Origin of the sequence: Flavobacterium frigoris PS1 (assembly GCF_000252125.1) — a bacterium.
Lineage (GTDB): Bacteria > Bacteroidota > Bacteroidia > Flavobacteriales > Flavobacteriaceae > Flavobacterium > Flavobacterium frigoris_A.
The window spans coordinates 1-56,915 of sequence record NZ_AHKF01000004.1 but is presented as its reverse complement, the minus strand read 5'-3'; the positions used below and the strand labels follow the sequence as shown (position 1 = coordinate 56,915).

Here is a 56,915-nt window from a genome sequence, read left to right as displayed (position 1 = left end):
GTTGCTGTTTGATGCTGATAAAACAACGCTATATTTGCATCCCAATATCATTTTAACACAACTAATGTCCCATCAAAATTTTATCCTCCACAAACCCTACGGCTATCTAAGTCAATTTATTTATGAATTGAAAAGGAAGAAGAAGCTACTGGGAGAATTGCACGAATTTCCCAAAGGAACAATGGCAATAGGACGATTGGATGAAGACTCCGAAGGTTTATTATTGTTAACCACTGATGGAAAGATGAGCGAAATTATTCGTTCTAAAAAAGTGGACAAGGAATATTATGTGCAAGTGGATGGTATCATTACCCAAGAAGCAATTGATAAAATGAAAATGGGGGTTGAAATAGGTTTCAATGGTACTAAATACATCACTAAACGCTGTGAATCTTTTCTAATTGAGGAAACACCTAACTTTGGACTAAGAGGAAAAAAGATTCGGGATGAGCGGCATGGCCCAACTTCGTGGGCGTCGATTATCGTCAATGAAGGGAAGTTTAGACAAGTCAGGAAAATGACTGCGGCAGTAGGTTTTCCTACTTTACGATTGGTGCGCGTCCGAATAGGAAATGTACATCTTGACAATTTGCAATCAGGGGAAGTAATCGAAGTGAGTGATTTTCAAATCGAGATGTAATAGATTGGGTACAATTCTTTTATTTCTCAATCTTTAAAATAAATAAAAAATGTTGAACATTGTTTTAGTTGAACCGGAAATACCAAATAACACGGGAAATATTGGTCGATTGTGTGTAGGCACCGAAAGCCGATTGCACCTAATACATCCTTTTGGGTTTGTGATAAATGATAAAAACCTGAAACGTTCGGGCTTGGATTACTGGGTGCATCTTGATGTTACGGAATACCAAAATGTAGCCGAATGGAAATCAGTAGTTCCTGATACCTCTAGAGTCTTTCTTATGAGTTCCCATGCCGAAAAGTCGTATTTAGAAATTGAATTTCAAGATGGAGATTGGTTGGTTTTTGGAAAAGAGAGCAAAGGCCTAAGCGAAGAAGTATTAGAGCAGTTTGAAAACCATTTAAAGATTCCGATGTCAGCCAATATTCGTAGTTTTAATATAGCCAACTCCGTCGCTTTTGTCATTGGAGAAGCCAAAAGACAAATCCAGTTGAATGGGTAGTTAAAAAATTAGATTGTAAAGAGGGAATTCATTGTTAGGGCGGAATTTTATATATTTGGGTATGGTTGTTTGATTTTATTCGAATGCCACTCACTTAAAAAAGCTTGTTTATGATTGATAAAGTTTCTCTCAGAAGTTCGATTTTTAGACATTTGGATGGATTAGTAACGGCACCTGTCGCTTACGCTTTACATAAAAAAGGGGTGTTGTCTTTTATACTCGATAAAAAGGAGTGTACGCTTAGTGAATTGACTTCTCAATTTGAGGCAAACGAAGGTTATCTCAATGTTGGTTTACGCGTTTTATGTTCGCAAGGATTCCTGAAGTACTATATAAATAATGGGACTGACGAAATAAAATTTGGCTTGACCGAAAAAAGTGAAGTTGCCTTTTCGCTTTTTCATCTCTATGAAGATGTAGTTGATTTATTGCACTTTTCGATGCAATTCCATCCCAGACTATTTGAAGAAGCCCCTTTTGAACTCTTGAAAGGAATTTTTGAAAAGTATAAAAAAAATTATGGCATCGTATTTTCGGATGATTCTATAATCAATGAAGTAAAACAACAAATATTAACTCATATTGAAGGTGCATTAGTTGGCCCAACTTTAGTCCGACTTGGCATGAGCGGCATGTTTCATAAGTATTTTATGGAAATTTCCTTCCGGCCAGAAGAGTTTCACAAGTCTCCTGAAAATTTTAAAATCATTTTGGATTTCTTGGCGCATTTGGGTTGGTTTACTCAAAAGAACGGTAACTATCAATTTACGGAAACAGGACTCTTTTTTGCCAAAAGAGCATCTGCTTACGGGGTGACTGTTTCCTATATGCCTACATTCAGTAAAATGGATGATTTGCTTTTTGGCAATTCTAGTGTATTACGCAATGTTGCTGAAGGCGAGGATGAACTTCATGTGGATCGCGAAATGAATGTATGGGGTAGTGGCGGTGCTCATGACGGTTATTTTAAAGTTGTGGATGAAATTATCGTCAGGCTGTTTAATCTTCCCATAGAGAACCAGCCAAAGGGGATTTTAGACATGGGCTGCGGTAATGGCGCTTTCTTAGAGCATATTTTTGATGTTATCGAAAGGCAAACTTTACGAGGCAAAATGCTTGATGATTATCCGTTGTTTCTTGTTGGAGCTGATTACAATCAGGCCGCGTTAAAAGTTACCCGCGCTAATTTGATCAAAGCCGATATTTGGGCTAAAGTCATTTGGGGTGATATTGGGCGTCCAGATATTTTAGCAGATGATTTAATGGAAAATTATGGCATAGATTTAAAAGATTTGTTGAATGTGCGTACTTTTCTGGATCACAACCGCATTTGGGAAATACCAAAAAACACCACAGCGGACAGGGTTAGCCTATCCACGGGCGCATTTGCACACAGAGGAATGCTAATTAGCAACAATCTCGTAGAAGACAATCTATTAGAGCATTTTTACAAATGGTCACCATATGTTAGAAAATTCGGCTTGTTGATGATTGAATTGCACACGATTCCTCCAGTCTTAACGGCAGAGAATTTAGGCAAAACGGCTGCAACTGCTTACGATGCGACTCATGGATTTTCAGATCAGTATATTGTAGAAATATCGGTGCTACATAAAATGGCAGCAGAAGCCGGATTGTATCCAGACACCCTATTCTTTAAGCGATTCCCAGACTCGAATATAGCTACAGTAAGCATTAATTTGCTAAAAGGGAAGTGAAAAAAAGTATAAAAATAAGGAAGTACTAGCGCCCTCATTTTTATTTAGTCTCGCATAACAAACTCGCTTAATGTGATGAACGTGCCGCCAGTTTGAACATCATGATAAATATTGTATTTCGTTGGATAATTGCCCGCTTGTACGAAATGCTCCGGTTGGGAATAGTTAAGACTGACTTCTTCAACATAAATCATGTAAAAGTGTACATCAAAATGTGGTGCATCAAAAACAGCTATTGCTTTAAGATATAGCGATAGTAGTGCCTTGCGAAGGCGAATTCTTTTTATCTCCCTCAGGGCGTAGTACTAATTTACGAGTCATTTTAATTCCGATTTGTTTTTTATTTCCATTTGAATGAATACTAATCATTTCGTCCTGAATACAAGAATAGAGAAAAACTAAGCTCCTTAGTAGAACTAATTTTTTGAGGAAAGAAAACAACTTTTCCATAATTAAAAGTTTTAAAAAAAAGTTTTACTCATAGTGATAAGTTTAGTTTTGGGGAATAAGAAAAGGGTATACTAAATTAAAAGATAAACGAGTCTTTATCTTATAAAGAGGGTGTTTTTGATGTGTTATGATGATTATCTTCTTTGAAACTGGATTGTCAGTTTTTTGAAAAATAAAGATTAGGTTATGACAAATTTCCCTTTGTGGCTATCAAAAACAATATGTTCGTCATTAAATAAGGTATTAAAGCTACCTTTCGAAATAAAATTACATGGCTGGTCCTGAACAACAGTTTCTGGTGTCATAATGATCATTTCATCGCTAAGTTGAATCGCCATGTCAATATCATGTGTTGAAAACAGAATGCATTTTTGCGTTTCTTGGGTGAGTTTTTTCAAGAGTTTAAACAGCGCTACTTTATGCAATAGATCTAAATGAGTAGTGGGTTCATCTAAAATAATTAGCGGAGTGTCCTGTGCCAAAGCACGAGCAATCAATACTTTTTGCAATTGCCCATCACTGATTTCGTAATGTTTTTTTGCAGCCAATTCACTAATTTGTGTTTGCTCCATGGCTTCGTTGACTTTTGCAATATCCAATTCTGTTAACTTTCCTATCCAATTGGTATAAGGCTGTCTCCCCAAAGCGATGAGCTCAAAAACAGTCAGATTACTGGGAGGTAATTTCTCGGTTAGAACGACACTTAAGTTTTGGGCTAAGGTTAGCGAATCCAGTTTATGAATGTTTTGGCTATTAAGTAAAACCGTTCCAGAAAGGGTTTTTTGGATTCCTGTTATTGTTCGTAGAAGTGTTGATTTTCCTATTCCATTAGCACCAATCAAAGAAATGAGTTTCCCTTTTTCCAGAGTTAAATTAATATTCGCAGAAATAAGGGTATTCCCTTTTTTATGGGTGTAACCAATGCTGATATCCGTAGCCTTTAAGATCATCTTGTTTTCCATTATCCGATCATTTTCTTTTTTCGAATTAATAACCAAATAACTATTGGTGCCCCAAAAATTGAAGTTACGGCATTAATAGGTAATGTAATATCTCCGCCTGGAACTTGTGAAATAGTATCACAGATTAACATGATGCTCGCTCCAAAAAGCAAGGTGCTCCAAAATAAAACAACATGATTGCTGGTTTGGAAAATTAATTTAGCGATATGGGGAACCGCAAGACCGATAAAGGCAATTGGTCCGGCAAATGCTGTAATACTTCCTGCCAATACACTAGTAGCAAATATGATGATTAGCTGAGATCTTTTATAGTTTAGACCCAGACTGCGGGCGTAATTTTCTCCTAAAAGCAAGGCGTTCAAAGGCTTTATGCTGAATAGACTCAAAAGCAACCCTATCAATACAGAGATAAATAAAATTAATATGGATGTCCATGATAAGTTGCCTAAATTACCCAAGGACCAGAATGTGAATTTTTGCAGCTGCTCTGCAGTGCTGAAATAGCTCAAAGTTCCCACAATAGCACTTGTCAAACTGCCAAACATTAACCCAACAATCAAGATAGCCATGGTGTCTCGTAATCGGTAGGAAACGACTAATACAGCCATCAAAACTAAAAAACTACCTAAACTAGAAGCCAAAACTACCCCGTAAGACGAAAGTAAAATAGAAGCTACAGATGCTGGAAGAAATGCCGCTCCAAGTATTACTATTGCTACACCTAAACTGGCTCCTGAGCTCAGCCCTAAAACATAAGGACCGGCCAGTGGATTTCTAAATAAAGTTTGCATTAACAAACCGCTAATTGAAAGTCCCATTCCCACTAAAACTGCGGCAATAGCCTTAGGCAATCTATAATTAAGGATGATGTATTGCCAAGTTTCTTTGCTGGAAGTTCCGCCTAAAAGGCTATGAAAGACTTCTTTTAATGGAATAGAAACAGATCCTAAGCTGATGTTGATTATAAACAGGCAAACCACTCCAATGGTTAGGATCAGGAAAAGAACGGTATTTCGATTTGTTTGATTCAATTTATTCTAATTTCTGAAAGAAAAAAAGTTTGTGATTTGGCAGTAACTCGGGATGAAATATTTTAATCAAATCTTTCAAGACCCAGTCAGGACGGGTAGGAGACCATTCAAAATATAAAATTCCTCCTTTCGCCCCTTTATTTAGGGCATACGAATATACTTTTTTATTTTTAAATGAATCAAATTGCGCATAATGCGGATTACTGTCGCTCATTTGCTTCAAGGAAGAAAAATCTCCGGGTGCGATCCAGAATTCTGCTTTCTGCGCCTTTTCTAATACCACTTCAAAAGGAAGGGAAAGCCCGCCTGTTCCTTTAGTATCAGACCATAAATAATCAGCCTGTGCATCTTTTAGAAATAGTGAAGCCCAACTTTCTCCCTGTGGAACATACCATTGATCTTGAAACATAGCTCCACTAAGAACCGTTGGTTTCTTTGTGACCTTTTTTGCTAAAGCCAAAGTAGTGTTGTATTCTTTTTCGATATCAGAAAAAATGGAATTTGCCTTGGAATCTAGTCCGTACAAAGCACCGAAAAACTTAATCCATTCTGCTTTTCCTAGAGGAGACTGTTCAGTCCAATCGCCGTTTAGCATTACCTTTAGACCACTTTTTTGTAAAAGCGTTAAGGAAGGATTACTGCTGTTAAGACTGAAACCCACAATCACGTCAGCTTGCATGTCTATTAAAACTTCAGTGTTGAGGTTTTCATTTTTCCCAACCTCTCTGACTTTTCCCGCATCAATTCTTTTTCTGGTTTTTTCTGATGAAATATAATCAGTATTAGGGAAGCCCACTAAAGTGTTTTCGACTCCCAACATTTCCAACGACGGAATATGTGTGGTTGAGGTCACTACAATTGTTTTTATAGGAATTTGAATAGTAGTAAAATGCATCAAACTATCTGGAATGATTGCGTTTTTTTGTTTCAAAATATAGCTGAAACTTTCTTTGGCCGCGGGCCAAGGATTGGTGATTTTTACTACGGAATAGCCGTCATATTTGTAGATTTCAAAGCCTTTAGCATGTTGGATTTCATTTTTAGAAGAAGCTAAATAAGTATTAGAAACCTCCGTTTTTTGTTTGCATCCAAAAGCAAAAAGGATATGTAATAAAAGAATGAATTTTAAAGATGTTGATTTCATAAAATGATTTTCAAGTGCTGCAAAGGTATATTTAATCCTTTTTAAAAATCAAATTTTATTTTTTATTCGCAGGATAAAGTTATATTTGCAGCCGTATTGAGGTTGCTGTTTTTAATATTAAAGACAAGCATTAAAAGGGAAGTGAGTGATTGAAATTTGAAGATTTAATAATCAAATTCAGAAATCGAAAATCTTGCGCTGTACCCGCAACTGTAAGCTAATAAGCTTGTTGTTATCTACAAACCATTGTCTGCTACCGCGGATGAGAAGGTAAACAACAAGACGCAAGCCAGGAGACCTGCCTAATACAATTTGTATCAAACTTTCGGGAAAAAAGGTTTGGGTATGGGTTATTTCATACTTTTCTCCCATTTTTAGTCATGTAGCAGTAAATAGCTGTTATTAAAAATGTTTTATTAAAATGAACAACAAAATCGTTCGTATTAGTGCGTTATGCGTGCTGATGACTTCTTGTGCTTTTGCGCAAAAAAAAGAAACTGTTTTACAACAAAACGAGTTGAATGAAGTGGTAATTTCTGATTCGAAATTTGCTTTAGCAAAAGAAAAATCTGGAAAAGTGATTGTGAAAATTACCGCCGAAGAATTATCAAAGAGATCAGGTCAATCTTTAGCCACTGTTTTGAATTCAGTTGCAGGGATGGAAATTAATGGAAATCAAAGTAGTGCGGGAAAAAACCTAGGGTATTATATCCGAGGGGGACGCAATCGTCAAACATTAATCATGATTGATGGGATTCCAGTTACTGATGCTTCGGGAATTAATTTAGAATATGATTTGCGCTTGATTCCTGTAGATCAGGTAGAAAGTATTGAAATTTTGAAAGGAGCAGCAAGTACTTTGTATGGTTCAGGAGCTGCTGCAGGAGTTATTAATATTACTTTGAAAAAAGCAGGGAAAAAAGCAATTGCGGGAAATGCACATATGAGTGTTGGTACACAAACCACTGCTGACAGAACGAATTACCGCCCACAGGATTATAATCAAGGACTTTCTGTAAATGGAAAATTAGATAAATTTAATTATTATGCTTCTTTAAACAGTACAGAAACAACGGGTATATCTGAAGCTGCTGTTCCTGAGTCTGCAAATTTTGAAGCAGATCGTTTCTCTAGAATTAACTCATTAGTTAAACTTGGATTCACGCCAACAGAGAAATTAAGCTTGGACTTTTTTGCTAATTATGACCGACTTAAAAATGATTTTGACGGTACATTTGATAACTTCAATAATCCTGACACCCCTTTAAATGTTTCAACATCTGAACAATTTCGTTTGGGATTTTCACCTAAGTATAAATACAATAAAGGAGAATTCGTATTGAACACAAGCTTTAATACAATTGAAAGAAATTATAATACTTTTAGTTCTTATTCAAATTCTGTTGATGTAAGTGATTATAAATCTAGAAGTATAAATGTAGATGCTTTTAATAAATATGAGTTCAGCAAACAATTTTTTGTAGTCTTGGGTACTCAATTTCAGTTTCAAGAGATGGATTCAAAAACAGCTTATGATGCTATCGCCGCTGAAACGGCAAAATTTAATACAGTAGATCCTTATTTGACTGCAGTTTATAATTCTGATTTTGGTCTAAATCTTAATGTGGGTGTTAGAGATAATATGCACAGCGTTTATGGAGATCATTTTGTGTATAATGTGAACCCATCTTTCTCTTTTTCTGAATTACCATTGAAAGTATTGGCTTCATATAGCACCGCATATATCACCCCAAGTTTGTATCAGTTGTACTCTCCTTATGGCAATTTAGATTTGACTCCTGAGGAAAATAGTACTGTAGAAGCTGGCTTTGAAGTGGCTTTATTGGCTAAGAAGCTTACTTTTAATGCAGTTGCTTTTCATAGAGAAGAGGAAAACTCTTTTGGGTTTTATACTAATCCAGCAACCTATGTTTCGAATTATATAAATATAGAGGGAAGGAATAATGCAAAAGGTGTGGAGACGATGGTTTCTTATGCTTTTTCAAAGGATCTAAAAGTAAATGCAAATTATACTTTTACACAAGTAGAAGAGCCTTTGAGTCGGTTAATTCCAAAACATAAAGGAAATATTTCTTTAGATTATCAAGCTACCAACAGAGCTTTCTTTTCTGTAAACTATCAATATGTGGATAAAAGAAAGGATGCGTTTTTTGATGGAGGAACCTATGCAACAATACCACTTATGTTAGATTCTTATCAACTGTTTAATGGTACAGTAAAATACGACCTTATTAAAAACAGAATGAGTGTGTTTGCTGCAGTAAACAATATTTTAAACGAAGAGTTTGTCGAATCTGTAGGGTATAGTACGAGAGGAAGAAACTTTAAAATTGGATTAAACCTTAATTTTTAACCCATTCTTTGATAACAAAAAAAAGGGCTTTCAGTGATGAAAGCCCTTTTTTTTGTTATGGAGTTGGTCTTACCTCAATTCAGAAATACATTCTATAATTTTTTTTGCTATTTGATTTTGCTCGTGGTTGTTAGCAAGATTCTTTTTGTCAGATTCATTGGTCAAATATCCAAGTTCCATTATTACGGCTGGGACTTCTGATTTATTTAAAATATAAAAATTAGCATTTTTTATTTCAGCGACTTTATAATTTGAATTTAAAAAGCTAATCTGGAAATTTTCAGCTATTAGATTTGACTTTTGATAAAAATTGGACTCTTTAGAAACATAGAACTCCATCCCAGAAGTATTGCTGTTCAAACTTGTATTTACATGTAGGGATAAAACCAAATCTGGCTTGATTGTATTTATAAAATCAGTTCTGTCTTTAAGTGGAATAAACTTGTCTGTTGATCTGGTATAATGAATTACGATATTTTTATTTTTGTTGAAAATCTTAATTTTAGTAATAAGCTGTTCTACAATTTCTTTTTCAGTTATTTCATCTTGAGTAGCACCAAAATCTTCTCCACCGTGACCGGCATCAATAACCACATTAATCAATTTTGGTTCTGATTTTTCAGGGCTGATAAATGCAAAACAAGTCAAAGTAATCACAATCAAAAATAACTTAACTGAATTTTCCATAGGTTACATGTTTATTAAAATTTGAGGCTAGTTATTGGTAACGTGTTGTAATGCAATTCATTGTGAGTTTGTGATTAGTCTAGCGCTTTTAAAATTCCTTCTGGCGCTTTCTCAATATACATTTGGTTTTGCATACCATTCAACGATTTTGCATCTTTAAAATAGTTGAAATCTTTTTCAGGGCTTTGTTTGAGCATTTTTCCTGTTCCTGTAATTTTTCCAATTGCAGTACTTAACAAAGGCTCTGCGGTATTGCCCAGAACATCTAGATTTCCTAAATTTTCTTTTAATTGGTAAGTGGGAGTAAGCCCATTAAAATAATCCCCAAAACCGGCAGCATTGACAATTTTCAAAACGATAGGCTGCATAGCGTAGCGATGATTAGGATTTCTATTATCTTTTCCAAAGGTTGGAGAGTCATATAAAGTAACGGATCCTACATTTTTCCCTGTAGTAATGTCGCCTATCTGAACAACATCCAAATAGGGTTTTAAGCCATTTATGACAAGCTCGCTTGCTGAAGCTGAACTTTTAGTGGTCAGAATATATATTTTCGATAATTTCAAGCTGTTAATTGATGTGCTTCCTATTTTATCAGTAAAATTATTTTTTAGCGCTTCTGGATCTGATGACTCAAAAAACGCGTTGATTTTATCATTCCATTTTTGCTTCGCAAAAATTTGTCCAGTGTACTGTCCTGTAATCATACTAGCCAATCGGGTCGCTGTAAGTACTGAACCACCTGAATTATATCGCAAATCAAGTACTAAATCCGTAACTCCTTGTGATTTAAGAGTGCCGAAAGCATCGTTTAATTGAGTGTCATATTCAGCATAAAATCCATTGTACATTAAGTAGCCAATTTTATGTGTTCCTGAAGTAATGACCTTATTAATGAAAATTGGGTTTTCAGCTAAGATAGTTTTGGTCAAAGTAACTGATTTTTCATTTGGCGTTATAGCTCCTCCGTCATAGGACGCTAGGTTTAAAGTATAATTATCGGCTGCTAATAATGATTGGTAATTGTTTACAGTAAGTGGCGTTCCGTTCACTCCGTAAAAAATGGAACCTCTTTGAATGTCTTTTGTTGATGCATCTGAATTCGGTAGGATGTAACGAATATATCCAAATATATTGGTAGTGCTTGCTGGTTTGTAAACTAAGCCAAATTCAGCACCATGATTTTTTGATATTCCTCCAAGGGCTTGTTCTAGTTCTAAATAATCAGAAACAATCCAGCTAAAACGATCAATTGATTTGTCTACTCTTAGGGCATCAAAAAGATCTTCAGGAGTAGGATAGCCAGTAAGGAAGACGTTTAGTTCGTTTTGGGAAGCAAAACGATTGTCAGACAAATTAGGTACATCTGCTTGCCACAAATAGTATTGATTTAGTCCTTTCCAGATAAAATCCTGAACTTCTAGGTTTATAGGTGCCGCAACATCATCCTCGTCTTGGCAGCTTTGGAACAAGAAAATGGCGAAAAAGAATAAAATCGTAAACTTAAAATTGGTTTTCATATAGTAGGTTTCAATAGATATAGGTACGTAAAAGTAGTGACTTTAGTTTTATTTTGTATATTTTGTAACAAAATTAACGTTCTTTCGTCTTGATAATATAAGCCGAACTAATAATTTCTTGATTTATGAATCAAATAGAGTTCCTGCAATTGACCTCACCGTTCAAAGACAAAGTATTCCGCTTGGCCAAGCGTTTGCTTGTAAGTACAGAGGAAGCAGAAGATGCAACTCAAGAAGTGTTAGTAAAATTATGGAGTAAGAATGAAAGCTTGGTTGAGTTTAATAGTGTAGAAGCTTTTGCGATGACAATGACTAAAAATTATTGTTTGGATCAGCTGAAGTCTAAAAGGGTTCAAAACCTAAAGATGGTGGATAATAATTTTACTGATAATTCGGATTGCTTAGTTAAAAAGTTGGAAGATGGAGACAGCCTTAATTGGGTAGAAAAGATAATTAATCAATTGCCCGAACAGCAGCGGTTAATTATTCAGATGAGAGATATCGAACAGTATGAATTTTCAGAAATAGCAATAATAATGCAGATGAATGAAACGGCCATCCGAGTGGCGCTTTCAAGAGCAAGGAAATCGATACGGGAATGTATGACAAAAATCGAAAATTATGGAATTGAAAAATATTGAAATACTATTAAAGAAATACTTCGATAGTGAAACCAGTATTTCAGAAGAAAACGAATTGCGGAAATATTTTTCGTCGGCAGATGTTTTGCCACATTTAAAGCAGTACCAACCAATGTTTGGTTATTTTATAGATGCGGCAGCCCAAAAAATGGAGAGTAAAGTACCAGTAAAATCTAAAATAGTACAATTGCCCTGGTTTTCTATCGCGGCTTCAATTGCTGTTTTAGTTGGTGTTGTGAGCTATGTCGAATTTCGCGATGAAGCAGTCAATACAGATTTGGGCACTTATGATAATCCTGAGGTTGCTTTAGTAGAAACGCAAAGAGCATTAGCAATGTTGTCAAATCACGTAAATACTGGCATAGAAAGTGTAATGTATATTAAGGAGTACAAAAAATCAAAAAATTTAATTTTTAAACAACAATAAAAAACAAAAAAATGAAAAAAATTATAATCACACTAGTAATTGCTTTAATAGCAACTCCATTTTTTGCCCAGTCTGCCTTCGATAAATTTGATGGTCAAGACGATGTGACTTCCATTGTGGTGAATAGAAAAATGTTTGACCTGATGAGTAAGGTAAAAGTTGACGCTTCGGATAAAGAAACGCAGCAATATATGAACTTAATAAAAAAATTAGATAATCTAAAGGTTTTTACTACTAGTAACTCAAGAGCTACTGGTGAAATGAAATCTGCTGCCGAAAAGTACGTAAAAACGGCTGGTTTAGAAGAACTGATGCGTGTTAATGACAGTGGTAAGAATATAAAGATATTAGTGAAGTCAGGTGCAACTGATTCTCAGATTAAAGAGCTTTTAATGTTTATCGAGGGCGGTAGCAGATCTAACGAAACGGTTTTAATGTCCTTGACGGGTAACTTTGATTTGAATGAAATTTCGATTCTAACCGATAAAATGAGAATTCCAGGTGGGGATGAATTGAAGAAGGCCACAAAAGGAAAAAAATAAAGTGTTGTTAGCCAGATTGTAAAATCAGGATAAAAAACCTATTGCAAAATTTAAATAGTATGTTAATATGAAAGCAATTTATAGTATCTCAGTATTTTTATCCTTGTTTCTAATAAGTTGTAATTCGGAACCTACGTTGCAAAAGTATTTTGTTGAAAATACTGAAAATAAGAATTTCATTGCGATGGATGTTTCGCCGAGTATTTTGAATGTCGATGAAAGTAAATTGTCAGTAGAGCAAAGCACTGCTTTAAAATCTTTTGACAAAATGAATATTTTAGCTTTTAAGCTCGATGAAAAAAATAAAGGGCAGTTTGAAACGGAACGTGCCAAAATTGATGGTATTCTAAAGGATCCTAAGTACCAACAGCTGATGAAATTTGGCTCTGGAAAGGAGAGTGCCTCCATAAGCTATGTTGGCTCTGACGATCATATTGAAGAGTTTGTTTTATTTGCAAACAGAAAAGAAATGGGCTTTGCGGTAGTTCGAGTTTTAGGAAAAGATATGAATCCCACAAACGTTATGACAATGCTGTCAGTGTTAAAAGAATCTAAAATAGATTTAGAACAGTTAAAGCCACTTCAGCAATTGGTGAAATAAATTATTACTCTTATCATTTAAGCGTCTCGGTAGTCTATCGAGGCGCTTTTTTGGTTAGGGGAATTGCTTGTTAATTTTTAAGGGATAACTATAGTATTTCTTTTGTATGATGGTATTACGAAGTTGTATTTGCGCAAAACAGGAAATGTAGCGCGACGAAAGTTATTTTAAAAATAAGCAATCTAAGCAACTGACGAAAGAAAAAATAATCGAAATATCACTAAAAGTAGGTATTGTGTTGATGGCGTAAAACGCGTTACTTTGTATAGCGATAGGTCAGGTATATCGAACTAGATTGGAATTGTTTAAAAGTAAAGAAATAGTATTATGATAGGTTATGGAAGCAACGGATTGATAAGAGAAGGAGATAGAAACAACAAAATGTTTTTCTATATAGGTGGCTCTTTTGTTGTTACCTTGTTTTTGTTGGGGCTTTTTATTTTAATATTTGTTTTAAGAAACCACAATAATTTTTAATACAAGAAGATCTTTGCTAAATAGCTAAGAACAATCGTTATGATTTAAGTGATTGTAATGTGAATCTAAAACAGTAGGATGTCGATTCGATTAAATAATAATGCGATACTAGAATAATATGAAGGGTAATTGTAGCGGTTGCTCTTTTTTTTATTGTTGATTTTGCTTAGCCAGCGGTTTAAAGTAACCTAGTGGCTTTAATTATTTAAGCATGTTCGAATCAATAAATTTATTGTTAGAACTACTTGAGAACTGATATTGGGACTATACCAAAGTTCAGCAATGCAGATTGGATTGTTTAAAATACATTAATCGTTTTAATCATCAATATGGTACAGTAGCTTATTTGTCGAGCTGTTCAAAGCACCTTATAAGTAGGCAGAGCGTAGAGTAATACATCTTGACTACAATCGCTAATTTGCTAGTGGTTTAGGTAATCGTATTTTTAGCTAAATAGTAATCGTGGCGGGCTATTGTAAATTTTAAAGTATCGTTGAGGTAATTAACAGCGAGTTAACAGTGGGAAAGCCGGAATACCTGTCTAAAAAGCTTAAATTACATTTTTAGATAGCACTATAGAGCGAAATTGTAAAATCTGTATTGATTATATTACTTTTACTAGAAGAGTAATATTCATAGACAAACAATAGTTATCGGCTTGAAAAGAGTACTGAATTATTTACTTAAAAACAAAAAATGAAAAAAACGGTAATGATATCAATTCTATTTATTGGATTGAATGTATTTGCACAAGATAATGTGAAGATTTTGTTTCACAAGGGCGTAATGACAGATAAAGAATCTATTTATACTAATGAAAGTCTTTTGAGTCTAGACGGGAAGAAAGTGGGTTTTGTTGTTAAGCCGTCTTTTGAAATTAAAAATGGTGTTTTTGCATATAGTGGGATAATCGTTGAGTCTGTTGGGATTGGTACTTGCTTGGAAAAAGATGACTTAACTATACTATTCGAAGATAGCACAAAAATTACTCTTAAGTCTTGGAGCAAATTTAATTGTAAAGGTATAAGTCAATTTGATTTATATGGAACTGATTTGAGTAAGCTTACTAAAAGAATTAAAGCTGTTCGATTTGAAAACGGCCGAAGCTTTGAGGCGTTAACGATATTGTTAGACAAGGACAAGGACAAGACTTTTTTTATTGATGTCAAACGAGCAATTGATAAACAAGCGTATGAAGTAGTTGATGAAATGTAAAAATGATATTGTTGTTGAATATAAAAAGGGGATAGCCGTAGCGGATGTCCTCTTTTTCTTTGTTCAGTTAGTCGGATACTAATAAAGGAGTGAATAGTAGTAAGTTTAGTTATTCCTTATCGCTTAGCCAATTTTTTTTAAGGATAGCGAACTTGCTTTGAAAATAATCTTGTATGTTGTCAAGTCATAGTCTATTGGCTTAAACAGAGTAGGGCAGTTTTAAAGAAAGAAAAAGGTTTTAACCGACATTAAGGAAGATAATTAAGATTATCGGCTAAATATCGGTTAAAACCTTTGTTAAAGCCCTATAAACAGGCTTAATTAGTGACCACGGTGGGATTTGAACCCACACGCCCTTGCGAGCACCAGCCCCTCAAGCTGGCAAGTCTACCGTTTCTCCACGTGGCCTAAATGAAAAAAAGGCCAAGTAATAAATTACTCGACCTTTTGTGACCCGACTGGGGCTCGAACCCAGGACCCCATCATTAAAAGTGATGTGCTCTACCAACTGAGCTATCGAGTCAATGCTTTCAAGTAACTTATATGTTGATCACATAAATTGTGACCCGACTGGGGCTCGAACCCAGGACCCCATCATTAAAAGTGATGTGCTCTACCAACTGAGCTATCGAGTCATATATTGTTCGCTTGAATGCGGGTGCAAATATAAGGACTTTATTTGATGTTTTCCAAGCAATTTTATTATAAATTTGTCTTTTTTTGACAATAAATTTTAACGTCTTAATTTACAAGGTTTTATTCTATGAAAAAAATTATATTATTAGGCTATATGGGTTGCGGGAAGTCGACAATTGCCAAAACACTGTCGAAAAACATTGGTGTACCATTTGTAGATTTAGATCAATATATCGAGAAAAAGGCAAATTCCAGCATTAATGCTATTTTTGAGCAGCGCGGAGAGATTCATTTTAGGAAGTTGGAGCATCAGGCTTTTGTTGAATTGTTGAATTCTTCAGAGCCAATGATTATTGGACTTGGGGGAGGGACTCCTTGTTATGCCAATAATCATGAATTGTTGATAGGGGAAAATGTGTTGTCTGTATATCTGAAGGCATCTATACAGACTTTATTCGACAGGCTATCTTTAAATAAAAGTAAAAGACCTCTTATAGCTGACAAAAGTGACGATGAATTGAAGGAGTTTATTGCAATGCATCTCTTCGAAAGGAGTTTCTATTACAATCAGGCGCAGTTTACGGTCCCTGTAGATGATAAAACCATAGATCAGACAGTTTTGGACATAGTGGCTACATTAGCTTAAATAAGCATAGCTATTGTCGTTTTTATCAAAAACCACCTGAACATGTTCTAATAGTGATGTTGAAAGTGAGATTCCTTTGAAATCGGCTTTTACTGGGTATTTCTTGTGATTACGATCTACCAAGACTGCTGTTTTAAATTTTTTCAAAGGAACGTCTAGAAAGTGTCTTATAGCATAGATTAATGTCGTTCCTGAGTTTAGCACATCATCAATAAGAATAAGACCTTTATTTTCATATTGTTCTTTTGACAAGGATGTGTGTATAGGTAATTCGGGATTTTGTTTATCTATTTGAACTTCACAAAGTGAAACTTCAAGCGGGGAGATTTTTTTTAGCTCCTCTGCGATTTTTTCTGCAAAAATGAACCCATTTGTAGCAATTCCAGCAAGAACGACTTCCTTTTCGTCTACAAAGGTTTCGTAGATTTGGTAAGCAATTCTTTTTGTTTTGTGCTCAATTTCTTGATTTGTCAGGATGATATTTTTACTCATTATTATTTAGTGTTTCAAGTTTAATGTTTCAAGTTATTCTTTGTCATCGTCATCATTAATGATGTCGTTTCCAAATTCGTCAATATCTCTTCTGTCTTTTTTGGTCGGTCTACCGGTACCATTTTTTCGATAATGTTCTTTCGATAATTTTAATAATTCCAAATGCTGGTAAGTTTCTGCAGGTGTGTCGTTTCGTCTGTAGATGTCAACTAATTTCGCTCCCACACGGCTCTCTGGTATGTCTAGTACTGTTATGATTTGTGTAATTTGATCCTTCCTGAACGTGATTTTATCTGTAGCAAAAACTTCCTTAGAAGGTTTCGCTACAAGCCCATTTACGGTAACATGATTTTTTTTGCAAGCCTCTGTTACCATATTTCTTGTCTTGTAATACCGGACACACCATAAAAATTTATCTATTCTCATAAAAATTCTAAAATCAGAGTTAAATAGTTTACAAAAATCAATCAATATTGTATCTTGCGCACTTAAAAATCAGCTATAATGAACAAATTTAAGTATTATTTTATTTTATCAATTACAACCCTGTCTTTATTTTCATGTTCAAAGAATAATGATACTCCAGATATAACTCCGCCTAGAGAATATGCAGTACAATACGCTACAGATATCACAGATATTGAAGAATATTTAAAAACAAACTATATAACCGTTGTGGACCATTCTGGTTTTGTTGATGATCAAGATGTAACCATTACTAAAATCCCTCAAGGAGGTACTCAACAATCGATTTTTTCTTATCTAAATAGTGCTACTTATCCTAAACTTTTGGTTAGGGAAGTTAGTAAGGGTTTACTTATTCATGATGTAGCTTATAAAATTTATTATTTAGTTTTAAGACCTGGAGTAGGTCAATCACCCTCTAATGTTGATGGCGTTTTAGCGGCTTATCATGGAGAATATTTGCAGCGCACCGTTACCACTGGAACTGAAACTGCACTTACTTCAACTTTTTTTGAGGATGTAAAATATCCACAAGATTTTTTTAATTTATATACAATTCAACCTATTCCACTTAGAGCTTGGAGTGAAATTTTTCCACAATTTAAAACAGGAAATTATTCGTCAAATGCTGACGGTACAGTTACTCATACTAATTTTGGAGCAGGAGTTATGTTTATTCCTTCCGGATTAGGATATTATAGTTCTGGATCGGGTTCAATTCCGGCCTATACACCTCTAGTTTTTAGTTTTAAATTATTTGAAATAAGGAGATTAGATCAAGATGGCGATGGAATTCCTTCATATTTAGAAGATTTGAATAATGATGGATATATTTATGATTACAGGAATACTGCTCATTATTCTTCAGCAGCTGGTGTAATAAATCCTGATGATACAGATGGAGATGGGATTCCTGACTTTGCAGATGTGGATGACGATGGAGATGGTTATAGCACAAAAAATGAAATTAAAAATCCTGCAACAGGCTTGTCTTACCCTTTTGCTTCCATTCCAAGTTGTGATGGCGGTACTACGGATCCAGCAAGATTGAAAAAACATTTAGATAAAAGCTGTCACTAATAGAATTTGGCGATAAATAAAAAATCCCATTCGCATAGCGAATGGGATTTTTTTTATGATAAAAAGTCAAATTATTTTCTTGCGATAACTCTTTCTACCGCTTCAACAATTGCTTGGTTGTTCAATTTGTATTTCTCCATTAATTTAGCAGGAGTTCCTGATTCACCAAAGCTGTCATTAACAGCTACAAACTCTTGTGGAGCTGGGTTGTTTAATGCTAATACTCTTGAAATGCTCTCTCCAAGGCCTCCAAGGATGTTGTGCTCTTCAGCAGTAACAACACATTTCGTTTTAGCCAATGATTTTAGAATTGCTTCCTCGTCTAATGGTTTGATCGTGTGAATGTTTATTACTTCTGCAGAAATCCCTTTTGCCTCTAGTGCTTCAGCAGCAATAAGCGCTTCCCAAACTAAGTGTCCTGTAGCAACAATAGTTACATCAGTACCTTCGCTAAGCATAATCGCTTTTCCTATTACGAAAGGCTCGTCAGCGGGTGTAAAGTTAGCAACAACTGGACGTCCAAAACGCAAGTAAGCTGGACCGTGATGGTCAGCAAGTGCTAATGTAGCTGCTTTAGTTTGATTATAATCACAAGTGTTGATTACTGTCATTCCTGGCAACATTTTCATCAATCCAATATCTTCAAGGATTTGGTGAGTCGCTCCATCTTCTCCTAATGTTAATCCGGCGTGTGAAGCACAAATTTTTACATTCTTGTCAGAGTAAGCAACTGATTGACGAATTTGGTCATACACTCTTCCTGTAGAAAAGTTAGCAAAAGTTCCTGTGAAAGGAATTTTTCCGCCAATGGTTAATCCAGCTGCAATTCCAATCATGTTTGCTTCAGCAATTCCGATTTGGAAAAAACGTTCTGGATGGTTCTTTTTGAAATCATCAAATTTCAATGAACCAATTAAATCAGCACAAAGTGCTACCACGTTTTCATTCTTTTGACCTAATTCAGTCATTCCTGCTCCAAAACCCGAACGAGTGTCTTTGCTTCCTGTATTTGTATATTTTTTCATCTCTTTGGTTCTGTGATTGTGTTTTTTAAAATTAATGTAAAATCCGTCTTCTGAATTTCCTTTAGGATTCTTATATGTAGCACTTTTTTATTTTCTATAAAATAAGACTTTGTAATTAATTCATCATTGATTAAATGGAATTTATTGCACCATAAAGGACTTGCTAGAATAGGGAAATTATAATGTTGATTTTTCGATATTTCGTTAAATTTTGTTTCAAAAAAGCTTTCTCTTATCAGTTTTGACTTTCTACTATTTTTGTATTGCTTAATGTTGATACTGTGGTTCCCCTTTTCTGTAATATAATTTACATCATAAAAACTAGTTTTTGAGTCTAAACAGTATTCGTAATTCACTTTTTTGCTTTCGGAGAACTTAAATAAACTATCATTATTAATTTCTTTTGACAAAAAATCTTTAAAATGGAAAATGATTCCTTTTTTATGATCAACTAAAATGACATTAAAAATTAAGTCACGTTTCACCTTATAGCTTAAATAGTATTCAGTGTCAGCTGAATTGGAAAACGTCATTTGACTATAGCTTGCTTTTTCACCTTCTTTTTCATGATAATCATATGAAGTGAAATAATCAAAATGATATTTTTCTTGCGAATAACTATTTTGAAAAATAAAAAAGATTAAAAAAAGACAAACATGTTTCATTATTCTTAATTAAAAAATTCAGCAATGAATCTGTTATCTAATTTAGTAGTCTAATTGACCCCCAACATTATAGTTTTGAGCTAATGCATTTTCAAGTTGCTCATCATTTGGTGCTTTACCGTGCCAAGCGTGAGTATGCATCATGAAATCTACTCCATTACCCATCTCTGTGTGTAATAAGACACAAACTGGTTTTCCTTTTCCTGTTCTTGATTTTGCATCTGTCATACCTGCAATAATAGCTTCGATGTCATTTCCTTTTACTATGTCAATCACGTCCCAATCAAAAGCTTCAAATTTAGCGCGGATACTTCCCATAGCTAAAACCTCGTCAGTAGTTCCGTCAATTTGTTTACCGTTAAGATCAATAGTTGCAATAAGATTGTCTACTTTTTTAGCAGATGCATACATGATTGCTTCCCAGTTTTGACCTTCTTGTAATTCACCATCACCGTGAAGTGTGTAGATTAAATGATTGTCATTGTTCAGTTTTTTAGCCTGTGCTGCTCCAATGGCTACAGATAAACCTTGTCCAAGTGAACCAGATGCAATTCTTACTCCTGGTAAATTATCGTGAGTAGTGGGATGTCCTTGTAATCTTGAATTGATAAGGCGAAAAGTCGCTAATTCAGAAACTGGAAAATATCCGCTTCTTGCTAAAACGCTATAAAAAACAGGAGAGATATGACCGTTTGAAAGGAAGAAAAGATCTTCTCCAATTCCGTCCATGTCAAAACCTTCTTTGCGTTCCATTAAGTTTTGGTATAAAGTTACCAGAAATTCGGTACAGCCAAGAGATCCTCCTGGGTGTCCAGAGTTTACGGCATGTACCATTCGAAGAATGTCTCTTCTGACTTGGATAGTTAAATCGCTTAATTGTTGTGTGTTAGGCTTCATTTTGTGTGTAAAAGTTAAACTGTTGCAAATGTAATTTTTATTTTGGCGTAAGACAAATGATTTTTGGAATAGTTGTTTTTTGATTTTTAGCTAAATACGATTGAAAAATGGCCGCTTGAGATTGAAATTAAGAAAAAATACAATCATTTTTTGAGTGACTTTTTTTTAATGATTCAGTAATTATTACCTTGCACCTATGTATGAACAATTAGCAAAGAGCATTGGCGAAAAAGTGGCGCTAACCACTGAAGAGTTTGAATTATGTAAAACATTTTTTATACCTAAGAAAATAAGGAAAAAACAAACCTTACTACTTGAAGGAGATATTTGTACGTATAATGCTTTTATTGAGAAAGGAGTCTTACGCTCTTATACTATTGATGATAAGGGAAATGAACATATAGTGCAATTTGGTTTTGAAGGTTGGTGGGTTACTGATTTGTCCAGTTATTTAACGGGTGCAAATTCTATATATACCATAGAAGCAATTGAAGATTCAGAATTATTGTTATTAACCGCTTCAGCGAGGGAAGAATTGATGATTCAGTTGCCTGCGTTTGAACGGTATCAAAGACTATTATTACAAAATGCTTACATCGCATTACAGACAAGGATTAATTCAGCTTTGAATGAAACAGCAGAAGAGAAATACTTGAAATTAACTGCTTCTTACACTAATATTATTGCCCGAGTACCGCAGCATATGGTGGCATCTTATCTTGGACTTACTCCAGAGACACTAAGTCGCGTAAGGAAACAAATCTCGCTTCGTAAATAAAATTGATTTAGATCAATGCCATTTCTTGTTCTAACTCAATGGAGCTATGCTGCTTCTTGCAGTAGTTTTGCATAATAAATTTGGAAACAATGCAAAACGTAAAAACAATCGCCGTTATCGGTGCATCTGATAAAAGAAATTTCACTGTGCTTAGAGAGTTATCTGAGCGATACCAGATGTTGTTATTTGACAAAGATCCAGTAGCGCTTTCAGAAATCTATGATTCTCTTTTAGCAAATAATCGCAATGTCACTATCGAAAAAATGGCTTGTGCTACTGATGCGAGTTGGGAAGCAGATATCATTATTCTTTCTGGTTTTTGTATTAATGACGAAGAAACTATCCAAAGAATTAAGAAAGTCGCAACGGCAAAGATTATCATTATTATGGAAAATGATGATGAGTTTACTAAGTCAATAAACAACAAACTGAGCTTTGACCTTGTTTTCCCTCACTCGAAAATTGTTGAGATTATAAATCTCAATGTGGACGAAAATGCTGAAAAAGAATTCCTTCTGGAAGGCCATGACTCCTATGCTTTAGATAGTGTTTCAGCGATTTTTGAGAGAATGGGTTTCAATACTTACGTTTCCCAATTAAATTAATAAAAATAGAAAATATATATTATGAGTAATTCAACATTATTACGTCCTTTTCAATTCAAGACTACCAGCTTTAGTAACCGTATGGCCATGGCCCCAATGACTCGAAGTCGTGCCGGAAACGAGGGGAACTTGGCTACTGAACAAATGGCAATTTATTATGCAGATCGTGCTGATGCTGGTTTGTTAATTACTGAAGGTACCGTTGTAAGTAAAAAAGCAGTAGGATTTATAAATGTTCCTGGAATATATAGCAAAGAGCAAACAGAAAGCTGGAAACAAGTAACGCAAGCGGTACATGACAAAGACGGAAAAATATTTGTACAGCTTTGGCATACTGGTCGTTTGTCACATCCTGAATTGCATAACGGAGAACTTCCACATGCGCCATCAGCAATCAATCCTGAGGCAAAAGCCTATGTAGAAAGTGGTTTTGTCGATACTGTAACTCCAAAGGAGATGACGGTAGAAGAAATTAAACAAACTGTTTTAGATTTTAAAAATAGCGCTGCAAATGCGGTTGAAGCTGGTTTTGATGGAGTCGAAATACATGCGTCAAACGGATACTTGTTTCACCAATTTTTTAATGGAGCATCTAACACACGTACTGATGAATATGGGGGAAGTATTGAAAATAAAGCACGAATTTTATTTGAAACTCTAGATGCATTAAAAGATGTTATAGACTATTCTAGAGTAGGTGTTCGTCTAAATCCTTCTATGCATGGAGTGCAGGGAATGACGGTTGATCAAGACACGATTCCTACCCACGAGTATATCGTAAACCGTTTAAATGATTATGGATTAGCCTATGTGCATTTTTCGGAACCCTTTACTGATGTAAGCGCAGTGCCTTTTGCTGTCACTGAAATTGCTAAACATTTCAGACCTATATACAAAGGTTTATTGATGATTAACAAAGGATTTACTAAAGAATCTGGAAACCAAGTAATAGAAGATGGTTATGCAGATATGGTAGCGTATGGAGTTCCATTTATTGCCAACCCTGATTTAGTAGCACGCTTCGAGAAAGACGCTCCGCTAAATGCTGCTGACCAAAGTACTTTTTATACTTTTACAGCTAAGGGATACAATGATTATCCAAAAATGGACGCCTAATTTAATTGATGAGAATTTAATTTGTGAATAGGGTCTTGCCATTTTTATTATTCAATGCTAATGATGCAATAGAGGTATTGTTTTTAATATTGATTGGTAAATCCTAATAATTGAAAAAGCCCCAATTGGGGCTTTTTGATTTTATAAGTATTGAAGGTTTCAATACTGTTATTTTGATCTTATTTCTTCATATGTTATTTCCTCAAATTCAAGGTCTTTCGTGGTATCAGTATTATTTTTCTTTTTTGGTATCGCACAACCATTCGCAACACAGCAACCAGTATTGGTAGCTACTTGATATAGTAGGAAAGCAGCTAAAAGAGCTGAGAGTATACTCTGGGTTTCGTAGGCCTGGATGCCAATGTAAACGCCTAATGCAAGACGGACAAAACGCATGACGTTCCAATCACTTAGTAAAGTTTGTAAATTCATTATATTTTGTTTTGTAAGCTACTCCAGCCTCCGCCATTATGCACCTGAGTAAAACCATTTGATTTTAAAATGCTTTTTGCTGATGCGCTTCGCATACCTGACGCACAACAAGTGATCACGGTACTCTCTTTTTTTAGTTTTGAAATGTGTCTAGACAAATCGTCTAACGGAGCGTTGATGGAGCCTTTAATATGTCCTTGTTTGTATTCGCCGGGGCTGCGCACATCAAGTATTACAGCTCCTTGTTTTACTAATGCCGCATAATCAACTTTAGGACCGAAGCCAAATAAATTTTTTAGTGTATTTATCATTTTATTTTGTTGCTTGAGATTTATAATAATTTACGTCTAACCAAGAACCACCATTATAGCACTCAATTCCATGTTGGGAAAGAAAATGCTGGGCTTGGCCACTTCTGTTGCCAGATGCGCAACAAAGGATTAATGGTGCTTTCAGGTTTTTCAATTCTTCGATTCGTTCCGGAATTTCATTTAATGCGATATTTATAGATCCTACTACGTTGCCTCCCATGAATTCAGCATACGAACGCACATCTACTATAGTTCCTTGGTTTTCTTTGATTATTTGTTCTATTTTCATTTCTTTACTTTTTTAAATTTGATTTATATTAAAAAATAATGCTTTCGTTGTATGATTTTATTAATGTTGATTTGCAATGAAAGTATTTTTACAATACAAAAGTACCACAACTAAAAAGCTTTTACAGTAACTTTTGTTACACAAGCATATTTATTGGTTAGAGCTTTATTTTTTTCACGACTAAGATTCCAATTTCTTAATAGGAATACAGAGGAACTTAATTTAGTACATAAAAAAGCCTGTTCAAGACAGGCTTTTAATTAACTGATTTGAGCAAATGCTTACATTCGTTGGTTTGTAAGATTATCAGCTTTGAAGGCATTTATATTGATTGACCCCATAGCAATTCCCGTTAGGACTGCATCCGCTTTTTTCTCTTCATCCAAAGTTATAGCGAGTAAATTGGCCGCTTTATTTTCGCCAAGTGTTTTTGCATAAGCGTGTAAAGTACCATAAGTTGCTATTTCGTAGTGTTTTACTTTTTGTTCTGATGCAATAATACCAGCATCACGAACTACGCCAATGTCAGTTTTATTGATCATGTCATTACTTTCTTTTAATATGCCCTCCATAGCCTCACATTTTTTGGCGGCAGGTTTAATTCCTGTTGCCTCAAATATTTTTTCCAATCGAGAAACATGTTCGTTTGTTTCTGTCAAGTGATTTTTTAAAGTGTTAACCAACTCTGGTGTTGAGGCATTTTTCATCATTTTTGGCAAAGTTTTACTTAATGTTTTTTCTGCATAGTAAATATCTTTTAAGCCAACTTCAAATAAATCTCTCAATCCATGCGCCGCATTTGCTTTTGCTTGTGGTGTCGCTTTACTTGCTTCTTGTTTTTTTGTTGTAGGTGCCATAATAGTTTGTTTTTTAAAGATTAATTTTTTTTAAGTAACACAAAAATGGTTAGTATCTTTTTAAGGGCTCACCACTTTGCTTTTTTTATTAAAATTTTAAAATCATACGCAATAATTTTACCGTTTATATCTCTTATAAAATTAGGTAAAATGTTTTGTAAATCACTGTTAATTAACTTAATAGGCTTAATATGAAGCTTATTTAACTATAATTAATTAGGACGTTTCTTTATAATAACAAATTTTTGGTTTTGATATGGAATAACTACCTCATATTTAATGTATAATATTTTAATTCAATAGAATTTAGTAAAAAAATATAGCTAATAATTTTTGTTCTATTTTAAATGTAAAAATCCCGATCGTCCCTAATTTAAAAGGGGGTGATCGAGATTGTTTTTTGTTCTTATACCGAGGGATGTGTAAATAACACAACACTCCTGCTTTTAGCAGAATATTATTTTTCCATTTTTTCTAGCATTTTAATAATCTTATCTAGCTTATCAACCTCAATATTATTTAGTTTCGTAGCCAAAGCTTCGATTTCCAGTTTTGCCTCTATATTAGTCTGGTAATCTGCTTGTGCATGTATTCGATCTCTTTCATTTTGTCTGTTTTGCGACATCATGATGATTGGTGCTGCGTAAGCCGCTTGGGTTGAGAAAACTAAATTTAATAATATAAAGGGGTAAACATCCCAATGCTGAATAAAAGCCATTGTGTTCAGGCCCATCCACAGAACAACCAAAACGGTTTGTACGATTATGAATCGCCAAGATCCCATACTATTGGCCACAGCATCTGCTAGACGATTACCAAATTCCAATGTCTCATGATGTTTTTCATGCCAATTTTTTCTGTTTAACATTTTACTTTGTTTAGGTTAGGATTGCATTTTTAAATATTATTTCTTTTTTATGATAATTGTAAAAACAGCCAGAACTACAATTGCTTCTTATACATATTGCTATGCGATCGTATAATAAGTAAGCTCATTACTATTAATGAAACTACAGAAGCACTTAAGGTTCCCAGATCTAAGCCGCCCTTAGTGATAGGTTTTGTTAAAAAATCACCAAAGGTAGCACCAAAAGGTCGACTGAAGATGAAGGCTATCCAAAAAAGAACAATGTGATTGATTTTAGTAGTATAGTGCAATAGAACAACAATTAAGATTATAGCAGCAGTAACCAAAGCACCATTCAAATAGCTGAGACCAATAACATCACTCAAATAATCTCCAAAAGCAGTTCCTAAGCTATTTGAGAAAAGAATAGCGATCCAATAATAAATTTCCTTGTTCTGATTCGTGATGGGGTATACCTCTAAGGACTTGAATTTTTTAAACCAAAGCAGTAAGGTCAAGACTAAACCAGAAAATAATAAAAGGCTCCCGATCGTATATCCTAAATGCAAACTTCTATCAATGAAATCAGAGATTTCAGTTCCTAAAGTGGTCGTGGCAATGATAACCAGCCAATAGAAGACAGGAATGTGCTTTTTAGCATGCAACTGAACTGCTAACACTAACATAAAGAATATTGTTGTTACTATTAGACCTACTGTATAGCCTAGATGTAATGTTTGAGCTATATAATCACCCAAAGTCTCTCCCAATGTGGTTGCGACAATTTTCATTAGCCAAAATAGTAAGCCCACTTCAGCTACTTTATTTATTTTTTCCATCGAAAATTGTATTTGTTTTTTTAAGTGTATTAGTTGCGTACTCTATGACTACAGTAACCGTCTGCCAATAGGTAAATATAGTTTAATCTTAGTGTCCTTAACTTAATTTTTAATTAAGTTAAGGATGATGCTCATCGAAGGATAGTTGCTATTAATCTTTATTAAAATGTGGTTCGTCTAAAATATCTTTATTAAACTCGCTAGTCGTTCTATATTTGTGTTATAGTTAACGCTAGGAGAAGAAAAAAATAATATTTATTATAATTGGTTATTATGTTAAGTTAAAAAAGCGTCAGTAAAATAAGTGTATCTGTAAATGTAGCAGCTTGAGATAAGAATAAATCATTTAGCAACACTTTGAAAAAATACAGAACTGACATGTTTTTTTGTAACTAGTTGTTGATTTTAAGATTAAATTAAATTTCCCCATTTTAATTTACGAATAACAGTCTTAGCCTTTAACGCTGAGGCTGTTATTCATTTAGGGGCTATTTTTCAATTATGGTTAGTAACGATTGCAAAATACCTTGTCCTTCTTCCCAGTATCCCAATTGGGAGTCTGAGTTTAGATGGCCTTTTAGGCCAATGTTGACGAAGGCACTTCCCCATTGTTCTGCCAGAAATTGGGCTCTTTCCGTTGAAATGTAAGGGTCGTTTGAGCTCGTTACCACTATAGAAGGATAATCTAATTTTGATAGAGGAATTGGAGAAAAATTCCAAGTTTCCTCCGGTGTATGATTTATGGAATCTACGTCAGCAGGTGCCACAAGTAAAGCCCCAACTATTTTTTGAGTATTGTTGGTTTTTGACCAATGGGCTACTAAGGATACTGCCAGGCTGTGCGCGACAATAACGATTTTGCCGTCAATAGCTGAAATTGCAGAATCGAGGTTGTTTAGCCAAGCGGACAAAAGAGGTTGGTTCCAATCGTTTTGAATTACTTTTTTAGAGTTGTCAAACTTAGTCAGCCAATAATTTTGCCAGTGTTCCTGTCCGGAATCCCCTAATCCAGGGACAATCAAAAGAGTGTAGTTCATGTAATTTTTATTTTATTTTAATTGTGTGTTTTGTTTAATGCAACTATTTTGAATTGGCATTAATGTAGTTTTTTTATTCGAATAATTCAGACTGGGGAATGGCTAATTTTATTTGATCCAACAACAGTTTGTTTTTGGTAGCTATTTTAATTTTTAAGGATTCAAGTAGAGTAATTTCTTCTGTATTAATTTTAGCTTTTTCGATTGTTTTTTGTAGACGTCCCGCTATAACCGCGCCGTCATTCCATTTGCCAAGCAGTTCAGTTAAATTCTCTTTCTTTGCAGTAGTTTGCTTTTGGTTTTCCAAGGACTGACTCATCTGATTGTAATAATAGATCTTGAGTAATTTTCGCAACTCGTGTAACTGACCTATATCTAAATAGGGCTGACGTAGAACATCTTTTATTTTTGCGGCCTTTATAAGCAAATGCCTATTTACTTTTTTGCAGTCTATTTTAGAAAGGAAAGGATTGGTCTTTTTGTATTTCTTTTTTAGCAGCCTAGTCGTCTTGTCGTTTAGCAATGAAAAATAGAGCTTTTTTTCTTTACCCTGCTGTTTGTTCAATTTAGTTCTGTATTCTAAAAGTAAATCATCTTGTATGTACTTTTTAAAGGTGGCTTCTTCAATCTGAAGATCGCGTACTTTTCCAGCTTGTCGAAAAATAATTTTAAAAGGTTTGATCATTTTTTTTCGTCTAAATTTTTTAGAGGAAGAGTCGATTAAATCAAAAAGAGCATTCAGTTTTTTAATTTCAACACGAAGTTGATGGAAAGTCTCTGGAGTATATTTTTTTTTAGGCTTTCCCAATTGAGACAGAAGAGCCTTTTTTCGAGTTTTAAAATATGTTTTGAGTGCTTTCATCAGTTAAAATTCATCTCTTTCCTAAAGGGATAAGGTGTTTACAGTGTTTTCCGAATCAAATGCGACTCAATACGATTGGGGAAAGCGTTGTTTATTGCAAACAATTTTCAGTCACTACCAAATTTAACCAAATTTAAATATCAAACCTAAAAATTCGACCAGCCTTTTAACACCAATATTTTATAAAGATTCTATCGTCAGAATTATTTTAAAAATCATACATTAGTAAAAAAAAATGCGCTTCACATTTGCCGTACTCGTTTTGTTGTTAGTGAGCTGCAGCTCAAAAAAGATAAAGGACGTTTCTTATTTACAGACCACCGTCTCTGGTGTTTCTGATAGTCCGCGTATGAATATATTTGTTCCCAGAAATCCCAAAGCAGCACAAAATCCCGTTTTGATTTTTGTACATGGTGGGAATTGGAACAGTGGCCGTAAAGGTACTTATGATTTGTTAGGGAGGAATTTTGCAAAAAAGGGCGTGGTTACAATCATTCCAGATTATACTTTGAGCCCAGATGCAGACTATGACGCCATGACTAAGCAGATTGCTGCTGTGATACAGTGGGCAAAAGACAGTGTTAGTAAATATAAAGGAAACCCGAATGAAATTTTCATAACAGGTCATTCTGCTGGGGGACACTTGGGAGCTTTGGCGGTTATGAACCCGAAGTATGGGATCAATTCGGCAGCAATTTCTGGTATAATATTAAATGATGCTGCAGGACTGGATATGAAACACTATTTAGAGGAAAACCCTCCAACAGCTACAGATGACTATTTAACCACTTGGACGAAGAAGCCAAACAATTGGCAGCAAGCCTCTCCAATTTATTTTTTAGATAAAAACACACCGCCTTTTTTAATCTATGTAGGTGATAAAACATATACATCTATAAAAATTGCTAATAGCCGTTTTGTAGATGCATTACAACCCTACCAACCCAATGTTACTCCTATTCGATTAAACAAAAAACATGTGCCTATGGTTGTGCAGTATTTTTGGCCTTGGAGTAACCGGTTTGATGAGGTTATTAAATTTATGGATAGTAATAGAAGGTAAGGCCCTTCTATTTTTCAGCGATTTTAGTTGACTTTCTAGTTTCTTGTTCTTTTAGGATATCACTTAGGAATGGCTTTGTAATTTCATCCATTTCATTTTCTGTGATTTCTAGGGCTTTTGGATTTTTAATTAATTGCAACCATGGTTTTGCAGCGTCAAAATCATAAGAACCAAAAACAATTACCGGAGTTCCTTTTACTTTTACATTTTCCTGATCTGCCAGCACCCATTGGTCAGCCCAGTCATAAAGGTAACGGGCATCCGTTTCCTGAAGTCGTAAACAGGAGTGCGAGGCCGGATAACCTGGTAAGCTGTATTGGTGCCAACCCACACCTAATTTATTCTCTACATTAAAATTCCAACGTAAATCCCATTCGTCATTGAATGTACTAGTAGTTTCTTCTGCTTTCCAGTTAGTAAAGAAAAGCCCCGTTGGAGTAGGGTCTTTTTTTCTACCCATATTTGTTGGCCCTGTATAGATCAATTCCCCATTTTCGTAGGCAGCAAACGTTTGAGTTGGATACGAGAAATAAATAATCTTGTCAATACTCTCAAGAGAACTAACATGATGAGGGAACGGCAAGTAAAATTCAATATCGCCACTCATATCACCAGCGACAACTACAGAATCCATTTGTGTAAAATTTGCTTTATCGGTTCTGTTAAGTGCAAGAGCAATTCGCATTTTAGAATTGTCTTGTGCATTTGTTTCTAACCACTGCTTGGTATTTTCTAAGGTGTAAGAAATCGCTTTTGGTTCTTTGCGTACTTTGCGCACGGGAGCTTTCTTAGTGGCCTCAGCAGATTCATTTTGCTTACAAGAAAATGACACTGCCATAATCGTAAAGAGGATAATTAATTTTTTCATATTCAATTTATATACTACAAAATTGGCTTTTTTAATTAGCTAATGTATTATACAATTATTTCAATATGTTATTTTATTTACATATTCCGAGAACTATTGATTCAGTTTTAACACTTTAAAGTTAATACACTCTACTGGCTACAAAATGCCTTTATTACTTCAGAACATAGAACGCTGTTTGTGAAAATTATTATTAATAAAGGTAGGGTAAACTACTTTATAGTTGTCTTACTGTTGAAGTCAAGAAGACAAACGATAGTGTACTATCATTAAAATTTAAATTATGAAAGCAATTAAAACTATATTGACAATAGTATTATTTGGAGCTGTAGCTACCGTAAATGCTCAGGAAACCAAAGTGAAAAGTGAAGCGAAAATAAGCACAAATCAAGAAAAATTGTCCTATTACGAGCAAAGAGGTGCAGAAGATGCGAGTTACGAACTGAAGTTTAAAGCAAAAAGTAAAAGTGATGAAGAATCATTTTGGCAGGAGCAAGAACAGTATGAAAAAGAGTTAAAGAAGGATAATAGAAGAGCATACAGAGTGTATATGCAAGGAAAAAAAGATACTTATGCTGAACATCATCATCATTGTGATGACCATTGTTACCACAGTGATTCGTTCTATCATCATGCAGGATTTTATTATTACGAATACGACCAACGTAATTACCAAAGAAGTCCTAGTAGAACCTCAGTTAAAACACAAGTAGGGGTACGTGTGCCAAGTGTACGCTTAGGAGTTTTTTAAATATGTGAAATTAGTTGAAAAAACCGTTCTTTCTTAGGTAGAAAGAAGCGGTTTTTTTTTATGTGAAATGATCTTTTAAATAGCGATTTGCCCCTTGAGTTTAGGAGTTCTGTTCCTAATTAGTAATAGATTTGTTAGTATTGTTTTAAACCGGAATCAACTAATAGCTTTCTTAAGCTACGTTTCTCCAAGTCAGTTAAGTTTTCAAATACAAACTGCAGTAAAACTGCTTCGTAGTCAGTAGGAGAAATGATATCCATTCCTAGATTTTTTATTTGCTGAAAATCATTTTCTGTGGGAACCGAAAAATAGTTGCCTTCTTGAAGGTTTTGTTTCTTAGTTTTTAAATGGTCTCCCCTTTGTAATAATTGGATAGCCTGTATTAAAAGAGCTACTCCTAATGGATAGAGCTGAATAATGTGCCAAAACAATGATTTTTCAGGGCAAACATCTAGTTGCGCAATTTCGATTATTTCGCCTGTATCGATGCCGGCATCGGGAATGGTATGAAGTGTGCAGCCTATCGTTTTATTTTGTTCTTTGATAGCGTGAAGCGTTCCCATAATTCCTTTGTAGTGGGGCAAAATAGCTGAATGAAGGTTTAATAAACCTAATTTTGGAACTTGGATAATGGCATCTTTAAATATTTTTCCAAAACGAATCGAAATAAATAAATCGGGCTCATACAATTTCATCTCAGTAATAAACTCTTCCGAATTTACATTAGTTGCTTTTTCAAATGGGAAAGAATTGAATGTGTGATCAAAAAACTCAAACGAATACCTGAGTTTAGTGTTTTTAGTAAAATTGGCTATTTCATTATGAAAATAATGTTTTTCATAGTGTTCTAATCGAACTAAATCAGCGGCTTTTCCGTCCGGATTCCCTACAGATTCTGAATAATATATTCTTAAGGTATGATGCCTCAATTCTTGCTTAAGCAAATTATAGGCAATATTGGCCTGAAGATCCTTGTTAAGGAATAATACTATTTTCATTTAAATAGATGTTGTTGTTCATAATGGGGAGCCGTGCTGCTGTTTTATTTTCTTGTCATTGTGAGCAAAGTTTGTAAAATCGCACTAACTATTGTGCATATCCGAGCGATCGGGTTTTTTGAGCGTTAAAATTTTCCTTGTTTTGATACTATATATTTTCTTAAATCAGAGGTCAGAATATCATTTAATTCTTTTTTATTACTGGCAGTACTTTCAATAAAAGCTAATCCAAATACAGGATATTTATTTATATCTAATTCTCTAATTAATATCGGTTTTTCAAAGTCTTTAGCAAGATCTGAATAGTTAAATCTTAAAATATCCGAAGGGATTATGCCCGAATTATTATCCAAAATAATGACACTAAATATTTTATTCTCTTTTCCTTTAAATATGGTATCCCAGTCTGGTTTTTTATTTTCACAAAAGCATTTGTATTCATTAAATCCTAAAGTTACTCCCATAAGGTCAGCCGTAGTGCAAAACCCACCAAATCGTAAAGGGTTTACTTCGATAGGGATTATTTTCCCATTTTCATCTATGCGGACTTCTGCATGAGCTGGGAAATTTTTTAAATGTAACTCTTTACCAATTTTACTTAAAAAATATTCAAGATCAATTTTATACTTTTCAATGATTGCTTTGGATGTTGAATAAACCCGATCACTTGTATCTGTTCCGGAGGAGAAGAGGTGATGTAAAACGTTTAACAAAACAGCATCTCCATTATTGTCGTAATAATAATCGATTGCATATTCTTCTCCTCGAATAAATTCTTCGATAATAAAATTACTGGTGTTTAAAACATTTTCAGGAAATATACTTTTAAGTTTATCAGCTTGTAACTCACTTTTAGCTTTTATCCAGTCTTTTTCATTTTCTACGATATGAACTCCTATGCTAAAGAAACCAACAGCAGGTTTAATTACAAATGGGAAACGTATTTCATCATCGGACAATCGTTGGATTTCTTCAATACTTATTTGCTTGAAATAAAAGTCGGGAAATAACTCTTTTATAAGTTCTCTAAACTTTACTTTATTTTTTAAAACATGTAATTGGCTTGATAATTCACTTTCTCCATAGTATTGATCGATCCAAGCTAATGCGTTCTCTGAATTGCTATAAAGAGAAATTTCTGGATCGTTTTTTAGTAAAGCGAGTGCTTCCTCTTCCGGTATCCATGCCAAAGAATCATCTTTTACCAATTCTTTGGCTACTTTGGTTGCAATTATTTTATAATTATTGTCTTTTATTGTTTCGATAAGAAAATCGGAAACAAAGGGCTTGTCTATTAAGAACATACTAGTTAGTTGTTTTTTACTTTTTTACTTCAATAGTTAAAGCAGGACGTTTGGGACTAAATTAATCCCTATTTTCGGATTTGCCAAATCATAACAAATATAAAACCTCTTCCCATTTAGCCAATTGCCCAGATCCGTTGTAGTAGCTGTTAATGGCTGACTATTTAGGTAAAAAGTAATTATTAAAAACTCTTTTTATCAAGTCCCAAATTGCATTTGCATTTTCAGGTGTGACATTTAATTGAAGTACAACACTTATAATTGTACCGATAAATAAATTTATCCAATCAAATTTCCCTAATTATTTAGCTGTTTCACTTAAATGGTCAAGTCTTAAAATTATCTCATTTTGCTGATTTAAAATTAAAGGAATTGATGAAAGACTACTTTTTAAAACATCTATTTTTTCTGAAATTTCAGTATATTCAGAAAAAGAAAACTTTTGGTTACTAAAGTTATTAATATATTTTATTTCGGAGATTTCAGTTTTAAATTGTTGCCAAAGATTAGGAGATGTAACTTCTCTTTGTAAATAATACAGCCAATTGTCAAAAATATTTAAAGTTTCATCCCAACTTATTTTAGAACTTGAGTCCATAATTTGTTGGTCACCTGGAGAATGATTTACAAATAGTGAATTTGCATAATTTGAATCAATAAATCTGAAATAAAAGTCTTTATTTGCTTTATATTCAACGTGAGTATCACATACTCCCATAATATCTTTTTCTATTAATTCAAATTGATTATGAGAAAAGAAATCAATTTGTTGTATTAATTCAAAAAGAGAATTCTTTTGAGATGTTAGTAATTTCATTTTTCTTTTGGTTATAAAATTGCGTTAGATTCTTGACTCTACGTTGAGTTTGCTATTAACTAAGATATACGGCTAATAAAATCATGCTTATCATCCCACTTTAGGGTAGATAAGTCTGACTAGAGTCAGACTTATTCTATTATCAAATATATAATAATTATCTTATAAATCATCAAATGGACTTTTTAGTTGTTGTAGGCTTTTCGTAATTACAGGGGTACATACTTTGATCGTATTGTTCATGCATCGCTAATCAGTTTTAGTATTGTTCTTGTGGCAACGAAACTATTGTTTTGCGTGAGGGATAGTAGTGAAAATCCTCCCGATTTTTTTTCGGGAGATTGTAACGGATAGCCCGACCTTGTTGCTATCTAAATTAGGTTTTGGAACTGTGTTTTCTGCAACAAGGTCACGCCCAAATAAATAATTTTTGAACGCTGACTGGATTTATAAAGTGCTTTTGAATCCCTTATTAGCTGCGAATTCCCAAATCTTAATTAATTTTTTGAGATATCTAATTATCTAGTTTTCAAATTAAGCTATCTTTGCGCGCCGAACAATCGGAAGAAATACGACAATATGAAGTTTGATTTATTAAAAAAAGACCCGCAGTCGAAAGCCAGAGCGGGAAGCATTACTACTGATCACGGTGTGATTGAAACACCAATTTTTATGCCTGTGGGTACTGTAGCCTCAGTAAAAGGGGTGCACCAGAGGGAATTAAAATTAGATATAAACCCGGATATCATCCTGGGAAACACCTACCATTTATACTTGCGTCCGCAAACCGAAATCCTTGAAAAAGCAGGTGGATTGCATAAATTCATGAATTGGGACCGTAATATTTTGACGGATTCAGGAGGATACCAAGTGTATTCGCTATCAGCAAACCGAAAAATAAAGGAAGAGGGAGTGAAATTCAAATCGCATATTGACGGTTCATACCACTTCTTTACACCTGAGAATGTAATGGAAATTCAGCGTACTATAGGTGCTGATATTATCATGGCATTTGACGAGTGTACACCTTACCCTTGTGATTATAATTATGCAAAGCGCTCTATGAAAATGACACACCGATGGTTAGACCGTTGTGTGAATCACTTGGAGAAAGTGCCCGTTAAATACGGTTATGACCAAGCTTTTTTCCCTATTGTTCAAGGAAGTTGTTATAAGGACTTGCGTCAGCAATCAGCAGAATATATTGCCAATTCAAACCAAGTAGGAAACGCCATTGGTGGACTTTCAGTAGGGGAGCCTGCAGAGGAAATGTATGCTATGACGGAAGTGGTTTGTGAGATTTTGCCAGAAGACAAACCGCGTTACTTAATGGGCGTGGGAACTCCAATTAATATTTTGGAAAACATTGCCCTTGGAGTTGATATGTTTGATTGTGTGATGCCTACGCGTAACGCCAGAAACGGAATGTTGTTTACCGCTAACGGGACAATTAATATCAAGAATAAGAAATGGGAAGATGACTTTTCGCCTATTGACGAAATGGCTATCACTTATGTGGATACGGAATACACGAAAGCGTATTTACGTCACTTATTTGCTGCTAATGAATACCTAGGGAAACAAATTGCTACGATTCACAATCTTGGGTTTTATATGTGGTTGGTTCGTGAGGCTAGAAAACATATCTTAGCCGGTGATTTCAGACCTTGGAAAGAAATGATGGTGAAGAATATGAACCAGAGATTGTAAAAAAATGTTGATTTGCTTATTCGGTTATGTGTTTAATCGAGTAAGCAATCATAGGTTTTGGTTCTAAACAAATAAACGATTAACCGATTACACTTTTATGTTAACAATAATAGATAGATACATCCTGAAAAGATACTTAGCCACTTTTGCGGCTATGTTATTGATGTTTATACCTATTGGAATTATCATTGACGTATCAGAGAAGGTGAATAAAATGATAGAAAACAAGATTCCAATATTGGAAATTGCGATTTATTATTATCATTTTACCATCTATTTCGCCAATTCTTTGTTTCCCATCTTTTTGTTTTTGTCCATTATTTGGTTTACTTCAAAACTGGCTAATAATACAGAGATTATTGCCATTTTAGGTTCAGGGATATCTTTTACACGGTTTTTAAGGCCTTATATTATTGGTGCGTCAATTGTGTCAGTATTTGTTTTATTGATGGGTTTTTGGGTTGTTCCTGCATCCAGTGAAGGTTTCAATAACTTTAGATATACCTATCTTAAAGGAGGAGGAAAAGAGCAGATGCGTGGAGATAATACTGACGTTTACAGACAGATTAACGACAATGAGTTTCTGTATGTGAACAGTTTTAATCCGGTATCGAATGTCGCCTTTAATTTTGCTTTGGAGAAATTCAAGAAAGACCAATTAGTCTCTAAGATTACAGCCAGCAGGATAAAATGGAATCCAGAAGACAGTACCTACACCATGTATGATTTTACAAAAAGAACTGTAGGTATATTAGGCGACAAAATAGAGAAAATGCCAGAGAAAAAGACAAAGTTCAGTTTTGAACTGGAAGATTTGACTCCTGTGGTATATATTGCTGAAACGTTGAGTTTAAGTGAATTATTAGATTTCATTGATAAAGAAAAAAAACGAGGTTCCTCTAATATCAACGTCTACATGGTCGTTTTATATAAGAAATTCAGTGTGCCAGTTTCGGCCTTTATCTTGACCATAATTGCTGTTTCTGTTTCTGCGATGAAGCGCAGGGGAGGAATGGGAATGAACCTTACTATAGGAATCGCACTGGCGTTTGCTTACGTATTTTTTGATAAGATTTTTGGCGTACTTGCTGAAAAATCTAGTTTTTCACCTTTGATTGCGGTTTGGTTTCCAAATTTTGTTTTTGGAATTTTAGCGATCTTTTTACTACGAAATGCAAAACGATAAATTTAAAAGTTATTTAAACCTTCATTTAATTGTTTTTATCTGGGGTTTTACAGCCATTTTAGGCGCATTAATCACTATTTCTGCAGATGCTATCGTTTGGTATCGCATGTTGCTTGCGGGCGCTTTTTTAGGAGCGTTTATTGTTTTCAAAAAGAAATCATTTCGAATTCCTGCAACTGCACTACTGAAGTTGGTTTTTGTAGGCTTACTAATTGCCCTGCATTGGATTACTTTTTTTCACGCCATTCATGTCTCTAATGTTTCTATAACACTTTCCATTTTTTCATTAGGTGCTTTTTTTGCATCCCTACTGGAACCGCTTTTTTATGGTAGAAAAGTGCTGTGGTACGAAGTGCTCTTCGGGTTGGTTATCATTGCCGGACTGGGAATGATCATGAAAGTTGAAATTAGCTATCTGGAAGGAATGATATACGCTTTGGTTTCCATCATTCTGGGAGTGTTGTTTACGCTTATGAATGGGAAGCTGATAGAAAAGCACGATTCCTCAGTGATTTCCTTTTATGAGTTTATGTCGGGAGTTTTCTTTATTTCGATTTATTTTCTATACCAAAATAAATTCTCAGCTGACTTTTTTGTTTTGAGCGTTAATAACTGGATACTGATTTTGATTTTGGCTTCTATTTGCACCGCCTATGCATTTACCGCATCTGTAAAAGTTATGGAAAAGTTGAGCCCTTATACGGTGATGCTGACGACTAATTTAGAGCCGGTTTACGGTATTATTTTGGCCTATTTCATCATTGGAGGAAAGGAAAAAATGAGTACTTCGTTTTATATTGGAGCCGTAATAATCTTAATCACGGTAATCCTAAACGGAATTATCAAACACCAAGACAAGAAAGTCAAAGCATAGTCTTCTGTAATTTTGGGTTTTATGCCAAATTAGAGCAGTAGTAATAATTAATTTTGCTTGCTAATTCAGCAATCAAATTCCCTTGATTTTTTCTTCATTTATTCAACTTATCATGAAATGAACTATTGTTGTATGACTTTGTTCCAAGTGATTAAATTTCAGTACTTTTGGCACTCATTGTTGCATAATCCCACAATTGAGAAATGAGTAAAAAAGCAAAAATAATAGGACTTTCAATATTCGGTGTCCTGATGATATTGGTGTGTAAGTATGTTTACGATATGAATATCAACCATAATTTTGAAACTATTACTGAAGGCAAAGTATATAAATCGGGCGTTATTCCTCCAGATCAAATTGCTAGTTATGTCAAGGAATACCATATTAAATCAATTGTTGATTTGCGAATGCCTGGGACAAATGATTTGGTTTTAAACCCAGAAATACCTGGTGAATTACAGGCCGAAAAAACAGCAGTGGCAAAAATAGGAGGGGTGAACTATTTTAGTAATCCATCAGAGCAGGTGCCCAATAAAGAAAATATAGCGGTTTTTACCAAAATAATGGATAACAAGGACAACTATCCAGTATTAATACATTGTTACCATGGCACAGGTAGAGCCGAAATGTATGCTGCGCTATACCGAATAGAATATGAAAGTTTTACTAACGAGGCCGCACGGCAAGGGGTGAGGACGTTGATTACATTCAGTTCATTTGATGACGGAACACCCAAAGGAGAATATTTAAAAGCATACAAGTCAAGAAGTGAGTTGGCGAGCAAACAATAGTGAAATACTAAATATTGTGGTTTGATAGTCCAAATATGAAATCACTTTCCATACTTATCTTTAAATGAGCTAATGCATTTGTTTAGAATTATTTAACAGTTTTAAATATAGAAATACGCCCCCGTTTTTGAAATGTATTTAACTATTTTTGAAAGTGTTGGCGCAGGGTTTTGAGACTTAAATAGAAAATATAGCATTATGAATGATTTAATATTTTATATTTGCACTTCCAAATTAAAAACGAAAACGCACAAATCCTATGGAATATTTAGATTTTGAGCTTCCTATAAAAGAACTAGAAGATCAGTTAGCAAAATGTCAAGTGATCGGTCAGGAATCTGATGTTGATGTTACCAATACGTGTAAGCAAATCAACAAGAAACTAATAGAAACAAAAAAGCATATTTATAAAAACTTGACAGCATGGCAACGTGTACAATTGTCAAGACATCCAAGTAGGCCTTACACTCTAGACCATATTAGAGCTCTTTGCGGAGACACTTTCCTAGAGCTTCACGGAGATAGAGGCTTTAAAGATGATAAAGCCATGATAGGTGGTTTGGGTAAAATTGATGGACAATCCTTTATGATTGTTGGACAACAAAAAGGGTACAATACAAAAACGCGCCAGTACAGAAACTTTGGAATGGCAAATCCTGAAGGATACCGTAAAGCATTGCGCTTGATGAAAATGGCGGAGAAGTTTGGTATTCCTGTTTTAACGCTAATAGATACTCCAGGAGCTTATCCAGGATTAGAAGCAGAAGAACGCGGACAAGGAGAAGCGATTGCAAGAAATATATTTGAGATGGTTCGTCTTAAAGTGCCTATTATTACTATTATTGTAGGTGAAGGTGCTTCAGGTGGAGCATTGGGAATAGGTGTAGGAGACAAAGTATATATGTTGGAAAACACATGGTATTCTGTTATTTCACCAGAATCATGTTCTTCTATTTTATGGAAAAGCTGGGAGTACAAGGAACAAGCTGCCGAAGCTTTGAAACTGACTTCATCTGACATGAAAAAGCAAAAGTTGATTGATGATATTATTCCTGAGCCATTAGGAGGAGCGCATTATGATAGAGAGACCACATTCAAAACTGTAGAGCAATATATCACTAAAGGATATAATGAATTGAAAGACTTATCAACAAAGGACTTAATTGCCCAAAGGATGGATAAATACAGTCAAATGGGTGAGTATAAAGAGTAAAATCTTACAAACATAGAACTAATCCGAAGCCTCGCCGTTTCGGATTTTTTTTTGGTTATAAACAAAAAAGAGTTACTTATCAACAGATATTTGTAATAAGTCAACAGCAATATTTTTTAATTTTATGTTACTTTCGCTGTATGGAAAACTTCAAAAATGTAAACCCAATTAAGGTTGATAAAACGACAATAATAAACCTCGAAAAGGGGAAGTTACCACCACAGGTATTAGAGCTGGAAGAAGCAGTTCTGGGTGCCATGATGATTGATAAAAAAGGAGTAGATGACGTAATTGACATTTTACAGCCGGATGCTTTTTATAAAGAAGCACACAAACATATTTTTGAAGCAATTGTACAGTTGTTTACAGAGACTCAGCCTATTGACTTGTTGACAGTCTCTGCACAATTGAAAAAAAATGCCAAATTAGATTTAGCAGGTGGAGATTTCTACCTGATTCAGCTTACGCAAAAGGTGTCCTCATCAGCTCATATTGAATTTCACTCTAGGATTATTCTTCAGAAATTTATTCAACGCAGTTTGATCCGTATTTCATCAGAAATAATTGAGGATTCTTATGACGACTCAGCCGATGTTTTTGATTTATTAGACAAGGCGGAATCTAAGTTATATGAGGTTACTCAAGGGAATATTAAACGTAGTTCTGAAACGGCACAGAGTTTAGTATTGCAAGCAAAAAAGCGTATTGAAGAAATTGCCGGTCAAGAAGGATTGAGTGGTGTGGCTACCGGTTTTGAAAAACTGGATAAAATTACATCTGGATGGCAGCCAAGTGATTTAATTATTATCGCGGCAAGGCCAGCGATGGGAAAAACCGCTTTTGTACTATCTATGGCCAGAAATATGGCAATAGATTATGGAATGCCAGTAGCGTTATTCTCTCTTGAGATGGCATCAGTTCAGTTAATTACTCGTTTAATTTCGTCTGAGACCGGTTTGTCGTCTGAGAAGTTACGTACAGGTAAACTGGAAAAACACGAATGGGAACAATTGAGTACCAAAGTTAAAAATTTGGAAAAAGCACCTTTGTTTATTGATGATACGCCTTCGCTCTCTATTTTTGATTTACGTGCCAAAGCAAGACGTTTGGTTTCACAACACGGAATCCGAATCATCATTGTAGATTACTTGCAATTGATGACTGCCGGAGGAAATGGTAAAGGAGGAGGAAATAGAGAACAAGAAATCTCTACTATTTCTCGAAACTTAAAAGCATTAGCAAAAGAATTGAATGTGCCAGTTATTGCACTTTCCCAATTATCGCGTGCCGTTGAGACTCGTGGATCTAGTAAAAGACCTTTGCTTTCTGACCTTCGTGAATCGGGTGCGATTGAGCAAGATGCGGATATCGTGTCCTTTTTATATCGTCCTGAATACTATAAAATTGATGAGTGGGATGATGATGAAGCTTCACCTACCGCTGGTCAGGCAGAAATTATGATTGCAAAACACCGTAATGGTAGTATTGAAAACGTTCGATTAAAATTTATTGGACATCTTGGAAAGTTTGATAACCTAGAGGATCATTCTGGTGGTTATGATGATTTACCTTCGTCAATGAATCAGGATGATAATCCGTTTGTAACAAAAAATCTTCCTTCGCCACATGAAGCCTTTGGAAGTAATTTGAATGACGACGATGATGATAGTGATATGCCATTTTAGATAATATAAAAGCCTGTTTTAACAGGCTTTTTTTGGGCCTTATTTTTTAAGTGAATTTTTTGTAGAAGTATGCCAAGTGTTTTGCGTCGTTTTTCAACTAATAAATTGCAGTATTTTTATGTTAAAAACGTAAAAAATACTACTTTAGCGGTATAATATATTCTTTGATAACTAGATTTTTAAGAACTGAAAAAATAAATATTAATGTCTAAAGAAAACACATTGGAAAAATTATCGGAAAAAGTGGGATTTGCAATTAACTCAATTCCATTAAAAACCGCTCAAAAATGGGCGAAACGCTGGACTCAAAGAGAAGGTAAATACAATAAACATCATGAGTTAAACGCTTTTTTAATTCCAGCAGTTGATTTAAAAGAATTATTAGAAGAAGGGGGAACTCATGTTCGAGCCTATATTGGTGTTCAAAAAGTGAAGGCTGAGCAGAAAGGTGATAAACCAACTTATATCGAAAAGTTAATGTTTGTAGGGACAAAATATAATCCTGAAACAAAAATATACGAAGATCTAATCACTACTCCTGGTAAAGATGTAAGTGTTGGGGAACAAGCTGATGATATCTATGATTTTACAAAACCGTGCCCTCCTTATAATGACCCTAGTAGTCCTTTAGAAGTTTAAGTATGAGCTATATTTGGGATTTATTGGCTAATATTGGTTGTTTTCTTCTATTTGTAAATTTTATTTTATTTAGTTTAAAATTTATGATACAGGGCAGAGCTTTTAAAATATTTACGATTTATCTTTTAATTATTTTAGTTGTCCAGTTGCCATCTTTCTTTTTACAAAGTTTAAATATTAACAATCTTTTTTTATCTCATTTTTATTTTTTAGGCCAATTTATAGTGCTAAGTCTCTTTTATAAATCACTTTTTACCAATTCTTTACAAAAGAAAATTATAAATATTGGTTTTATATGCTGCTTTTTTATTTTAGGGATTCAATACAGTTTAGATACTAGTTTGCTTTTTAAATTTAATTTGTTCGAAATATTTTTAACCTCTTTCCTATTAGTTATTTATAGCGTTTTTCATTTTTACAATATGTTAAGTGGTAAAAAGGAATTCTATTATTTAAACATTGGTATAATGCTCTATTTATTTGGTAGCACAATTCTGTTTTTTGTAGGTAATCTTACTGCTTTAATGAGTGCTGAAATGAGTAAAATAACTTGGGTAACCAATGCTTTATTGTATGTTATTTACCAGCTATTTATTGCTTTTGAATGGTATAAGACTTTTTCAAAAAAAGAACAACTTACCATAGAATAATGATAAGCCAATCTTTGTTAGTTGCCTAAATAGCAGTATGCTTTTGTGTTTTAATATTTGGAGTAGTTTTTTTAATTAACATTAATGGTAAAGGAAATACATTTAGTAAATAATAAAAAAAACTCGAATTGCACGAAAGATTATTGGTCAGCTGGTTTTCTAAATGGAAAAGCTGACATGTTGAAGGTGACAATGCTGTGAGAGCTTATATTGTGGTTGATGATAATAATGTGAAGAAACTTATGATTGTTGGGACTAAATATAATCCAGATAGGGGAATTTATGAAGATATGATTACTGTTGGTGTTAGCACTAATGAGGAAGAGCAAGATGATATTTATGATTTTACGCGACCGTGTCCAACTGATTGTGACCCATCAAGTCCTTTATTAACTTAAACCGCATGAATAAAATATTGGCATTCATAGGATACTTTTTTTTATTACTGAATTTCATCCTTTTTTTTAAAAGCATTGCTCATAGAGGGAAAGCTTATAGATTGTTTGTTTTTTACTTAGGATTGATTCTTATAGTACAAATTTGGTCTGAGCTTTTAATTCGACAGAAGACAAATAATTTGTTTTTATCACACTTTTATTTCATTGGTCAATTTGTGATATTGACCCTATTTTATTTCAACCTACTGAAGAAAGTAGATTTGCAGAGAAAAATAGTTAAAGGAGCTTCGATTACAGTTTTATTAATTTTGGGATGGCAGTATTTTAATAACCCAAGTTTGTTTTTTGAATTCAATTTGCTTGAAATATTCGTAACTTCTTTTGTGATCATTATATATGCCGTTTTTCATTTTTTTAATCTATTAAATGAAAAGAAAGAGTTCTACTATATTAATATAGGTGTAGTCATGTATTTATTTGGGAGTACGATTTTGTTTCTTGCAGGAAATTTTATGATTTCCTTAAATCCGGAAATAAATCAACTGCCTTGGATTTTCAATTCCTTTCTATACATCGTTTATCACGTATTCATATTTGTAGAATGGAAAAAAAGTTATTCAAAAAAGAAATTAAATAGTTAAGATGAAAATAAATCCAGCTTATGAAAAAGAATTAGTATTGATTATTTTATACAGTTCTCTTTTCTTTATCGTTGTCGCAATAGTTTTAGTTGTCTTTTTCTACTATTCTCGAAAAAAGATTATCCAAAAGGAGGTAGAGAAAAGAAGTTTAGTGATTCAACATCAAAGAGAGCAGTTACGAGCTGTAATTATTACTCAGGAAGACGAACGAAAACGAATTGCGCAAGATCTACATGATGATATTAGTTCTAAATTGAATATTGTTTCTTTAAATAGCTATTTGTTGAATACGCCAAATTTATTGGATAATGAGATTTCAGAAATCACGAAAAATATTATTGATTTGGTAGGGAAAGCACTGGAGAATACCAGAAGGATTGCCCATGATTTATTACCGCCGGTTTTTGATCAGTTTGGTCTTGATGCTGGTGTAGAAGAATTATGTTTAGAATTTATATGTAGTAAAGCCGTGCAGGTTAATTACAAGAATGAAGTGGAATTTGACAAAGCGGATAATGACAGACATCTACATGTTTTTAGGATTTTACAGGAGCTTATGAATAATTCTCTGCGACACGGAAAAGCTAAGAACATAAGCGTTTTATTCGAAAATATAAATGGAGGAGTTAATTGTAGATATTCGGATGATGGTGTTGGTTTTGATGTCAATTCCAAGGAAAATAAAAATGGACTTGGGATGAAAAATATTGAAAGTAGAGTAGATTTGTTAAATGGAATGATAACCTTTGAATCAGAATTAAATAAAGGAATACAAGTTGTTTTTAATTTTTAAACTATGGATGATCGTATCAGAATAATGTTAGTTGACGATGAAGTACTGTTTAGGAAAGGGATATCCTTTCTTTTGGGCAGGGAAGAAAATATCGATATTATTCAGGAAGCTTCTAATGGGGCGGAGCTTATCACTTTTTTGAACGAAAACGAGAGTCATCCTGACATTATTATTATGGATTTAAAAATGCCATTATTAAATGGTGTAGAAGCGACTAAAATTTTACACAAGGAGTTTCCAGAAATAAAAATTATTGCATTGACCAGCTACGATACGCCTTCTTTTGTAGCGAATATGATTAATGTGGGTGCAGTATCTTATTTGGTAAAGAACACCACACCTCAAGAACTCTTGAAAACCATTAATCAAGTTGCATTAAAAGGTTTTTATTATAATGAAAAGGTTCTTAAGGTAATTAAACAAACAGACTCCATTTCTAAAAATAATAAAAGTACGCTGGATAGTAATTTTCTTACTAGCAGGGAAATAGAAGTACTGCAATTAATTTGTGAGCAAAAGACTAATTTAGAAATTGGCGAAATACTTTTTATAAGTCCAAGAACTGTAGAAGGGCACAGAAATAATTTACTACTTAAGACCGGGTCGAAAAATAGTGCGGGATTAGTCGTTTATGCGATGCAAAATGATATCGTAATTATTGAATAAGGGATATTCCATTTTTAAATGGGATAATTTTAAGGTTTCGGTATTACTGCATTATGTGTTGAATTGAAAGGACATAAAATGTTATAATAGTGATTATCAGTAGTAAGAGCCCTAGTTTTTGCACTAATTTTAAGCTTTTGAAGGGGTTTTTTTCTTCATCGTGGTTCATAAAGACGTTTTTTTAATTTTTATGTCCAAATTTAATACTAGTATTTAATATGGGCATACGTGTTTATACCTGTTTCTAATTTCTTTTAGAAGTGTATTTAGGGAATACTTTTTTGTGACTGACCACATTTTTTAATTACATTGCTTAAAAGCGAATCTTAAGATAGAGGTATTTTGTGGTCGTATGTTTAGTAGTATTTGAAATTGCTGGTTTATAGATTTTTGCCCATGAAGAGTTTCATGGATAGATCATGAGATTTCAATCAATAAAAAAAAAGGATTCTTTTCAAAGTATTAAAAATCATGAAAGAAGAAAATTTATTGACAAAGCGTAAAAAGCAATAATAAGGGTTACGAGCACTAAGGCACCTACTTTTTTAAGGATGTTGAAACTATTAAATGTGCTGGGATTGTTGTTGATATTCATGGTGGCTTTTCTTTATGATTACTAATAACTTAAACAAATTTAAGATTTACAATCTAGTTATGTGCGCGTGTTTTTACGTGTTTTTTATTGTTTGATATATTCTTTATAATTCAGTTTCTTTTTAAAGCTAGTTTTAAGTAATTTAAAGCTTTTCCTTTTCTATCTTTGATATAAAATAGTTTAAAATGTTGTCCAAAAATATAGTGTGTTTCTTTTTCTTATTAATTTCAATGGGTACAAAAGCTTCTTTTATTTTGTTACCTATGGATGATAATTCGCAACAGAATCATCTGAAAGCGTATGGGATTACATTTTGGTGTTTAGAAAAAAATTACAAGGCCAGTTGGTTACTCAATTATCGTGGTGGGTCATTTTTATTACCAGATGTATCAGAAATACGAAAGGAATGCCAGATTCGCGGAGTGAGTTTTGAAATTCTTTCAGATAGTGAAGAAGAAAAGATTCTTGCAGTAATTTCTAGTCCATCGCAAAATATGGAAACCGTTATTCTTGAAAAGGCACCAAAAATTGCCGTTTACACTCCGAAAGGCAAAAAGCCATGGGATGATGCGGTTACTTTAGTTTTAACATATGCCGAAATTCCATTTACAGCAATTTATGATGAGGAAGTTTTAAGTGATCAGTTAGTGCTTTATGATTGGCTGCATTTGCACCACGAGGATTTTACAGGACAGTACGGAAAGTTTTTTGGTGCGTATAGAAATGTGCCTTGGTATATTGAGCAAAAAAATGAAGCAGAGGAACTAGCTATTAAATTAGGGTATAAAAAAGTATCCCAAGAAAAATTAGCTGTTGCTAATAAAATTAAGAATTTTGTTATTGGTGGTGGATTCATGTTTGCGATGTGTTCTGCAACTGATAGTTTTGATATTGCTTTGGCAGCTGATGGAGTTGATATATGCGAACCTATGTTTGACGGGGATCAAAGTGAAGCAAATTATCAGTCGAAGATGAATTATGGTAATTCCTTTGCCTTTAAAGATTTCATATTGGAGAGAAGACCAGAGAAATATGAATTTTCGGATATTGACATGACCGAAAAGAGAAGAATTCCGATGGATAAAGATTATTTTACGCTGATGGAATTTTCTGCAAAATGGGATCCTGTTTCTAGTATGTTGTGTCAAAATCATACTCAGTTGGTAAAGGGGTTTATGGGGCAGACGACTTCTTTTGATGCTGCGTTAATAAAGTCTAATGTGTTGATTATGGGAAGTTGCGAACTTAATGGTGAAGCACGTTATATCCACGGTGAAAAAGGCAAAGGAATGTTTACTTTTTTTGGAGGTCATGACCCCGAGGATTTTCAACATCATGTGGGAGATAGTCCTACTGTTTTGGATTTGCATCCTAATTCGCCAGGCTATCGATTGATACTGAATAACGTGCTATTCCCTGCTGCTAGAAAGAAAAAACAAAAAACCTAATGGTAGATTTTCTATCATGAATTAATTTTCAATTTTATTGAGCAAATGGATTTCAAAACGATTTTACAAGAAATAGTACAGGATTCAAATACATTTTCAAGTATAGGGAATGTAACCGTGACGATACCGGAATTAGCTAAAGTCAACCCAAACAAATTTGGAATTCATTTGACAACTATAAGCGGAGAAGATTTCGGAATAGGTGATAGTGAGGAAAAATTTTCTATTCAAAGTATCTCTAAAGCACTAACGGTGGCTTTGGCTTTTTCTTTTTTAGATGAGAAAATTTGGAAAAGAGTTGGGGTGGAACCGTCTGGAAGTGCTTTTAATTCCCTTATCCAATTAGAATATGAAAAAGGAATCCCAAGAAACCCATTCATAAATTCTGGTGCTATCGTTATTGCTGATATGTTAGTTTCATGTCTGGATAATCCAAAGGATGATTTTCTAGAATATATTAGGATGATTTCAGGAAGTCCAACTATTAATTATAATTTAGCTGTGGCCCAATCCGAGAAAGACACGCGTTTTAGAAATGCAGCTTTGGCCAATTTCTTGAAGTCTTTTGGAAATATCGAAAATGATGTTGACGAAGTGCTGGATTTTTACTTCCATCAATGTTCGATAGAAATGTCATGCAAAGAGTTGGCGCATTCTTTCTTCTTTTTTGCTAATGAAGGTAAAAGTAAAGATGGAAAACAAATTTTGACCAAAAGTCAAGTCAAGAGACTCAATGCTCTAATGCAAACCTGCGGTTTTTATGATGAGTCTGGTGAGTTTACTTATAAGGTAGGGTTGCCGGGTAAAAGTGGAATCGGAGGTGGTATTGTCGCTTTATTCCCTAAAAATTTTGTAGTTGCCACATGGTCTCCCAAATTAAATAAGAAAGGAAATTCAGAATTAGGTATGCATGCTTTGGAATTATTGACTACAAAAACCGGAATGTCGGTATTTTAGTAGATGTCAATTCAACGAAAATTCAAACCAGATTGGAATGTGATCAGATATTTTTCTAGCTTCTTTCAACGTACTGAAGTTTTTGTAAAATGAAATAATTCCCGATTTAAGTTTCTTAGTTTTTGCAGTTTTGTAATAGATATTGTCAAATTCAGAGGAAAGACATTTATTGTTCTTACATTTTTGTTTCAGGGAGGTTTTTTGCCCAACTAAAATTGACTGATACCCCATTTTTTTTAGTGGATTGAATACCGTATGGGATTGTGGACAATTAAAATCACCAGTAAATATTAAATTCAAACTAGGATATTCAGCAGGTAAATACTTGAAATATTTTATCTCACGCTCAGGTTGCTTGGTTTTGGTTATCGCATGATAATTGACTAAAGTAAATTGCTTGCTGTTATGTTGAAACGTACAGTAGTAGGGTTCTCTTTCAATCTCTAGATGGTATTTGTTTTCAAGCCAAGCGCGGCCTATTTTTTTAAGCTTGTTTGCTTTCCAAATAAAAGCATACCGTTCTTTTTTATACGCATTTCCGCTTGTTGGATTACTGATAACATAGTCCCATTTGGCCCCTTTTCGATTGAGTTCATCAGCAAGCTGAGCAACAGCTTGCGCGCCACCGTAGCCTGCAACAACCTCTTGGATTGCAATAATGTCATAGTCACGAACTGTTTCTACAATGAATTCAATTTCAATTTTGGACTTTGATTTCCCGAAGTTTTCTAAATTCCAAGATAGAAGTTTGGTTTGGGAGTGAAGAACGGAACAAAAAAGAAGTATGAATATCGAAATGAATTTTTTCATTTATTTGGATAGAACAGGAGGTGTAATATGGTGCAAATTAATCAAATATTTATGATAATTGGCTTTACGTACAGCAGTTATATTGTACTAGCAAAAATCTAGGGGTGTACTATAAAGTAAGTGTTAATAATCGTCTAATTTTAATTGATATTCATATCCATGTACGTCCGTGGCTAGTAACGCCTTGCGACTGGTGCGTTCCCCAACAATTTCTATTCCCTTCGCCTCATAGCTGCGAAGCATACCTATTCCCGCTTTACCGTCCATAGTTATTGTGCCGGTGACTTTATTACCATCTTCATCAGTACCATGAACATGGTAATTGTTTTCTATTTTACTAAATCGCTTTTTATTAATTTCATAGTCAAACATTGAATCAATATGGTTCTTATTAGGTTCTGGCAAAATTTGTTGGTCGTAATTTTTAGACTCGACTGTATTATGGCTTTTATTTTTGAATTTATTGTCGTTGGTGCAAGTCATGAAAGCGATTGACAGACTTAGGACAATTAAACTAACGGGGGTTATACTACGAATCATTACGTTTATTTTTAAAAAAATTAGGGTGGTCACTTTTTTGGTTACGGAAAACCTCCTTTGAAGAAGACTTTTTTTATAGATTGGAATGCAATATTTATTATAGTAGTACTGTTTTTGGAGTTAGGTATTCATGGTGCTATTGTAAGGCTAATTAGCTATTTTTATCTAGTTGTCAAGCACTATCTAGTGTACTGCTTGCTAGAGTATATTAGATTTTTCTATTTTACTGTTATAAACTTTTTTTTTAACTTCATTTACAAAATCGATAGTATCGTTTTTTGATTTTAGGGGTATGCGTTTTATGATAGATATTCCGTTCTTTAGATTTATCTTTATTCCATATCGCTTATAGTTGTTCGTTTTTACTATTGTCAGGATAATCAATAAAGATGAGATAATTAAAATGAGGTTAGCTTGTAAGTGGAAAAATGCAAAAAGAGCTATAATTATTGAAGACATAATTATAGCAAACTCATAAAGGGGGTTGATTTTGTTTACAGTAATGAAGATATCTTTTAAGTCTGAGATCAGTATGTCGTTTTTCGTTCCTGATTTATATGTGATGTGTAATCGGTCATTGTCGATAACAATTTGATCTATTTTTGAATTAATGTACATGGGGCATTTTTTTTGGGATTGTTTTAATTTTTCGGTTATTTTTTCACATTTTTATTTATTCAATTTTTTTAGGTTCTAAATATAGAAGTGAATTATACATAGTTGTGTATTTCGTTGGCTGTCCACTTAGTTGTGACAAACGTACTGCCAATAATTGGCACTTCTTTACGGTAAACCCCATTCGACGAAAAAAAAACAGAACTCGAATCAGTTAAAGTGACAGGATTGAATTACAGCTTTAAGTATTATAGTTGTTTCAGAATGTATTTATTTAGTAGAGCTGGTATGACTGTAAATACTGTTAGGCTAATAAATAAGCTCTTGTAAGAACAATAAGTGATATAAGAACTGCGAATGATTTAGCTTTTTTAAAGTAGATTTATTCACAACAAGCATTGGCTATTTTTGTTTTTATCTTCGAAAACTTTTTGATTTGTTTCGCGTTTAAAATAGATTTATCCTGGGCTTTTTGTAGTCGTTTAGCTAATAGCTCAGATTTTATTTTCATGTACGGATATTTCGCCAGTGAAATTGGATTTCCATTCAATGACTTCTTATAGTGTTTGATATATTCTTTTACATAATTATTATAGTCATCAAGACGTGCGGTCCATTTTGCAGTTTTAACTTGATTTTTGATATCTTCAATTGTGATGATTATTGTGTCGTTATTTTCCATGTCTAATGATATATGAAGTTAAAATCACGCAAACATAGAAACATTAAGTACGCTTTCCTTACGGTAAACCGTAAAGAAAATAATAAAGAGAATATTTAAAATCAAGTGACATGTTCAAGTGGTTAGGCTTACGTCTTTTGAAGGAATAATAGAGGCGACTTATACTAAACCTAAATCTTTGGATATAGCGATAAGATGCACATTGTTATTCGCTTTGAAGTATATTTTAAGTTTATTGATGCGTTTTTCTATGCTACTACTACCATTTGGTATGATGCCTGAGTTTTTAAGTTCTGAAGAAATTTCATCCAGGATATATCCTTTAGATAGTAATTTTAATAGAGTGATGTCATACGATTCGATTTCGAGTAAAGAATTATCTCTTAAAGCATGAGACAATTCTGCAGATAGTACTTTCTCATCAGTGGAATAAATGCTTTGAATGGCTTTCTGAAGCTGTGGAATACTGTTGCGACCTTTTGAAACATAGGCATTAATTCCTAAATTGTTAAAAAGAGATTTTATTCTATAGGACTTATCTTCAATCGAAAATACTATTGTTTTAATATTTGGTTGTATTTTTTTTACCGCTTCAATGAGTTCGTCACCGCAAGTCAGTTTGTTTTCTCGATGGTCAGTCTTGAACGATAAATCGCTAATTAGGAGATCATAGGGAACTTTGTCTTGGAGTGCCTTTTTTATTTTTAATAAAGCATCATCGCAGTATCTTGCATGATCTATCTCTGTGATAGAAAGGGCTATTAATGCTTGCTCGACAGCGTTGCTTATACTGTCTAAATCTTCGGCTATTAGAACTTTTTTAAACATGAGTGAGCTATTATATTTGAAAGTGATAAGTTTTTTTTTAAGTCTTCGTTTAATCTGAGATCAAAAGTAATAGTTCCTTTTATAGGATGTATACGGTTTTCCACATTTTGAGGTCGTTTTTCGCTTTTTTTGCTGAAAGTGTCTTATTGGTTGGTAACAGTTTGATACAGAAGTATTTTTGAAAAGAAAACTAGATTAGCTTTGGTACGCTTAAGCTAACGAGAAGTGAGGCGCAGTAGGGTGTAGTTAATTATTACGCTAATGGGGTATGCAGTTTGTAGGCCCTTGAGTATAGGCTTTTTTAATATATCAGAATATTTGAAAAACAAAAAACCCCATTTGCCGTGGCTAATGGGGTTTCTTTATAAGTAAGTAAGCTAAATTGAGTTGATAAAACGTTTATTTTACTTTATTAAGTACAGCTTTGAAAGCTTCAGGGTGGTTCATAGCTAAATCAGCAAGAACTTTACGGTTCAATTCGATATTATGCTTTTTTACTTTACCCATGAATTGTGAGTAAGACATTCCTTCCAATCTAGCTCCAGCATTGATACGTTGAATCCATAATGCACGGAAATTTCTTTTGTTCACTTTTCTGTCACGGTAAGCGTAGCACATTGCTTTCTCTACCGCATTCTTAGCTACTGTCCAAACGTTTTTACGTCTACCAAAGTAACCTTTGGCTAGCTTCATTATTTTTTTTCTTCTTGCTCTTTTTGCAACTGAATTTACCGATCTTGGCATAATTTTATTGTTTTTTTGTAGCAGGCGTCCCGAATTGAATCAAGAGAACTTAAAGGCCATACTCCAAGGTTATTTTAAATTGTTTTAACCTAAAGAATTTCTTTAGTCAAATGTTTTTAAAGTCAAATATCAAAAGGCACGTGGCTTAGTGACGGTATAACTCTAAGACGTCCGACTAATTATATAATTCTTAATTGTTGTTTGATGCTTTTCATATCTGATTTGTGAACTAGCGCTGAATGTGTCAAAGCTAATTTACGTTTTTTAGATTTTTTAGTCAAGATGTGACTTTTAAAAGCATGCTTTCTTTTAATCTTTCCAGAACCAGTAACTTTAAATCGTTTCTTGGCGCTAGATTTGGTTTTCATTTTAGGCATTTTTTCCTAGTATTTTAATTTATTCTTACTTACTTATTTTCTAGTCTAAAGTATGAATATCTAGTGCCTGATGTCAGTAGCTGACTTTTGACCTTAGACCTTCGACTTTACGACTTATTTCTTTTTCTTAGGAGCAATGAACATAATCATTCTCTTTCCTTCTAGAACAGGCATCGCTTCCACTTTACCAAATTCCTCTAAATCCGTAGCCAATCTTAATAATAAGATTTGACCTTGATCTTTATAGATAATAGAACGTCCTTTAAAGAATACAAAAGCCTTCAGCTTAGCACCTTCTTTTAAGAATTTTTCAGCATTCTTTCTCTTAAATTCATAATCATGCTCATCAGTTTGAGGACCAAAACGAATCTCTTTTACAGTTACCTGTGTAGATTTTGCTTTTAAGATTTTATCACGTTTCTTTTGTTCGTAAACAAATTTCTTGTAATCCATAATCTTACACACTGGCGGTTCAGCATTTGGTGAAATTTCAACTAAATCTAGTTCAAATTGATCCGCTAAACGTAAAGCTTCTGAAAGTTTAAAAACTCCAGGCTCTATATTTTCACCTACAAGACGTACTTCTTGTATACCACGAATATTGTTGTTGATTCTGTGGGCATCCTTTTTTTCTACGCGAGGTTGGTAACCTCTGTTGCTTCTTATTGCTATGACTTTATAATTTAAGTTAAACTGTAAATACTTTTAATGTTTTTTTAATCTCTTCATCAATTATTGCGGCAAATTCCTCTATTGTAATAGTGATATTACCTTTTCCTTCTTGTCCATGACGACGGATAGAAATGGTGCCGTTTTTTTCTTCTTCTTCTCCTACAATCAGCATAAACGGGATCTTCTGCATTTCAGCATCCCTAATTTTCTTACCAATAGTTTCGTTTCGGTTGTCAATCGTGGCGCGAATTTCGTGATTTTCTAGCAAATCTAAAACTTTTTTGGCATATATTTCATATTTCTCGCTTAAAGACAATATAATAGCCTGTTCTGGCATCAACCAAAGTGGGAAATTTCCGGCAGTGTGTTCTAGTAAGATTGCTATAAAGCGTTCCATTGAGCCAAAAGGAGCTCTATGAATCATAACTGGTCTATGTAATTCGTTATCAGATCCTTTGTAAGTCAAATCAAAACGTTCTGGTAGGTTGTAATCCACCTGAATAGTACCTAATTGCCATTGTCTACCTAGAGCATCTTTGACCATAAAATCTAACTTAGGGCCATAGAAAGCGGCTTCACCATATTCAACAACTGTATTCAAACCTTTATCGGCAGCAGCATTGATGATTGCATTCTCTGCTTTCTCCCAGTTTTCATCTGTTCCTATGTACTTTTCTCTGTTCTCTTTATCTCTAAGTGAAATCTGAGCGGTAAAGTTTTCAAATCCTAAAGAACCAAATACATATAGTACCAAGTCAATTACCTTTTTAAATTCTTCGTCCAACTGCTCTGGAGTACAAAAAATATGTGCATCATCTTGAGTAAAGCCACGTACACGTGTTAAACCATGAAGCTCTCCGCTTTGTTCATATCTGTAAACAGTTCCAAACTCAGCGTAACGTTTTGGTAAATCTTTGTATGACCATGGTCGTACATTGTATATCTCACAGTGATGAGGGCAGTTCATAGGTTTCAGTAAAAACTCTTCTCCTTCATTTGGAGTTCCTATTGGTTGAAAGCTATCTGCTCCATACTTAGCATAATGCCCAGAGGTGACATATAATTCTTTTTGACCAATATGTGGAGTAACTACTTGCTCATATCCTGCTTTTTTCTGTGCTTTTTTCAAGAATTGCTCCAGTCTTTCTCTCAAAGCAGCCCCTTTTGGCAACCACAAAGGCAAACCTTGACCTACTTTTGCTGAGAAAGCAAACAACTCCAACTCTTTTCCTAGTTTTCTATGGTCACGTCTTTTTGCTTCTTCAAGCAATAATAAGTATTCCGTTAAATCCTTTTGCTTTGGAAAAGAAGTTCCGTAAACGCGAGTCAACTGTTTGTTTTTCTCATCACCTCGCCAGTAAGCACCGGCAACACTCATGATTTTCATCGCTTTGATTATCCCGGTATTCGGAATGTGACCACCGCGACATAAGTCAGTAAAAGTATCATGATCACAAAATGTAATAGTCCCGTCTTCAAGATTGGAAATCATCTCCGTTTTGTAAACATTATCCTTATACAGGTCTAATGCTTCTGCTTTAGAAACAGGACGTAATTTGAATTCGTGTTTGCCTCTCGAAATCTCAAGAACACGATCTTCTATTTTTTTAAAATCAGCATCAGTGATCTTTTGGTCTTCAAAATCGACGTCATAATAAAATCCGTTCGAAATTGCAGGTCCAAGTGTTAATTTGATACCAGGGTACATTTCTTCAAGAACCTGTGCCATGACATGCGAAGTCGAATGCCAAAAAGCTTTCTTCCCTTCTAAGTCATTCCAGGTATATAATATAAGACTGCCATCCGTAGTCAAAGGAGTCGTTGTTTCAACTGTTGTACCATTAAAGGAAGCCGAAATTACATTTCTGGCAAAGCCCTCACTAATGCTTTTAGCAACTTCCATAGGAGTTACGTCTGACGCGAACTCTTTAACTGACCCATCGGGCAAAGTAATCTTAATCATTGTTTGTTAATTTAAGCTTGCAAATATAGTCTATTACAAAAACAGATACAATATATATGCAAGGTTTGTTCCATATATAGGTATGAAATCAATTTGTATGCTTTTCTTTTTAAGTTTTTTAGGAGCTGTTTCCTGCTATTCGCTACAATCTTATATGTCGAAGCCCGGCATATAAGGATTTTTGCTTCTATCAGGGCTAGGGAAATGGTGCTTAATAGTGTATTTGCTGTAATCGATGAATTAAGTACTTGTGAGAAAGAAAGAGTGTTGTGGTGAAATTGAGTTCAGCTATCTTTCATTTTATATAGATGTAAAATGTAGCGGCGATAAAGACAGTATTTGTCTTGTAGCATAAGACTGTATTTATAGGGATACAGTTAAACCACTTCTTTAGATTTTTTTTTTTCTTGAAAGAGTTCTGAAAATTAGTTACCGTGGCGGAGAGTTTGTATACTTATTATAGTATAGAGGGTTAAATCGCTTTTGTGAACTATGTCTTTCCTTTGAGGATAGCTTAGTAAGGGAAAGGTTATCTATTTAATTAGGTAGATATGGATAAATGACTTTTGTAACGCTCTCTTTCTTTTAGACAGGGAGGGAGCGCAGGATTTGTGCATTTATATAGTATGTATAGTCAAGGCAATTCCGGCAGGGCTTTCTTTTCGTCGGGTGGTTTTGTGTCTGTACTTCAAAATCGGGAGGGCTGAAAAAAACTTTCGTGTTCAAAACACGGGTTTTCAGTCGCTTAAAATTAAAGTTAAAAAAACATCAAAAAAAGGCATTTAAAAAGCTTGAATTATACAATAAAGGTGGTACTTTTGCAC

At 34.1% G+C, this 56,915-nt stretch carries 62 protein-coding genes, 3 tRNA genes and 1 riboswitch; of the genes, 30 read left to right on the top strand and 35 right to left on the bottom strand.

Annotated features, from left to right (window positions below):
* The first annotated feature begins 64 nt into the window (after positions 1-64).
* From HJ01_RS00355 to HJ01_RS00345, 3 genes are all read left to right on the top strand, one after another.
* Positions 65-640, top strand: coding sequence for a pseudouridine synthase (locus HJ01_RS00355; RefSeq protein ID WP_040473561.1), 576 nt, complete (start codon positions 65-67; stop codon positions 638-640).
* A 49-nt stretch (positions 641-689) separates the two neighbouring features.
* On the top strand, positions 690-1,145 hold the full coding sequence (locus tag HJ01_RS00350) for a tRNA (cytidine(34)-2'-O)-methyltransferase (protein WP_007136242.1): 456 nt from the start codon (positions 690-692) through the stop codon (positions 1,143-1,145).
* Between the two features lie 110 nt (positions 1,146-1,255).
* Positions 1,256-2,863 (top strand): class I SAM-dependent methyltransferase, encoded by a 1,608-nt coding sequence (locus tag HJ01_RS00345; protein WP_007136241.1) that lies wholly within the window; start codon positions 1,256-1,258, stop codon positions 2,861-2,863.
* A 240-nt stretch (positions 2,864-3,103) separates the two neighbouring features.
* Here the strand turns inward: HJ01_RS00345 and HJ01_RS00340 are convergent, their stop codons facing one another.
* The 4 genes from HJ01_RS00340 to HJ01_RS00325 all read right to left on the bottom strand — a co-directional run bounded on the left by HJ01_RS00340 (position 3,104) and on the right by HJ01_RS00325 (position 6,450).
* The gene (locus HJ01_RS00340) at positions 3,104-3,313 is read right to left on the bottom strand and encodes a hypothetical protein (RefSeq protein ID WP_007136240.1); all 210 of its coding nucleotides are present in this window, start codon (positions 3,311-3,313) and stop codon (positions 3,104-3,106) included.
* A gap of 179 nt (positions 3,314-3,492) precedes the next feature.
* Positions 3,493-4,275 (bottom strand): ABC transporter ATP-binding protein, encoded by a 783-nt coding sequence (locus HJ01_RS00335; protein ID WP_007136239.1) that lies wholly within the window; start codon positions 4,273-4,275, stop codon positions 3,493-3,495.
* A complete protein-coding gene (locus tag HJ01_RS00330; RefSeq protein WP_007136238.1) occupies positions 4,275-5,306 on the bottom strand; it encodes a FecCD family ABC transporter permease in 1,032 nt (343 codons plus the stop codon). Before HJ01_RS00330 ends, HJ01_RS00335 begins: the two co-directional genes overlap by 1 nt.
* A 1-nt stretch (position 5,307) precedes the next feature.
* The gene (locus HJ01_RS00325) at positions 5,308-6,450 is read right to left on the bottom strand and encodes an ABC transporter substrate-binding protein (RefSeq protein WP_007136237.1); all 1,143 of its coding nucleotides are present in this window, start codon (positions 6,448-6,450) and stop codon (positions 5,308-5,310) included.
* An 82-nt stretch (positions 6,451-6,532) separates the two neighbouring features.
* A riboswitch (cobalamin riboswitch) is annotated at positions 6,533-6,771 on the top strand.
* 100 nt (positions 6,772-6,871) lie between these two features.
* Here HJ01_RS00325 and HJ01_RS00320 point away from each other — a divergent pair.
* Positions 6,872-8,824, top strand: coding sequence for a TonB-dependent receptor plug domain-containing protein (locus HJ01_RS00320; protein ID WP_040473551.1), 1,953 nt, complete (start codon positions 6,872-6,874; stop codon positions 8,822-8,824).
* 69 nt (positions 8,825-8,893) lie between these two features.
* Here HJ01_RS00320 and HJ01_RS00315 read toward each other — a convergent pair whose 3' ends face one another.
* Together HJ01_RS00315 and HJ01_RS00310 are read right to left on the bottom strand one after the other, a co-directional pair.
* Entirely contained in the window at positions 8,894-9,511 is a 618-nt protein-coding gene (locus tag HJ01_RS00315) for an N-acetylmuramoyl-L-alanine amidase (RefSeq protein ID WP_007136235.1), read from the bottom strand.
* Positions 9,512-9,585: 74 nt separating this feature from the next.
* Positions 9,586-11,031, bottom strand: a complete 1,446-nt coding sequence (locus tag HJ01_RS00310; RefSeq protein WP_007136234.1) for a S41 family peptidase — start codon at positions 11,029-11,031, stop codon at positions 9,586-9,588.
* 125 nt (positions 11,032-11,156) lie between these two features.
* Between HJ01_RS00310 and HJ01_RS00305 the strand changes: the two genes are divergently transcribed.
* The 5 genes from HJ01_RS00305 to HJ01_RS00285 all read left to right on the top strand — a co-directional run bounded on the left by HJ01_RS00305 (position 11,157) and on the right by HJ01_RS00285 (position 14,934).
* Positions 11,157-11,672, top strand: coding sequence for an RNA polymerase sigma factor (locus tag HJ01_RS00305; protein ID WP_007136233.1), 516 nt, complete (start codon positions 11,157-11,159; stop codon positions 11,670-11,672).
* Positions 11,653-12,099, top strand: coding sequence for a hypothetical protein (locus tag HJ01_RS00300; protein ID WP_007136232.1), 447 nt, complete (start codon positions 11,653-11,655; stop codon positions 12,097-12,099). Before HJ01_RS00305 ends, HJ01_RS00300 begins: the two co-directional genes overlap by 20 nt.
* An 11-nt stretch (positions 12,100-12,110) precedes the next feature.
* Positions 12,111-12,641: a DUF4252 domain-containing protein gene (locus tag HJ01_RS00295; protein WP_007136231.1), complete on the top strand. Its 531-nt coding sequence runs from the start codon at positions 12,111-12,113 to the stop codon at positions 12,639-12,641.
* Between the two features lie 67 nt (positions 12,642-12,708).
* On the top strand, positions 12,709-13,242 hold the full coding sequence (locus HJ01_RS00290) for a DUF4252 domain-containing protein (RefSeq protein WP_007136230.1): 534 nt from the start codon (positions 12,709-12,711) through the stop codon (positions 13,240-13,242).
* A gap of 1,173 nt (positions 13,243-14,415) precedes the next feature.
* Positions 14,416-14,934, top strand: coding sequence for a hypothetical protein (locus HJ01_RS00285; RefSeq protein WP_007136228.1), 519 nt, complete (start codon positions 14,416-14,418; stop codon positions 14,932-14,934).
* 325 nt (positions 14,935-15,259) lie between these two features.
* On the opposite strand, the gene HJ01_RS00280 is transcribed toward HJ01_RS00285, so the two are convergent.
* The 3 genes from HJ01_RS00280 to HJ01_RS00270 all read right to left on the bottom strand — a co-directional run bounded on the left by HJ01_RS00280 (position 15,260) and on the right by HJ01_RS00270 (position 15,569).
* A tRNA-Leu gene (locus HJ01_RS00280) sits at positions 15,260-15,342 on the bottom strand.
* Between the two features lie 42 nt (positions 15,343-15,384).
* Positions 15,385-15,457: transfer RNA gene (locus tag HJ01_RS00275), tRNA-Lys, on the bottom strand.
* A gap of 39 nt (positions 15,458-15,496) precedes the next feature.
* A tRNA-Lys gene (locus tag HJ01_RS00270) sits at positions 15,497-15,569 on the bottom strand.
* 128 nt (positions 15,570-15,697) lie between these two features.
* Between HJ01_RS00270 and HJ01_RS00265 the strand changes: the two genes are divergently transcribed.
* A complete protein-coding gene (locus HJ01_RS00265; protein WP_007136227.1) occupies positions 15,698-16,216 on the top strand; it encodes a shikimate kinase in 519 nt (172 codons plus the stop codon).
* Here HJ01_RS00265 and HJ01_RS00260 read toward each other — a convergent pair.
* Complete coding sequence (locus tag HJ01_RS00260; protein ID WP_007136226.1) at positions 16,208-16,708, bottom strand: phosphoribosyltransferase family protein; 501 nt, start codon at positions 16,706-16,708, stop codon at positions 16,208-16,210. The genes HJ01_RS00265 and HJ01_RS00260 overlap by 9 nt on opposite strands.
* Positions 16,709-16,741: 33 nt before the next feature.
* Positions 16,742-17,134 (bottom strand): RNA-binding S4 domain-containing protein, encoded by a 393-nt coding sequence (locus HJ01_RS00255; protein WP_040473550.1) that lies wholly within the window; start codon positions 17,132-17,134, stop codon positions 16,742-16,744.
* 78 nt (positions 17,135-17,212) lie between these two features.
* On the opposite strand from HJ01_RS00255, the gene HJ01_RS00250 reads away from it, so the two are divergent.
* Positions 17,213-18,253 (top strand): FKBP-type peptidyl-prolyl cis-trans isomerase, encoded by a 1,041-nt coding sequence (locus tag HJ01_RS00250; protein WP_007136224.1) that lies wholly within the window; start codon positions 17,213-17,215, stop codon positions 18,251-18,253.
* Between the two features lie 71 nt (positions 18,254-18,324).
* On the opposite strand, the gene HJ01_RS00245 is transcribed toward HJ01_RS00250, so the two are convergent.
* From HJ01_RS00245 to HJ01_RS00235, 3 genes are read right to left on the bottom strand one after another with little or no spacing between them, the layout of a single operon-like run.
* Positions 18,325-19,278: a transketolase family protein gene (locus HJ01_RS00245; protein ID WP_007136223.1), complete on the bottom strand. Its 954-nt coding sequence runs from the start codon at positions 19,276-19,278 to the stop codon at positions 18,325-18,327.
* Positions 19,275-19,943: a hypothetical protein gene (locus HJ01_RS00240; RefSeq protein ID WP_007136222.1), complete on the bottom strand. Its 669-nt coding sequence runs from the start codon at positions 19,941-19,943 to the stop codon at positions 19,275-19,277. Before HJ01_RS00240 ends, HJ01_RS00245 begins: the two co-directional genes overlap by 4 nt.
* A gap of 42 nt (positions 19,944-19,985) precedes the next feature.
* The gene (locus HJ01_RS00235) at positions 19,986-20,840 is read right to left on the bottom strand and encodes a transketolase (RefSeq protein ID WP_007136221.1); all 855 of its coding nucleotides are present in this window, start codon (positions 20,838-20,840) and stop codon (positions 19,986-19,988) included.
* 196 nt (positions 20,841-21,036) lie between these two features.
* Between HJ01_RS00235 and HJ01_RS00230 the strand changes: the two genes are divergently transcribed.
* The 3 genes from HJ01_RS00230 to HJ01_RS00220 all read left to right on the top strand — a co-directional run bounded on the left by HJ01_RS00230 (position 21,037) and on the right by HJ01_RS00220 (position 23,339).
* Positions 21,037-21,618 (top strand): Crp/Fnr family transcriptional regulator, encoded by a 582-nt coding sequence (locus HJ01_RS00230; protein ID WP_007136220.1) that lies wholly within the window; start codon positions 21,037-21,039, stop codon positions 21,616-21,618.
* Between the two features lie 89 nt (positions 21,619-21,707).
* On the top strand, positions 21,708-22,223 hold the full coding sequence (locus HJ01_RS00225; protein ID WP_007136219.1) for a hypothetical protein: 516 nt from the start codon (positions 21,708-21,710) through the stop codon (positions 22,221-22,223).
* Positions 22,224-22,244: 21 nt separating this feature from the next.
* Positions 22,245-23,339, top strand: coding sequence for an alkene reductase (locus tag HJ01_RS00220; RefSeq protein ID WP_040473549.1), 1,095 nt, complete (start codon positions 22,245-22,247; stop codon positions 23,337-23,339).
* A gap of 168 nt (positions 23,340-23,507) precedes the next feature.
* Here the strand turns inward: HJ01_RS00220 and HJ01_RS00215 are convergent, their stop codons facing one another.
* The 8 genes from HJ01_RS00215 to HJ01_RS00180 form a co-directional block, all read right to left on the bottom strand.
* Entirely contained in the window at positions 23,508-23,771 is a 264-nt protein-coding gene (locus HJ01_RS00215; RefSeq protein WP_007136217.1) for a hypothetical protein, read from the bottom strand.
* Complete coding sequence (locus HJ01_RS00210; RefSeq protein ID WP_007136216.1) at positions 23,771-24,082, bottom strand: rhodanese-like domain-containing protein; 312 nt, start codon at positions 24,080-24,082, stop codon at positions 23,771-23,773. The genes HJ01_RS00215 and HJ01_RS00210 overlap by 1 nt, the downstream gene beginning before the upstream one ends.
* Position 24,083: 1 nt before the next feature.
* The gene (locus HJ01_RS00205; RefSeq protein ID WP_007136215.1) at positions 24,084-24,371 is read right to left on the bottom strand and encodes a rhodanese-like domain-containing protein; all 288 of its coding nucleotides are present in this window, start codon (positions 24,369-24,371) and stop codon (positions 24,084-24,086) included.
* A gap of 281 nt (positions 24,372-24,652) precedes the next feature.
* Entirely contained in the window at positions 24,653-25,228 is a 576-nt protein-coding gene (locus HJ01_RS00200) for a ferritin-like domain-containing protein (RefSeq protein ID WP_007136214.1), read from the bottom strand.
* Between the two features lie 457 nt (positions 25,229-25,685).
* Positions 25,686-26,096: a DUF1003 domain-containing protein gene (locus HJ01_RS00195; protein ID WP_007136213.1), complete on the bottom strand. Its 411-nt coding sequence runs from the start codon at positions 26,094-26,096 to the stop codon at positions 25,686-25,688.
* A gap of 74 nt (positions 26,097-26,170) precedes the next feature.
* Positions 26,171-26,914, bottom strand: a complete 744-nt coding sequence (locus HJ01_RS00190) for a membrane protein (protein ID WP_007136212.1) — start codon at positions 26,912-26,914, stop codon at positions 26,171-26,173.
* 488 nt (positions 26,915-27,402) lie between these two features.
* Positions 27,403-27,951 (bottom strand): RBBP9/YdeN family alpha/beta hydrolase, encoded by a 549-nt coding sequence (locus HJ01_RS00185; RefSeq protein ID WP_007136211.1) that lies wholly within the window; start codon positions 27,949-27,951, stop codon positions 27,403-27,405.
* 73 nt (positions 27,952-28,024) lie between these two features.
* The gene (locus HJ01_RS00180; RefSeq protein ID WP_007136210.1) at positions 28,025-28,813 is read right to left on the bottom strand and encodes a CHAD domain-containing protein; all 789 of its coding nucleotides are present in this window, start codon (positions 28,811-28,813) and stop codon (positions 28,025-28,027) included.
* A gap of 235 nt (positions 28,814-29,048) precedes the next feature.
* Between HJ01_RS00180 and HJ01_RS00175 the strand changes: the two genes are divergently transcribed.
* A complete protein-coding gene (locus tag HJ01_RS00175; RefSeq protein ID WP_007136209.1) occupies positions 29,049-29,876 on the top strand; it encodes an alpha/beta hydrolase in 828 nt (275 codons plus the stop codon).
* Positions 29,877-29,883: 7 nt separating this feature from the next.
* On the opposite strand, the gene HJ01_RS00170 is transcribed toward HJ01_RS00175, so the two are convergent.
* Complete coding sequence (locus HJ01_RS00170; protein WP_007136208.1) at positions 29,884-30,744, bottom strand: L,D-transpeptidase; 861 nt, start codon at positions 30,742-30,744, stop codon at positions 29,884-29,886.
* A 283-nt stretch (positions 30,745-31,027) separates the two neighbouring features.
* Here HJ01_RS00170 and HJ01_RS00165 point away from each other — a divergent pair, with 283 nt between their 5' ends.
* A complete protein-coding gene (locus HJ01_RS00165; RefSeq protein WP_007136207.1) occupies positions 31,028-31,495 on the top strand; it encodes a hypothetical protein in 468 nt (155 codons plus the stop codon).
* 134 nt (positions 31,496-31,629) lie between these two features.
* Here HJ01_RS00165 and HJ01_RS00160 read toward each other — a convergent pair whose 3' ends face one another.
* The 3 genes from HJ01_RS00160 to HJ01_RS00150 all read right to left on the bottom strand — a co-directional run bounded on the left by HJ01_RS00160 (position 31,630) and on the right by HJ01_RS00150 (position 34,614).
* On the bottom strand, positions 31,630-32,493 hold the full coding sequence (locus HJ01_RS00160) for a formyl transferase (RefSeq protein ID WP_007136206.1): 864 nt from the start codon (positions 32,491-32,493) through the stop codon (positions 31,630-31,632).
* Positions 32,494-32,618: 125 nt separating this feature from the next.
* Complete coding sequence (locus HJ01_RS00155; protein ID WP_007136205.1) at positions 32,619-33,797, bottom strand: ATP-grasp domain-containing protein; 1,179 nt, start codon at positions 33,795-33,797, stop codon at positions 32,619-32,621.
* Between the two features lie 301 nt (positions 33,798-34,098).
* A complete protein-coding gene (locus HJ01_RS00150) occupies positions 34,099-34,614 on the bottom strand; it encodes a hypothetical protein (RefSeq protein ID WP_007136204.1) in 516 nt (171 codons plus the stop codon).
* Between the two features lie 579 nt (positions 34,615-35,193).
* Between HJ01_RS00150 and tgt the strand changes: the two genes are divergently transcribed.
* From tgt to HJ01_RS00080, 14 genes are all read left to right on the top strand, one after another.
* On the top strand, positions 35,194-36,324 hold the full coding sequence (gene tgt, locus HJ01_RS00145; RefSeq protein WP_007136203.1) for a tRNA guanosine(34) transglycosylase Tgt: 1,131 nt from the start codon (positions 35,194-35,196) through the stop codon (positions 36,322-36,324).
* Between the two features lie 97 nt (positions 36,325-36,421).
* The gene (locus HJ01_RS00140; RefSeq protein ID WP_007136202.1) at positions 36,422-37,510 is read left to right on the top strand and encodes an LptF/LptG family permease; all 1,089 of its coding nucleotides are present in this window, start codon (positions 36,422-36,424) and stop codon (positions 37,508-37,510) included.
* On the top strand, positions 37,497-38,384 hold the full coding sequence (locus HJ01_RS00135; protein ID WP_007136201.1) for a DMT family transporter: 888 nt from the start codon (positions 37,497-37,499) through the stop codon (positions 38,382-38,384). The genes HJ01_RS00140 and HJ01_RS00135 overlap by 14 nt, the downstream gene beginning before the upstream one ends.
* Positions 38,385-38,587: 203 nt before the next feature.
* Positions 38,588-39,175, top strand: coding sequence for a dual specificity protein phosphatase family protein (locus HJ01_RS00130; RefSeq protein ID WP_007136200.1), 588 nt, complete (start codon positions 38,588-38,590; stop codon positions 39,173-39,175).
* A 259-nt stretch (positions 39,176-39,434) separates the two neighbouring features.
* Positions 39,435-40,388, top strand: coding sequence for an acetyl-CoA carboxylase carboxyltransferase subunit alpha (locus HJ01_RS00125; RefSeq protein ID WP_007136199.1), 954 nt, complete (start codon positions 39,435-39,437; stop codon positions 40,386-40,388).
* Between the two features lie 140 nt (positions 40,389-40,528).
* Positions 40,529-42,073, top strand: coding sequence for a replicative DNA helicase (gene dnaB, locus HJ01_RS00120; protein ID WP_007136198.1), 1,545 nt, complete (start codon positions 40,529-40,531; stop codon positions 42,071-42,073).
* 204 nt (positions 42,074-42,277) lie between these two features.
* Entirely contained in the window at positions 42,278-42,712 is a 435-nt protein-coding gene (locus HJ01_RS00115) for a hypothetical protein (RefSeq protein WP_007136197.1), read from the top strand.
* Between the two features lie 467 nt (positions 42,713-43,179).
* Positions 43,180-43,362, top strand: a complete 183-nt coding sequence (locus tag HJ01_RS17535) for a hypothetical protein (RefSeq protein ID WP_138984261.1) — start codon at positions 43,180-43,182, stop codon at positions 43,360-43,362.
* 197 nt (positions 43,363-43,559) lie between these two features.
* A complete protein-coding gene (locus HJ01_RS00105) occupies positions 43,560-43,760 on the top strand; it encodes a hypothetical protein (RefSeq protein ID WP_040473548.1) in 201 nt (66 codons plus the stop codon).
* 5 nt (positions 43,761-43,765) lie between these two features.
* Complete coding sequence (locus HJ01_RS00100; RefSeq protein ID WP_007136193.1) at positions 43,766-44,401, top strand: hypothetical protein; 636 nt, start codon at positions 43,766-43,768, stop codon at positions 44,399-44,401.
* Between the two features lies 1 nt (position 44,402).
* Positions 44,403-45,194 carry a sensor histidine kinase gene (locus tag HJ01_RS00095; RefSeq protein WP_007136192.1) on the top strand — a complete coding sequence of 264 codons (792 nt, stop codon included), beginning with the start codon at positions 44,403-44,405 and terminating at the stop codon, positions 45,192-45,194.
* 3 nt (positions 45,195-45,197) lie between these two features.
* Positions 45,198-45,860, top strand: coding sequence for a response regulator transcription factor (locus HJ01_RS00090; RefSeq protein WP_040473547.1), 663 nt, complete (start codon positions 45,198-45,200; stop codon positions 45,858-45,860).
* A gap of 825 nt (positions 45,861-46,685) precedes the next feature.
* The gene (locus HJ01_RS00085; protein WP_007136189.1) at positions 46,686-47,903 is read left to right on the top strand and encodes a hypothetical protein; all 1,218 of its coding nucleotides are present in this window, start codon (positions 46,686-46,688) and stop codon (positions 47,901-47,903) included.
* A gap of 45 nt (positions 47,904-47,948) precedes the next feature.
* A complete protein-coding gene (locus HJ01_RS00080; protein WP_007136188.1) occupies positions 47,949-48,860 on the top strand; it encodes a glutaminase in 912 nt (303 codons plus the stop codon).
* A 6-nt stretch (positions 48,861-48,866) separates the two neighbouring features.
* Here the strand turns inward: HJ01_RS00080 and HJ01_RS00075 are convergent, their stop codons facing one another.
* From HJ01_RS00075 to thrS, 9 genes are all read right to left on the bottom strand, one after another.
* Complete coding sequence (locus HJ01_RS00075) at positions 48,867-49,670, bottom strand: endonuclease/exonuclease/phosphatase family protein (protein WP_007136187.1); 804 nt, start codon at positions 49,668-49,670, stop codon at positions 48,867-48,869.
* 123 nt (positions 49,671-49,793) lie between these two features.
* Positions 49,794-50,210: a hypothetical protein gene (locus HJ01_RS00070; protein WP_007136186.1), complete on the bottom strand. Its 417-nt coding sequence runs from the start codon at positions 50,208-50,210 to the stop codon at positions 49,794-49,796.
* Between the two features lie 198 nt (positions 50,211-50,408).
* Positions 50,409-50,828 (bottom strand): hypothetical protein, encoded by a 420-nt coding sequence (locus tag HJ01_RS00065; protein ID WP_040473544.1) that lies wholly within the window; start codon positions 50,826-50,828, stop codon positions 50,409-50,411.
* 379 nt (positions 50,829-51,207) lie between these two features.
* Positions 51,208-51,507, bottom strand: coding sequence for a hypothetical protein (locus HJ01_RS00060; RefSeq protein WP_007136185.1), 300 nt, complete (start codon positions 51,505-51,507; stop codon positions 51,208-51,210).
* 159 nt (positions 51,508-51,666) lie between these two features.
* On the bottom strand, positions 51,667-52,335 hold the full coding sequence (locus HJ01_RS00055) for a response regulator (protein WP_007136184.1): 669 nt from the start codon (positions 52,333-52,335) through the stop codon (positions 51,667-51,669).
* Between the two features lie 399 nt (positions 52,336-52,734).
* Positions 52,735-53,079, bottom strand: a complete 345-nt coding sequence (rplT, locus tag HJ01_RS00050) for a 50S ribosomal protein L20 (protein ID WP_007136183.1) — start codon at positions 53,077-53,079, stop codon at positions 52,735-52,737.
* A 179-nt stretch (positions 53,080-53,258) separates the two neighbouring features.
* A complete protein-coding gene (rpmI, locus tag HJ01_RS00045; protein ID WP_007136182.1) occupies positions 53,259-53,456 on the bottom strand; it encodes a 50S ribosomal protein L35 in 198 nt (65 codons plus the stop codon).
* A 114-nt stretch (positions 53,457-53,570) separates the two neighbouring features.
* Complete coding sequence (gene infC / locus HJ01_RS17245) at positions 53,571-54,128, bottom strand: translation initiation factor IF-3 (protein ID WP_394331846.1); 558 nt, start codon at positions 54,126-54,128, stop codon at positions 53,571-53,573.
* 16 nt (positions 54,129-54,144) lie between these two features.
* On the bottom strand, positions 54,145-56,091 hold the full coding sequence (gene thrS / locus HJ01_RS00035; RefSeq protein ID WP_007136180.1) for a threonine--tRNA ligase: 1,947 nt from the start codon (positions 56,089-56,091) through the stop codon (positions 54,145-54,147).
* Positions 56,092-56,915: the final 824 nt, after the last annotated feature.

Coding starts and splice junctions, on each gene's coding strand:
- HJ01_RS00355 (WP_040473561.1), top strand. CDS start 65: ATGTCCCATCAAAATTTTATCCTCCACAAACCCTACGGCTATCTAAGT.
- HJ01_RS00350 (WP_007136242.1), top strand. CDS start 690: ATGTTGAACATTGTTTTAGTTGAACCGGAAATACCAAATAACACGGGA.
- HJ01_RS00345 (WP_007136241.1), top strand. CDS start 1,256: ATGATTGATAAAGTTTCTCTCAGAAGTTCGATTTTTAGACATTTGGAT.
- HJ01_RS00340 (WP_007136240.1), bottom strand. CDS start 3,313: ATGGAAAAGTTGTTTTCTTTCCTCAAAAAATTAGTTCTACTAAGGAGC.
- HJ01_RS00335 (WP_007136239.1), bottom strand. CDS start 4,275: ATGGAAAACAAGATGATCTTAAAGGCTACGGATATCAGCATTGGTTAC.
- HJ01_RS00325 (WP_007136237.1), bottom strand. CDS start 6,450: ATGAAATCAACATCTTTAAAATTCATTCTTTTATTACATATCCTTTTT.
- HJ01_RS00320 (WP_040473551.1), top strand. CDS start 6,872: ATGAACAACAAAATCGTTCGTATTAGTGCGTTATGCGTGCTGATGACT.
- HJ01_RS00315 (WP_007136235.1), bottom strand. CDS start 9,511: ATGGAAAATTCAGTTAAGTTATTTTTGATTGTGATTACTTTGACTTGT.
- HJ01_RS00310 (WP_007136234.1), bottom strand. CDS start 11,031: ATGAAAACCAATTTTAAGTTTACGATTTTATTCTTTTTCGCCATTTTC.
- HJ01_RS00305 (WP_007136233.1), top strand. CDS start 11,157: ATGAATCAAATAGAGTTCCTGCAATTGACCTCACCGTTCAAAGACAAA.
- HJ01_RS00300 (WP_007136232.1), top strand. CDS start 11,653: ATGGAATTGAAAAATATTGAAATACTATTAAAGAAATACTTCGATAGT.
- HJ01_RS00295 (WP_007136231.1), top strand. CDS start 12,111: ATGAAAAAAATTATAATCACACTAGTAATTGCTTTAATAGCAACTCCA.
- HJ01_RS00290 (WP_007136230.1), top strand. CDS start 12,709: ATGAAAGCAATTTATAGTATCTCAGTATTTTTATCCTTGTTTCTAATA.
- HJ01_RS00285 (WP_007136228.1), top strand. CDS start 14,416: ATGAAAAAAACGGTAATGATATCAATTCTATTTATTGGATTGAATGTA.
- HJ01_RS00265 (WP_007136227.1), top strand. CDS start 15,698: ATGAAAAAAATTATATTATTAGGCTATATGGGTTGCGGGAAGTCGACA.
- HJ01_RS00260 (WP_007136226.1), bottom strand. CDS start 16,708: ATGAGTAAAAATATCATCCTGACAAATCAAGAAATTGAGCACAAAACA.
- HJ01_RS00255 (WP_040473550.1), bottom strand. CDS start 17,134: ATGAGAATAGATAAATTTTTATGGTGTGTCCGGTATTACAAGACAAGA.
- HJ01_RS00250 (WP_007136224.1), top strand. CDS start 17,213: ATGAACAAATTTAAGTATTATTTTATTTTATCAATTACAACCCTGTCT.
- HJ01_RS00245 (WP_007136223.1), bottom strand. CDS start 19,278: ATGAAAAAATATACAAATACAGGAAGCAAAGACACTCGTTCGGGTTTT.
- HJ01_RS00240 (WP_007136222.1), bottom strand. CDS start 19,943: ATGAAACATGTTTGTCTTTTTTTAATCTTTTTTATTTTTCAAAATAGT.
- HJ01_RS00235 (WP_007136221.1), bottom strand. CDS start 20,840: ATGAAGCCTAACACACAACAATTAAGCGATTTAACTATCCAAGTCAGA.
- HJ01_RS00230 (WP_007136220.1), top strand. CDS start 21,037: ATGTATGAACAATTAGCAAAGAGCATTGGCGAAAAAGTGGCGCTAACC.
- HJ01_RS00225 (WP_007136219.1), top strand. CDS start 21,708: ATGCAAAACGTAAAAACAATCGCCGTTATCGGTGCATCTGATAAAAGA.
- HJ01_RS00220 (WP_040473549.1), top strand. CDS start 22,245: ATGAGTAATTCAACATTATTACGTCCTTTTCAATTCAAGACTACCAGC.
- HJ01_RS00215 (WP_007136217.1), bottom strand. CDS start 23,771: ATGAATTTACAAACTTTACTAAGTGATTGGAACGTCATGCGTTTTGTC.
- HJ01_RS00210 (WP_007136216.1), bottom strand. CDS start 24,082: ATGATAAATACACTAAAAAATTTATTTGGCTTCGGTCCTAAAGTTGAT.
- HJ01_RS00205 (WP_007136215.1), bottom strand. CDS start 24,371: ATGAAAATAGAACAAATAATCAAAGAAAACCAAGGAACTATAGTAGAT.
- HJ01_RS00200 (WP_007136214.1), bottom strand. CDS start 25,228: ATGGCACCTACAACAAAAAAACAAGAAGCAAGTAAAGCGACACCACAA.
- HJ01_RS00195 (WP_007136213.1), bottom strand. CDS start 26,096: ATGTTAAACAGAAAAAATTGGCATGAAAAACATCATGAGACATTGGAA.
- HJ01_RS00190 (WP_007136212.1), bottom strand. CDS start 26,914: ATGGAAAAAATAAATAAAGTAGCTGAAGTGGGCTTACTATTTTGGCTA.
- HJ01_RS00185 (WP_007136211.1), bottom strand. CDS start 27,951: ATGAACTACACTCTTTTGATTGTCCCTGGATTAGGGGATTCCGGACAG.
- HJ01_RS00180 (WP_007136210.1), bottom strand. CDS start 28,813: ATGAAAGCACTCAAAACATATTTTAAAACTCGAAAAAAGGCTCTTCTG.
- HJ01_RS00175 (WP_007136209.1), top strand. CDS start 29,049: ATGCGCTTCACATTTGCCGTACTCGTTTTGTTGTTAGTGAGCTGCAGC.
- HJ01_RS00170 (WP_007136208.1), bottom strand. CDS start 30,744: ATGAAAAAATTAATTATCCTCTTTACGATTATGGCAGTGTCATTTTCT.
- HJ01_RS00165 (WP_007136207.1), top strand. CDS start 31,028: ATGAAAGCAATTAAAACTATATTGACAATAGTATTATTTGGAGCTGTA.
- HJ01_RS00160 (WP_007136206.1), bottom strand. CDS start 32,493: ATGAAAATAGTATTATTCCTTAACAAGGATCTTCAGGCCAATATTGCC.
- HJ01_RS00155 (WP_007136205.1), bottom strand. CDS start 33,797: ATGTTCTTAATAGACAAGCCCTTTGTTTCCGATTTTCTTATCGAAACA.
- HJ01_RS00150 (WP_007136204.1), bottom strand. CDS start 34,614: ATGAAATTACTAACATCTCAAAAGAATTCTCTTTTTGAATTAATACAA.
- tgt (WP_007136203.1), top strand. CDS start 35,194: ATGAAGTTTGATTTATTAAAAAAAGACCCGCAGTCGAAAGCCAGAGCG.
- HJ01_RS00140 (WP_007136202.1), top strand. CDS start 36,422: ATGTTAACAATAATAGATAGATACATCCTGAAAAGATACTTAGCCACT.
- HJ01_RS00135 (WP_007136201.1), top strand. CDS start 37,497: ATGCAAAACGATAAATTTAAAAGTTATTTAAACCTTCATTTAATTGTT.
- HJ01_RS00130 (WP_007136200.1), top strand. CDS start 38,588: ATGAGTAAAAAAGCAAAAATAATAGGACTTTCAATATTCGGTGTCCTG.
- HJ01_RS00125 (WP_007136199.1), top strand. CDS start 39,435: ATGGAATATTTAGATTTTGAGCTTCCTATAAAAGAACTAGAAGATCAG.
- dnaB (WP_007136198.1), top strand. CDS start 40,529: ATGGAAAACTTCAAAAATGTAAACCCAATTAAGGTTGATAAAACGACA.
- HJ01_RS00115 (WP_007136197.1), top strand. CDS start 42,278: ATGTCTAAAGAAAACACATTGGAAAAATTATCGGAAAAAGTGGGATTT.
- HJ01_RS17535 (WP_138984261.1), top strand. CDS start 43,180: ATGCTCTATTTATTTGGTAGCACAATTCTGTTTTTTGTAGGTAATCTT.
- HJ01_RS00100 (WP_007136193.1), top strand. CDS start 43,766: ATGAATAAAATATTGGCATTCATAGGATACTTTTTTTTATTACTGAAT.
- HJ01_RS00095 (WP_007136192.1), top strand. CDS start 44,403: ATGAAAATAAATCCAGCTTATGAAAAAGAATTAGTATTGATTATTTTA.
- HJ01_RS00090 (WP_040473547.1), top strand. CDS start 45,198: ATGGATGATCGTATCAGAATAATGTTAGTTGACGATGAAGTACTGTTT.
- HJ01_RS00085 (WP_007136189.1), top strand. CDS start 46,686: ATGGGTACAAAAGCTTCTTTTATTTTGTTACCTATGGATGATAATTCG.
- HJ01_RS00080 (WP_007136188.1), top strand. CDS start 47,949: ATGGATTTCAAAACGATTTTACAAGAAATAGTACAGGATTCAAATACA.
- HJ01_RS00075 (WP_007136187.1), bottom strand. CDS start 49,670: ATGAAAAAATTCATTTCGATATTCATACTTCTTTTTTGTTCCGTTCTT.
- HJ01_RS00070 (WP_007136186.1), bottom strand. CDS start 50,210: ATGATTCGTAGTATAACCCCCGTTAGTTTAATTGTCCTAAGTCTGTCA.
- HJ01_RS00065 (WP_040473544.1), bottom strand. CDS start 50,828: ATGTACATTAATTCAAAAATAGATCAAATTGTTATCGACAATGACCGA.
- HJ01_RS00060 (WP_007136185.1), bottom strand. CDS start 51,507: ATGGAAAATAACGACACAATAATCATCACAATTGAAGATATCAAAAAT.
- HJ01_RS00055 (WP_007136184.1), bottom strand. CDS start 52,335: ATGTTTAAAAAAGTTCTAATAGCCGAAGATTTAGACAGTATAAGCAAC.
- rplT (WP_007136183.1), bottom strand. CDS start 53,079: ATGCCAAGATCGGTAAATTCAGTTGCAAAAAGAGCAAGAAGAAAAAAA.
- rpmI (WP_007136182.1), bottom strand. CDS start 53,456: ATGCCTAAAATGAAAACCAAATCTAGCGCCAAGAAACGATTTAAAGTT.
- thrS (WP_007136180.1), bottom strand. CDS start 56,091: ATGATTAAGATTACTTTGCCCGATGGGTCAGTTAAAGAGTTCGCGTCA.